Raw genomic sequence first — 56,800 nt, 5'->3', positions numbered from 1 at the left:
GCGTGAGATCGTCCGCGAAGAAGCCACCCGTGCAGGTGCGCCGTTCGTGGATCACCGCTGGCTGGGCGGCATGCTGACCAACTACAAGACCGTGAAGCAGTCCATCAAGCGTCTTGAAGACAAGCGTGCCCAGCTCGAAGCTGGCGATCAGTCCGGTTTCAACAAGAAAGAACTGCTGGACCTGCAACGCGACGTTGAAAAACTGGAGCGTTCGCTGGGCGGTATCAAGGATATGAAAGGTCTGCCGGACGCGATCTTCGTAATCGATACCGGCTACCAGAAAGGTGCTGTTGTTGAAGCCAAAAAACTGGGTATCCCGGTAATTGGTGTTGTTGATACCAACAACTCGCCGGAAGGCATCGACTACGTTATCCCGGGTAACGATGACTCCAGCCGCGCTATCCGCCTGTACGCTCGCGGTATCGCCGATGCTGTTCTGGAAGGCCGCGCTCAGGCAATCCAGGAAATCATCGCTGCTGAACCGGCTGCTGCCGAGTAAGCAGAAAAGGGGCGAAAGCCCCTTTTTTTAGATCTCAGTTTCAACGTATCCGAATATATTCAAGGAGTTCACCATGGCGGAAATCACCGCAAAGATGGTATCCGACCTGCGCAATGCGACCGGTCTGGGCATGATGGAGTGCAAAAAAGCACTGGTAGAAGCTGACGGCGACCTGGCAAAAGCAGAAGAAATCCTGCGTATCAAGTCCGGTGCCAAAGCCTCCAAAATGGCTGGCCGTGTAGCCGCTGAAGGTATCATCGGTTCTTTCGTAGCTGGTGGCGTTGGCGCCCTGGTTGAAGTGAACTGCGAGACCGACTTCGTTGCCAAAGATCCTACTTTCATCGCGCTGGTCACTGCTGCTGCTCAAGCTGTGGTAGAAGCCAATCCTGCCGATGTTGAAGCCCTGTCCGCTGTTGTGATCGACGGCCAGTCCGTAGAAGACATCCGCAAGGCTGCCATCGCCAAGCTGGGCGAGAACATGACCATCCGCCGTTTCGTACGTTACGAAACCGACGGTGCCATCGCTACCTACCTGCACGGCGCGAAGATCGGCGTTATCGTTGACTTCAAAGGTGAAGAGCAAATCGGTAAAGATGTGGCCATGCACGTTGCCGCCTCCAAACCTATCTGCGTATCCAAAGCCGAAGTGTCTGCCGACACTCTGGAGCAAGAGCGCAAGATCTACACCGCACAGGCTGCCGAATCCGGCAAGCCGGCTGATATCGTTGCTAAAATGGTTGAAGGCCGCGTGAACAAGTTCCTGGCTGAAGTGACCCTGCTGGGTCAGCAGTTCGTCAAGAACCCAGACATCACCGTAGAAAAACTGCTGGCCGAAAAAGGCGCTTCCGTTAAAGCATTCGCCATGTTTGTTGTGGGCGAAGGCATCGAGAAGAAAGTGGTTGACTACGCTGCAGAGGTTGCTGCTGCTGCCAAGCTCTGATCGCTAGCTTAAGCTGATCGAATCAACGGCACCCTGCAAAACAGGGTGCCGTTTCGCAAATTAAAGAAACTCCAACCGCATGCCAGAGGTAATCATGAGCCAATCCCCCGCCTATAAACGCATTCTGCTGAAACTTTCCGGTGAAGCCCTGATGGGTGATGACAGCTACGGGATTAACCGCAACACCATCCAGCAGATCGTTGGCCAGATCAAGGAGGTCGTTGACCTGGGTGTGCAAGTAGGTATCGTGATTGGTGGCGGTAACATTTTCCGCGGCGTAGCACCTGCAGCAGCCGGCATGGATCGTGCCACGGCAGATTACATGGGCATGATGGCCACTGTAATGAATGCACTGGCACTGAAAGACGCCATGACCAAGGCTGGCCTGATTGCCCGTGTGCAGTCGGCACTGACCATGCAGCAGATTGCCGAGCCGTACGTGCGTGGCAAGGCCATGCAGTACCTGGAAGAGGGCAAGGTCGTGATCTTTGCCGCAGGTACCGGCAACCCGTTCTTTACCACCGACACCGCAGCAGCCCTGCGTGGCATGGAAATGAACGTGGACATCATGCTGAAAGCTACCAAGGTGGACGGTGTCTACACCGACGATCCGAAAAAGAACCCGGACGCCGTACGCTACCAGACCCTGACGTTTGACGAAGCCATCTCGCGCAACCTGAAAGTCATGGACGCGACTGCCTTTGCCCTGTGCCGTGACCAGCAGCTGAATATCAAGGTATTCAGCATCTTCAAGCAAGGCGCGCTGACCCGCGTGGTGCTTGGCGAAGATGAAGGCACGCTGGTACACTGCTGATTTTAACGAATCCTCATAGGCGGAAACGGCGCAGAGCCGCTTTCCGCCTTGTTTTTCAGAAAGACAACGGGAGTAATCATGATCAATGACGTGAAGAAGTCGGCCGAGCACAAAATGCAAAAAACGCTCGAAACCTTCAAGACCGATCTGGCCAAAGTGCGCACCGGTCGCGCACACGCCGGCCTGTTGGACCACGTTATGGTGGACTACTACGGTAGCGACGTGCCGGTAAATCAGGTGGCCAACGTTACCAACATCGATGCACGTACCCTGGGTGTGCAAGCCTGGGAAAAGAGCATGGTTGCCAAGATCGAAAAAGCGATCCGCGATAGCGATCTGGGCCTGAACCCGTCCTCCATGGGCGAGCTGATCCGCGTGCCGATGCCGGCGCTGACCGAAGAGCGTCGCCGCGACCTGATCAAGGTGGTACGTGCCGAAGCTGAAGGTGCACGCGTGGCTGTACGCAATGTACGCCGCGATGCCAACAACGACTTCAAGAACCTGCTGAAAGATAAAGATATCACCGAGGACGAAGAACGCCGCGGCCAGGACGATATCCAGAAGCTGACCGACAAGTACATTGCCGAAGTCGATAAAGCGCTTGCTACCAAAGAAGCTGAACTGCTGGCCGTATAAGGGGTAGCCCTTGTTTGCAAGTTCTACTCAAGATGTGCCCGAGGCACCTGCGGTGCCTCGGCATATCGCCATCATCATGGATGGCAACGGGCGCTGGGCCAAAAAGCGCTTTCTGCCGCGCGTAGCCGGGCACAAGCGTGGCCTGGATGCCGTGCGTGACACAGTCAAGGCCTGCAGCGATCTGGGGGTGGAGTTTCTGACCCTGTTTGCATTCTCCACTGAAAACTGGCGCCGGCCGGAAGAGGAAGTCTCCTTCCTGATGGAGCTGTTTTTTGTGGCGCTGGAGCGCGAAGTCCAGCGTCTGCACCGCAAAAATATCCGCCTGAAGGTCATTGGTTCGCGCGAGCGTTTTTCCAGTGCCATTCTGGCGCGTATCGACGCGGCCGAGGGCCTGACTGCGGCCAACACTGGCCTGACGCTGACGGTGGCCGCGGACTACGGCGGGCGCTGGGATGTCTTGCAAGCGGTAGCCCGCTTGCAGGCGCAGGGGGTAACGCAGATAGACGAGGCCGCACTGGCAGCCAATCTGTCTACCGCCTATGCGCCCGAGCCAGACCTGTTTATCCGCACCGGTGGCGAGCAGCGTATCAGCAACTTCCTGCTATGGCAGCTGGCGTATAGCGAGCTGTACTTTACCGAGCTGCTGTGGCCCGACTTCGACCGCAAGGCACTAGACGGCGCGCTGGCGTCTTTTCATGCGCGCGAACGCCGTTTTGGCCGCACCAGTGAACAGCTGCCTGAAGCGCAACGCCGAGGCTAATTCATGCTGAAAACGCGTATTCTCACGGCGCTCGTCCTGCTTCCCTTGATGCTGGCGGCGCTGTTTTTCTTTCCTCCCCATGTCTGGGCCGCTTTTTCCTGGCTGATTATCGGCTTGGCGCTATGGGAATACAGCCGCATGGCGCGTATTGCCGGCCTGCTGCAATGGGGTTATCTGGCCGTGTGTACCGCACTGGCGGCGGCGGCCTGGTGGGTAGCTTATATGCCAAGCGCGCTGGTGATGAGCGCTTCGCTGCTGGTATGGCTGGTTTTGGCACCGATGTGGCTGCGCAAACGCTGGTCTATCCCTGGCGGAGTGCCGGCCATGCTGCTGGGTATGTTGCTGATGTTTCCGGCCTGGTTTGCCTTTCTGGCCTGGCATCCCGATAACTCGGCCATCAGCGGCAAGCAGCTGCTGGCGGTGATGGGCTTGGTATGGGTGGCCGATGTGGCGGCATATTTTGCCGGTAAAACCTTTGGCAAACATAAGCTGGCACCCGCTATCAGCCCTGGTAAAAGCTGGGAAGGTGTCGCCGGTGCGGTGGTGGGGGTGGCTGCCTATGTCTGGTTCGTGAATGACCTGGGCTGGCTGAATATCCCCCTTCCGCTGGTGCTGCTGCTGCCACTGGCCATGGGCCTGACTGCGGTGAGCGTGGTGGGCGATTTGCTGGAATCCTGGTTCAAGCGTAGTGCGGGCATCAAGGATAGCAGTAGCCTGCTACCGGGCCACGGCGGCGTTTATGACCGCATTGACAGCCTGATTGCCGTTCTGGCCGTATCGCACGCGCTACGTTTGCTGCTTGCATGAGTACTGCATGACTATTCAACTGATAACCGTACTGGGCGCTACCGGCAGCATAGGTACCAACACGCTGGACGTGGTGGCCATGCACCCGCAGCGCTACCGTGTTTTTGCCCTGGCAGCACACAGCCAGGTCGACAAACTGTTCGCCCAATGTTTGCAGCACAAGCCGCGCTACGCGGTGCTGATCGACCCGCAAGCGGCTTCGCGCCTGCGTAAGCTGCTGGCCGAGGCGGGTAGTGATACCCAGGTATTGCAAGGCGAGGCTGCGCTGGCGGAGGTATCTACTGCCAGCGAAGTTGATATGGTAATGGCCGCTATCGTCGGCGCCGCAGGCTTGCGGCCAACCCTGGCGGCAGCGCGGGCGGGCAAGCGGATTCTGCTGGCGAATAAAGAGTCGCTAGTGGTGGCCGGCGATCTGTTCATGCATGCAGTGCGCGAGAGTGGTGCCACGCTATTGCCTGTCGATAGCGAGCACAACGCCCTGTTCCAGGCGCTGCCTGCCGGTTTTGATGGCGATCTTGCCGCGGCCGGCGTAGTCGAGTTGATTCTGACTGCCTCGGGTGGGCCCTTCCGCCACCATACGCTGGAACAGCTACAGCACGTTACCGCTGAGGATGCCTGCAAGCATCCGAACTGGGTGATGGGGCGCAAGATTTCGGTAGATTCCGCCAGCCTGATGAACAAGGGGCTGGAGGTAATCGAGGCGCACTGGCTATTCAATACGCCAGCCGAGCAAATCAAGGTGGTCGTCCACCCGCAGAGTGTTATTCACTCCATGGTGCGCTACCACGATGGCAGCATTCTGGCGCAGCTGGGCTCGCCCGATATGCGTACGCCCATCGCCTACGCCATGGCCTGGCCGCAGCGTATTGCGGCGCCAGTGCAAGCGCTGGACTTCCTGACCATGGGCGCGCTGACTTTCGAAGCGCCCGACCTGCAGCGTTTTCCCTGCCTGAAGCTGGCATTCGACTGCCTGAAAGCAGGTGGCGATGCCTCCGCCGTGATGAATGCGGCCAACGAGGTGGCAGTCGCCAGCTTTCTGGCCGGGCGCATCGGATTCCTGCAGATACCGCAGCTGATCGAGCGTGCGCTGTCGCATAGCGACTTGTCGCTCAGCAGCGATCTGGACTGCCTGCTGGCCAAAGACGCTGCCGCGCGGGCGCTGGTGAGTGGCTGGGTGCCGGCATGACCATCCTGGCTTTTCTGCTGGTGATTGGCGTGCTGGTCACCTTTCACGAGTTTGGCCATTTCCTGGCCGCGCGCCTGTGTGGCGTGAAAGTGCTGACCTTTTCCATCGGCTTTGGCAAAACCATCTATGCCCGTACCGTGGGGGATACCGAATGGCGCCTGGCGTGGATACCGCTGGGCGGCTATGTACGCATGCTGGACGAGCGCGAAGCGCCGGTTGAAAGCCGGGATCGCCACCGTGCCTTTAACCAGCGCCCGGTGTGGCAGCGCATGATCATCGTACTGGCCGGCCCTGTGGCCAACTTGCTGCTGGCGGTGCTGCTTTTTTCCATCACCATGAGCGGCGAGCAAACGCGCTTGCAGCCGCTGGTTGGTACTGTGGCGGCTCAAACTGCTGCCGCTGCGGCCGGTGTGCGTGCGGGTGACCGTATTGTCAGTGTGAATGGCAGCCCCGTAGCCGACTGGGCCGAGGCGCGCCAGGCGATGGGCATGGCGATCGTCAATGATCGCCAGCTGGCGCTGGGCCTGCAGCGGGCAGGGCAGCCGCTGGTAGCCCGTCTGGACTTGCCGGCGTTCGGGCTGGAAAAATTCGACCAGGCCACCATGGGCAAGCTAGGCGTGATGCCTGCGCGTTATTTGCCGCAAATCGGTGCCATCTTGCCGGGTGGTGCTGCGGCACGCGCCGGCCTGCAGCCAGGCGACAAGCTGATGGCGGCGGCGGGCAAGCCGGTCGCAAGCTGGGAAGCATGGGTGCTGTGGGTGCATAATCACCCGGGCGAACAGTTTGACCTGACGGTGCAGCGTGCGGGCAGGCTGCTGCAGCTGCCACTGCGCCCCGATAGTATTGAGCAGGATGGCGTGAAGGTTGGCCGCATTGGCGCTGCGCCGGCGCTGGACGAGGCCTGGCTGGCCAGCTTGCAGCAGCGCGTGCAGGTGCCGGCCGGCGAAGCCATTCCGGCTGCGCTGGCGCGCACGCTGGATCTATGCGGCAGTACGCTGGGTACGCTGGCAGCCATGCTGACCGGCGGGGTGTCGCTGGACGCCTTGAGCGGCCCGCTCACCATTGCCGAATATGCAGGAAAGAGCGCCGATCTGGGTGTGATTGCCTTGCTGGAATTCATGGCGCTGATCAGTGTCAGTCTTGGGGTATTCAATCTGCTACCCGTGCCAGTGCTGGATGGCGGGCACTTGCTGTATCATGTGGCAGAACTGATTCGGGGGCGACCGCTTCCCGATCGCGTGTACGAAGTCGGTCAGCGTCTGGGGATGGCTTTCATTCTGACAGTCATGATGCTGGCCTTGTTTAATGACTTCGCCCGGTTGCTGGCCGGCTAGGATCATAACAACTATGAACAAACGCTTTCTTGCAGCCGCTGTTGCCGCTGCCTTCTTGTCCCCGGCCTGGGCCGCGGACAGTTTTGTTATCAAGGATATTCGTGTTGAAGGCCTGCAGCGTACCGAGCCGGGTACCGTCTTCAACTATCTGCCGCTGAAAGTGGGTGATACCTTCACCCAGCAGCGCGCAGCAGAGGCCATCAAGGCCCTGTTTGCTACCGGCTTCTTTAACGACGTTCGAGTGGAGTCCGACGGTGATGTGCTGGTGCTGGCAGTGAGCGAGCGCCCGGTGATTGCCCAGCTGCAGGTCAACGGCAGCAAGGAGTTCCCGAAAGAGCAGTTGATCAAGGCCATGAAAGATAACGGCCTGGCTGAATCGCGCATCTTCGACCAAGGCCTGCTGGATCAGGCGGTGCAAGAGCTCAAGCGACAGTACTTCAGCAAAGGCAAGTATTCGGCCGAGATCCAGACGCAGATCACCCGCCTGGAACGTAACCGTGTGGCCGTGACGCTGGATATCGTGGAAGGCGTTACTGCCAAGATCAAGGATATCCGCATTGTGGGTAGCCGCGCCTTTGATGAAGATACCCTGCTGGACGAAATGTCGCTGACGCCATCCGGCTTCATGACCTGGCTGTCGCGTTCGGACCGCTACTCGCGCCAGCAGTTGTCGGCTGACCTGGAAAAACTGCGTGCCTACTATCTGAATCAGGGCTACGCCGAGTTCAATATCGAGTCCACGCAGGTGGCTATCAGCGCCGACAAGCAGGACATGTACGTTACGGCCAACCTGTCCGAGGGCAAGCAGTACAAGATTTCCGACATCCGCCTGGCCGGAGACCTGCGCGTACCAGAGGCTGATCTACGCAAGCTGATTACTGTCAAATCGGGTGCGCTGTTCAACCGCGAAGAAATCAACAACTCGATTACGGCGCTCACCGAGCGGCTGGAGGCCGATGGTTACGCCTTTGTCAGCGTAAACCCGGTGCCCGAAATCGACAAAGACAAAAGCACGGTAGCGCTGACTTTCTTTGTCGATCCGGGTCGCCTGACCACGGTGCGCCGCGTGAATATTGCAGGCAATACCCGCACCCGCGACGAAGTGATTCGTCGCGAGCTACGCCAGCTGGAAAGCGCACAGTACAACGGTGCCGCGATCAAGCGTAGCAAGGAGCGCCTAGAACTGCTGGGCTATTTTGAAACCGTCAATATTGAAACTCCGGCTGTGGTGGATACCGCAGACCAGGTGGATATGAATGTAGTGGTCAAAGAGCGCGCCACTGGCTCGATCAATGCCGGTATCGGCTACGCCCAGGGTGATGGCCTGCAGCTGAGTGCCTCGGTGTCGCAAGCCAACGTACTGGGGTCGGGCAAGTCTTTGTCGTTCAGCTTCTCCAACGGTAAAACCACCAAGAACTCCACCATCTCGTTCACCGACCCGTATTACACGGTGGATGGTGTCAGCGTGGGCTATGACCTGTATCGCCGCGTGTATAACCCGTCGGCGACTGACACCAACAAGTACAAGACCAGCACCACGGGTGCGGCAGTGCGCTTTGGTGTACCGGTAACCGAGTTTGACCGCATCAATTACAGCTTTGGCGCGGAAAACACCGCCATCACGCTGTACAGCGACAGCCCGCAGCGTTACAAGGACTTTGTCAGCCAGTACGGCAAGTCCAACGCAACGCTACTGTCGTCGGCCGGCTGGTCGCGCGATACTCGCGATAGTGCCCTGTGGCCTACCCGCGGTTACAGCATGGGTGTCTATCTGGACGCAGGCATGCCAGGTGGTGATATCCAGTACTATCGCATGTCGCATAACCAGGCTTGGTTCTGGCCACTATCGAAAAACTTTACCCTGGCTGCCAGCGGTGAGGTGGGTTACGCCAATGGCTATGGCAAAACCAAGCGTCTGCCGTTCTTCCAGAACTATTATCTGGGCGGCTTGGGCTCGGTGCGTGGCTATGAAAATGGCAGCATGGGCCCGCTGGATACCAATGGCGATGCGCTGGGCGGTACGCGCAAGGTCACCAGCTCGCTGGAGCTGCTGTTCCCGTTCCCTGGCATGCGTGATAACCGCAGCCTGCGTACCAGCCTGTTCCTGGATGCCGGTACTTTGTGGGACCCGAAAGAGACATCGGTTAGTGCATCGGATGGCTTGCGCTATTCGTCCGGTCTGGCGCTGACTTGGTTGTCACCTATCGGCCCGCTCAAGTTCAGCTACGCCATTCCGCTGAAAAAGCAGAGCGGCGATCAGTTGCAGCGCTTCCAGTTTACGATTGGCCAAGTGTTCTAAGGAGTTTGCATGCCATTCAAACGCTTGCTGCCGGTACTGCCATTGCTACTGGCGACGACCTTTACGACCGCGGCCGAGATGAAAATCGGCTACGTTAATACCGAGCGCGTGTACCGCGAGGCTGCACCTGCGCTCAACGCGCAGAAAAAACTGGAGCGCGAGTTCGCCAGCCGTGAAGCAGAGCTGAAGAAACTGGCGGCGCGTGGCAAAGAGCTAGAATTACAGCTGGCCAAAGGCAAACCGAGCGACAGCGAGCGCCGTGCCATGGAGCGCGAGCTGGCGTCGGTAGATCGTGAGTACCAGGCCAAGTCGCGCGATTTCCGCGAAGACCTGAACCAGCGCCGCAACGAAGAGTTTGCCGCAGTGCAGGAGCGTGCCAACCGCGTGATCAAACAGCTGGCCGAGCGTGAACAGTTCGACCTGATCCTGCAGGACGTGGTGTACGTCAGTGGCAAAATGGACATTACGCCCAAGGTGCTGAAAGAGCTGGAAAAGTAGGCCGCAAGGCTTCTTACAACACTCGAAGCCGACGCCAAGTCGGCTTCGTCATTGCTAGAACCCATGAAACTATCCCACATTGTGGCCGCCCTGGGCGGTGAGCTGCGCGGCGAAGACCGCGATATCGACCGCCTGGCTTCCATGGAAGAGGCGGGTGCCGGCCAGATCACCTTTCTGGCCAACCCGAAATACCGCAGCCAGCTTGATAGCACCGCCGCTGGGGCGGTCATCGTCAAGCCGGCGCTGGAAGAGGCCGCCAGCAAGGTTGGCCGCAGCCTGATTCTGGCGGCTGATCCGTACCTGTATTTTGCGCGGGTGGCCACGCTACTGAATCCTCAGCCTGCTGCCGTTCCCGGTGTGCATCCGCGCGCCGTGGTGGGTGAGGGCAGTGTGATTGCGGCCAGCACCGAGGTCCGCGAGATGGTCAGTATCGGCCGCCATGTCACCATTGGCGAACGCTGTGTCATCCACCCCGGCGTGGTGATCGGCGATAACGTGACCATTGGCGATGATGCGCTGATCTACCCCAATGTCAGCATCTACCACGGCTGCCGCCTGGGCAGTCGCGTCATCCTGCACGCCGGCGCCGTGATCGGTGCCGACGGTTTCGGCCTGGCGTGGAATACCGACCGCTGGTTCAAGATTCCGCAAACCGGCGTGGTAGTTATTGGCGACGATGTCGAAGTCGGCGCCAATACCACCATCGACCGTGGCGCGCTGAAAGACACCATTATTGGCGAAGGCGTGAAGCTGGATAACCAGATCCAGCTGGCGCACAACGTACAAGTGGGCGCGCATACCGCCATGGCCGGCTGCGCTGCCGTTGCCGGCAGCACCAAGATCGGCGCGCGCTGCACCATTGGCGGCGCTGCGCGCATCATTGGCCACCTGGATATTGCCGACGGTACCCACGTGGGTGCCGGCACCCTGATTTCCAAATCCATCCGCCAGGCCGATGCCTATACCGCGGTGTACCCGATGGCCACCCACAAAGAGTGGCTGGCCAATGCGGCACATCTGCGGCACCTGGGCGAGCTGGTTACCCGTGTCAAACAACTTGAAAAAGCGCTGCAACAAGCGCAAGACAATAAGGATCCACAACCATGACTGAAGCCGTGAACACTGACGCAGCCGTATCCATCGACGTACGCGAGATCATGCGCTACCTGCCGCACCGTTACCCGTTTCTGCTGGTAGACCGTGTCACCGAGTTTGTCACCGGCCAGCGCATCAAGGCGATCAAGAACGTGACCATCAACGAGCCGTTCTTCATGGGCCATTTCGAACAATACCCGGTGATGCCTGGCGTGCTGATCATCGAAGCGCTGGCGCAGGCTGCCGGCATTCTGTCGATCCGCAGCGAAGGCGAGCGCCCGGAAAACGAGCTGTACTTCTTTGTCGGCATCGATAATGCCCGCTTCAAGCGCCAGGTCGTGCCTGGCGACCAGCTGACGCTGGAAGTCGAGCAGCTGGCCATGAAGCGCGGTATCGCCAAGTACAACGCCCGTGCGCTGGTAGACGGCCAGGTGGCCTGTGAAGCGCAAATCATGTGTGCCAAACGCGAGGTATAAACATGGCCATTCATCCTACCGCCATCATTGCCGATGGCGCGAAGATTGCCGATGATGTGGAAATCGGCGCCTACAGCATCATCGGTGCCAATGTCAGCATTGGTAGCGGTACCTGGGTAGGGCCGCACGTGGTGATCGAAGGCCATACCAGCATTGGCAAGAACAACCGCATTTTCCAGTTCTGCTCGCTGGGCGCTGTGCCGCAGGACAAGAAATACGCCGGCGAGCCTACCCGCCTGGAAATCGGCGACGGCAATACCATCCGCGAGTTCTGCACCTTCAACATCGGCACCGCGCAGGATGTGGGTGTGACGCGCCTGGGCAACAACAACTGGATCATGGCCTATGTCCACCTGGGCCACGATTGCCAGATTGGTGACAACACCATTTTCGCCAATAACGCCACGCTGGGCGGCCACGTGCACGTGGGTGACTGGGTGATTCTGGGCGGCTTTACCAGCGTGCACCAGTTCTGCCATATCGGCGATCACGCCATGACGGCATTTTCCAGTGCGGTGGCGCAAGACGTGCCGCCGTACGTGATGGCGCACGGTAATCGTGCGGTGCCGGCCGGCATCAACGCCGAAGGCCTGAAGCGTCGCGGTTTCAGCCCCGAGCAGATCCGTAGCATCCGCAATGCCTACAAGGCGTTGTACCGCAAAGGCCTGCCGTTTGACGATGCGCGCGCCGAGATCGAAACCGAAGCCGCCAGCGGCAAGGAAGAGTTGGCCGCATTTGTCCGTTTCTTTGCCGCAGCGAGCCGCGGCATTATCCGCTAGACCATGACAGACAAGCTGTTTACCCGCCCGGGCGCGCTCAAGGTGGCCATGGTCGCCGGCGAGGCCTCGGGCGACCTGTTGGGCGCGCACCTGATGGACGCGCTGAAGGCGGCACACCCCGATGTCGAGTTTGCCGGCATCGGCGGCCCGCGCATGCTGGCGCGCGGTTTTACCAGCCAGGTGCCGCAAGAGCGGCTGGCCGTGCGCGGCTACGTGGAGGTGCTGTCGCGCCTGCCCGAGCTGCTGCGCATCCGCCGCACACTACGCGATACGCTGCTGGCCGAAAAGCCCGACGTGTTCATCGGTATCGACGCCCCGGATTTCAACCTGGGGCTGGAGAAGTGGCTGAAGCAGGCTGGTTTGCGCACTGTGCACTACGTCAGCCCGTCGGTATGGGCGTGGCGGCCGGAGCGCGTGGTCAAGATCGGTGATAGCGCCGACCAGGTGCTGTGCCTGTTCCCGATGGAAAAGCCGTTGTACGACGCGGCCGGTGTGCCGGCCACGTTTGTCGGCCACCCGCTGGCCAGCGAGATCGATGTCGCCCCGGACCAGAATGCCATGCGCGAACAGCTGGGCCTGCCCAAGGCTGCGCCGGTATTTGCCCTGATGCCCGGTAGCCGCAAGAGCGAGCTGGAATTCATGGGCGGCCTGTATCTGGAGGTGGCACGCCAGCTGCTGGCGCGCTATCCGGATGCTCAGTTTCTGGTGCCGCTGGCCACGCGGCCAACCATGGATCAGTTCGACCAGCTGCTGACCCGCCACAAAGCGTGGGATCTGCCTATCCGCAAGCTGTTTGGCCACGCCCAGATGGCGATGATCGCCGCCGACGTGGTGCTGGTGACCAGTGGCACCGCCACACTGGAAGTGGCGCTCACCAAAAAACCCATGGTGATCAGCTACAAGCTATCGTGGCTCACCTACCAGCTGGTCAAGCGCAAGCTAAAATTACCGTACGTGGGCCTGCCCAATATCCTGGCCAAACGGTTTGTGGTGCCGGAGCTGCTGCAGAAAGACGCTACCGTGGAGAAACTCACGGCGGCGGTGGCCGAGCTGTACGACAACCAGGGTAGCCGGCAGGACATCATCGATACCTTCACCACCCTGCATCACAGCCTGAAAGCCGACTCGGCACAGCTGGCGGCCGAGGCCATCCTCAAGGTGGCACGATGCTGATCTGCGGTGTGGACGAGGCCGGCCGCGGCCCGCTGATCGGCTCGGTGTTTACCGCCGCGGTCATCCTGGACCCGGCGCGGCCGATTGCCGGCCTGGCGGACTCGAAAAAGCTCAGCGAGGCGCGGCGTGCTGCGCTGGCGCTGGAGATCAAGGACAAAGCGCTGGCCTGGCATATCGCCAGCGCTACAGCGGCCGAAATCGATCAGTACAATATTTTCCAGGCCACCATGCTGGCCATGGTGCGTGCGGTCGATGGCTTGGCGATGACGCCCGGCAAGGTGCTGATCGACGGCAATAAAATCCCCAAAACGCTAACGCTGCCGGCCGAGGCCATCGTAAAGGGCGATGCCAAGGTGCAGGAAATCTCTGCCGCATCCATTCTGGCCAAGACCGCGCGTGATGCCGAGATGATTGCACTGGATGCCATCCACCCGCAGTACGGCTTTGCCCGCCATAAAGGCTACCCCACCGCCGAGCACATGAAGGCGCTGGCGCAGCACGGCGCATTGGCCGAGCATCGTCGCAGCTTTGGCCCGGTACGCCTGCAGCTGGCCGCCGGGCAAGGCAGCCTGTTTTAAGGTTGGCCGCATGCGCAAAGCCAGCTTTCCGCCGGTAGTCGATACCGGTACCCGCGTGCTGATTCTGGGTTCCTTGCCCGGTGACGCCTCGCTGGCCGCAGCGCAGTATTACGCCCACCCGCGCAACCAGTTCTGGCGCCTGCTGGGCACGGTGGCGGGCTGCGAGTTGGCCGCAGTGCCGTACCCGCAGCGCCTGCTTGCCATGCAGGCCTTGGGGGTAGGGCTGTGGGATGTGGTGGCCGAGGCCACGCGTAGTGGCAGCCTTGATAGCGCTATCCGCGACGCGCGTGCCAACCCGCTGGCGGCGTTGGTAGCCACGCTGCCGGCGTTGCAAGCAGTGGCGTTCAATGGCCAGACCGCTGGCAAGGCCGCATCTGTCTTGGCTGGCTGCGGCGTAGATGTGCTGGTGCTGCCATCCAGCAGTCCGGCGCACACGCTGCCTTTCGATAAAAAACTTCAAGAATGGCAGGCGCTGCGCCGATATATGGTTTAAGCCTATTTCGCGGGTGCCTTTCATGAATCGCTATTGCATCTGGTTTGTTACGCCGGGCAACCCGGTAAGCCGTCATGCCGAGATCACACTTGCCGGCACGATTCATAACCACCACGTGCTGGAAGATATCGAAAAGCGCCTGGCCGGCAGCCTGCAGCTGCCGCATATCCTGATTACCGACTGGAAGCGTTTCGAAGACCCGCCTGCGGCCAACCCTGTGGCGGCTTAGGTCAATTGCCGTATTACCGCATAAGCCGCGTCTGTGAGAAGATGCGGCTTTTGTCATTCATGCTATCCGACTCATGCAAACCGTAGAGCAAACTCGCGACTGGCTACTGTCGCGCGCCCGTGTGCCTGCCGCTACCGAAGCTGTCGAGCTGCTGGCCGCCGCTGGCCGTGTGCTGGCGCAAGACCTGGTCGCCACCCTGGATGTGCCCCCTTGTGACAATAGCGCCATGGACGGCTACGCCGTGCGCGCCGCCGATGCTACAGCCGCGCTGCCGGTAAGCCAGCGCATCCCGGCTGGTAGCGTGCCGCCGCCTTTGCTGGCCGCCAGCGCCGCGCGCATCTTTACCGGCGCCCCGGTGCCGCCACTGGCCGACGCGGTGGTCATGCAGGAGCAGGCCGAAGTGCAGCCGGATGGCAGCGTGCGCTTCACGGCGCCAGTTGGCGCCGGCCAGAACATACGCCGTCGCGGCGAAGATATCGCTAGCGGCCAAACGGTGCTGGCCTGCGGCCAACGTTTGCAAGACGCCGACCTGGGTCTGGCGGCCTCCATTGGCGTGGCCAGCGTGCAGGTGTACCGCCAGCTAAGCGTGGCGGTGTTCTTTACCGGCGACGAGCTGGTAGAGCCCGGTACGCCCGCCGGTGCCGGCAAAATCTACAACTCCAACCGCTACTGGCTGGTGCCGGCGCTGCGTGCGCTGGGTTGCCAGGTGCTGGATCTGGGTATTATCCCCGACACCCTGGCCGCTACGCGCCAGGCGCTGCGCGACGCCGCCGCGCAGGCCGACGTGGTGATGACCTGCGGTGGTGTATCGGTAGGCGAGGAAGATCACGTGAAAGCGGCAGTCGAGGCCGAGGGCGAGTTGCAGCTGTGGAAAATCGCCATCAAGCCCGGCAAGCCACTGGCTAGCGGCCGCGTGGGCGAGGCCGACTTTATCGGCCTGCCGGGCAACCCGGTATCGGGTTACGTGACCTTTGCCGTGCTGGTGCGCGATTTCCTGCGCGCGCGCATGGGCGAGGTGGTGCCGGCGTGGCAGCCGCTGTACCACTTGCCCGCCGCGTTTGATTGGCGCAAGCCGGATACGCGCCGCGAAGAATACCTGCGCGTGCGCGTGGCGCAGCAGGGTGGCCAGCTGGTACTGCAACGCTACCCGAATCAGGGATCCGGCGTGCTGACATCGTGCGCCTGGGCCGATGCGCTGGTGCGTCTGCAGCCAGGCCAGCTGGTACAGCCGGGCGATATGCTGCCGGTGTACACGCTGTGACACGGCTGGTTTTCGAGCGCGGTGGCCAGTGCATTGCCGAGCTGGAGGCCAGCGCCGGCGATGCGCTGATCGATGTGGCGCGCTTTCATGATATTCCGCTGCACTGGCGCTGCGGCCAGGGTACTTGTGGCACCTGCGCCGTGCGCCTGCAGCACCCCGCCCAGCCGCAACAGGTTATCGTTGGCCGCAAGGAGCGCAACGTGCTGCTACGCGCAGGGCTATGCAGCGCCAGCATGGCAGCGAGCGAGCAGTGGCCGGATGCGCCGGAAACCGTGCGCCTGGCTTGCCATTTATCTGTGGGCGACGTGCCTTGGCGCATTGTCCTGCCGGATAATTAAGCTGGGAAGATCGCTTGCGGGGATGCAATTGATTATCTGGTGTGGCCGGCAGGTAATGCTGAGGCTACTCTCAAGTATCTGACGCTCGTGGCGCCAGGCAGGCGGTGGTCTGCCGGTTGCCATCCATACGCAATAGTCCGGCAGGGCGGCGCTGTCCGGTTGACGCGCTAGGGCGCGGCAGACAAAAGCTGCGTACAATGCGCGGCTGTTAAATGACGAAGCAAATAAAGGAAAGCACCATGTCGCGCAAGAAAAACGAAATCGACGAGCTGGACGACGAAACCCTGGCGCTGCTGGCCTGGTGTACCGAGGTGGAAACGCACCTGGTAGCTGCGGGCGCTACCGAGGCGGAAGCACAAGACCACATCGAAGAACAGGCCGAGTGGTATACCGATATGTTTTACGATGGCCTGAGCCCTGCCGAGGCAGCCAAGCAGGCGCTGGCATGAGCCAAAGGCTGGCCGTTATCGATTTCGAAACCACGGGTATCGGGCCTGGGCCGGATGGCCGCGCTACCGAGATCGGTATTGTGCTGCTGGAAAACGGCCAGGTGGTGGATCGTTATCAAAGCCTGATGAACGCCGGTGTGTGGGTGCCGCCGATGATCCAGCAGCTTACCGGCATCAGTAATGCCATGCTCAAGGCCGCGCCGCCGGCCGCACAAGTCATGCGCGAGGCGGCCGCCTTTGTGGGCGCAGCACCACTGGTCGCGCATAACGCCAGCTTTGACCGCAAGTTCTGGGACTACGAGCTGGGTTTGCTGGGGCTGCAGCGCCAGCAAGACTTTGCCTGCACATTGTTACTGTCGCGCCGCTTGCTGCCTGGCGCGCCGGATCACAAGCTGGGCACGCTGACGCGCTGGGCGGGTTTGCCGGCCACGGGGCAGGCGCACCGGGCTTTGGCCGATGCGGAAATGGCGGCCAACCTGTTGCAGTATTTGCTGGCCACGCTACGGCAAAAGCACGGGTTGGCGCAGCCAAGCCATGGTCTGCTGTGCAAATTGCAAAAAGTGACCGCTGCCAAAGTGCCGCAGTATCTGCGCGAGTTGGCAGTAAGCGCCTGAAGCGAAAGTAAAAAAGCCCCGCAATAGCATGCGGGGCTTTTTGTTGCCAGGCTGCGCTTTATGGTTGGCCGCTGACCGTATCGCCGCTGACAAAAAAATGCCCGCCGGCCACGTGATGCAGGCTGCGTAGCGCGTCCTGGCCTTCAAAATGCCAGCGCCCGCCGCTGAATACGCGGCTGTCTGCCTGGGCGGCGACGACTTCGGCAATAAACAGGTCGTATTGCTGCTGGTTGTGCGGCTCCTGGATGATGCGGCATTCCAGATAGGCGCTGCAGCCGGCCACCAGTGGTGCGCCAATGCGTTGTGCCGCCATGGGTGTCAGGCCGCTGGCGGCAAACTTGTCGCAGTCGGCACCGCTGGCGCTGCCGGCGGCTACCACGGCCTGCGCTTGATAGCGGCACGGTACGTTCAGGGCAAATTCGCCTGCGGCCTCCATCAGCTGGCGGGTATGGGTGGCTTTGTCGATTACCACCAGGATTTTCGGCGGGTCGAAATCCAGCGGCATGGCCCAGGCGGCAGCCATGACGTTTTGCCGGCCATCATGCGCACTGCTCACCAGTACGGTAGGGCCGTGGTTCAGCAGGCGGTAGGCTTGCGCCAGCGGCACATCTTGCAGCGTGCTCATCATTCATGTCCCCAAGTGGTCGTTTTCACCGGCGTGCCAATGCCCGCTTTTGCCACCTTGCTTTTCCAGCAGCCGCACGCCGGCGATTTCCATGCCGCGATCGACGGCCTTGAGCATGTCGTATACGGTGAGCAAGCCTGCCATCACGGCGCTGAGGGCTTCCATTTCCACGCCGGTGCGGCCAACGGTTTCGGCGGTAACGGTAATGTGCAGGCGGCTGGCGGCGTCGTCGGCGCTGAAATCTACTGCCACACGGCTGAGTGCCAGTGGGTGGCACAGTGGAATCAGGTCGGCAGTGCGCTTGCTGCCTTGAATGGCGGCTATGCGGGCAATGCCGATGACGTCGCCTTTCTTGCTGGTGCCGGACTGCAGCAGGGCGTAGGTGGCAGGCTGCATGGTGATATGGCCGGTGGCTACCGCGACGCGCCGGGTTTCTGCCTTGTGGCCTACGTCAACCATATGCGCCTGGCCGCTGGCGTCAAAGTGGGTAAGGGTGGGCATGATGCTCGCTTGGTAAAATGGTATGGCAGGCACAATACCTGCAGTGACGGCGGCCGACAATCGGCCAGAAGCATGAGGCGGGTAAGCGGCTGTTTTGCTGCGGCGCACCCCTTTGCTGCTTGGCGGGTCTGGCTGGCCGGACAGGGCGCTGGCATCACGCACTGTTCAATTTGACGCTGCATGCTATACTCGCCCCTTGCTTTAGCTGCCTGGTTTTGCCTGCTTTGCAGGTAAACACGCTGCTTAACAATACAAAATTCATGGCGCAGGAAAGCAAAATCAGCATGGTTCCCCGAGCATTTCTTGCTCAACCCGTTGGGCTTTCCCGCTTCTGGCTTCAACCCCACACCTTTTGAATCTAAGGATTGGACATGCAAGTACAACTGGAAACGTTGAGCGGCCTCGAGCGTCGCATGAGCATTGCACTGCCGCTGGCTGCAATCGACGCACAAGTAGCCGAGCGCCTGAAGCGCGTTGCCCGCACTGCAAAAATTCAGGGTTTCCGCCCAGGTAAAGCACCGGCCAAAATCGTTGAAGCAAACTACGGCGCACAAGTGCGTGAAGAAGTGCTGGGCGAACAGGTTCAGCAAAGCTTCTACAAAGCCGCAGTCGAGCAAAAACTGCGCGTAGCCGGCTACCCGCGTTTCGAACCGGCCGAAGGCGATGCAGAAAACTTCAAGTTTGCTGCTGCTTTCGAAGTTTACCCAGAGATCACCATCGGTGAGCTGGCTGGCAAAGAAATCGAAAAGCCAAACACCGAAGTGACCGACGCTGAAATCGACAAAACCGTTGATATCCTGCGCAAGCAACGCACCCGCTTCAACCGCGTAGAGCGTGCCGCCGCCGATGGCGACCGCGTAATCATCGACTTCAAAGGCACCATCGACGGCGTAGCCTTCGAAGGCGGCAGCAGCGAGAACTTCCCGTTCATGCTGGGCCAGGGCCAGATGCTGCCGGAATTCGAAGCCGGCATCATCGGCGCTGCCGAAGGCGAAACCAAAACTGTGGCCGTGAACTTCCCGGCTGACTACCACGGCAAAGACGTCGCCGGCAAAACCGCCAGCTTCGACATCACCGTGAAAAACGTTGCTGCTGCCGAGCTGCCGGAAGTGAACGAAGAGTTCGCCAAGCTGCTGGGTATCGCCGACGGCGACGTAGCCAAGATGCGCGCAGAAATCCGCAAAAACGTGGAGCGTGAAGTAAAACGCCGCCTGTCCGCACAGGTTAAAGAAAACGTGATGCAGGCGCTGATCGACGTTACTCCGATCGATCTGCCTAAGGCACTGGTAGAGCTGGAAGTTGGCCGCCTGATGGACCAGGCTCGCAAAGACCTGGAACAACGTGGCATGCAGCTGAAAGACATGCCGCTGCCGGCTGACCTGTTCACCCAGCAAGCCGAGCGCCGCGTGGCACTGGGCCTGATCCTGGCCGAAGTGGTAGAAGCCAACAAGCTGGAAGCCAAGCCTGAGCAAGTCAAAGCCCTGGTAGAAGAGTTCGCCGAGAGCTACGAGCAGCCGCAAGACGTGATCGACTGGTACTACGCCGAAGCCGGCCGCCTGGAAGGTCCGACTTCCATGGTGCTGGAAGACAACGTGGTTGAATTTGTGCTGGGTCGCGCCAATGTTATCCAGAAGGACGTTTCTTTCGAAACCCTGATGGGCAACAACGCCTGATCTGTTTAACTGATACCGGAGAGGTCGATGAAATCGATGTTTGAACCGCAAGGTATGGGCCTGGTGCCCATGGTGGTGGAGCAAAGTGGCCGTGGCGAACGCGCTTACGACATTTTCTCCCGCCTGCTGAAGGAGCGTATCGTGTTCCTGGTCGGCCCTGTTACCGACGAGTCGGCCAATCTGGTGGTAGCACAGCTGCTGTTCCTGGAATCGGAAAACCCGGACAAGGACATCTACCTGTACATCAACTCGCCAGGCGGCTCCATTACCGCAGGCATGTCGATCTACGACACGATGAACTTCATCAAGCCGGACGTTTCCACCCTGTGCATTGGCCAGGCGGCCAGCATGGGTGCCTTCCTGCTGTCGGCGGGCACCAAGGGCAAGCGTTATGCGCTGCCGAACAGCCGCGTGATGATCCACCAGCCGCTGTTGTACGGTGGCGGCCTGAGCGGCCAGGTGACCGACATCGAAATTCATGCCCGCGAACTGGTGAAAACCAAGGCGCACATGAACGAGCTGCTGGCCAAGCACACCGGCCAGACCATGGAACAAGTACAAGCCGATACCGAACGCGACAACTTCATGTCTGCCGAGCAGAGCCGTGAATACGGCCTGATCGACAAGGTGCTGAGCTCGCGTCTGGATGCGGCCGTTTAATTCGGGATGTCTATCTGATGGCAGATAAAGGCAGTAAGGACAAGCTGCTGTACTGCTCTTTTTGCGGCAAAAGCCAGCACGAAGTGCAGCGACTGATCGCCGGCCCGCAGGTCTACATTTGCAATGAATGTGTAGACCTGTGCGGCGACATCATTCGCGACGAAACAGAAGCGAAAATCGGTGCTGCAGACGAGCAGGGCGATGTACCAGCCCTGCCGACACCGCAGGAAATCCGCGCCTCGCTGGACCAGTACATCATTGGCCAGGACCCGGCCAAGAAATCGCTGGCCGTGGCGGTGTACAACCACTACAAGCGCCTCTACACGCCCAGCACCAAGGACGATGTAGAGCTGTCCAAGAGCAACATCCTGCTGATCGGCCCTACCGGCTCCGGCAAGACGCTGTTGGCGCAGACACTGGCCAGGTTGCTGGATGTGCCGTTTGTCATTGCTGACGCTACCACGCTGACCGAAGCCGGTTATGTGGGCGAGGACGTTGAGCACATCATCCAGAAGCTCTTGCAAAAGTGCGACTACGATGTGACCAAAGCCCAGCGCGGCATTGTGTACCTGGACGAGATCGACAAGATTTCCCGCAAGTCGGAAAACCCGTCGATTACCCGTGATGTATCCGGCGAAGGCGTACAGCAGGCCCTGCTGAAGCTGATCGAAGGTACGGTAGCGTCGGTACCGCCGCAAGGTGGCCGCAAGCACCCGAACCAGGAATTCATCCAGGTGGATACCACCAATATCCTGTTCATTTGCGGCGGTGCGTTCGATGGTCTGGAAAAGATCATCCGTCGCCGCTCCGAAAAAGGCGGGATCGGCTTTGGTGCCGAGGTGATGTCCAAGGAAGACGGCAAATCCATCAGCACCCTGTTCCGCGAAGTGGAACCGGAAGACCTGATCAAGTTTGGCCTGATTCCCGAGCTGATCGGCCGCCTGCCAGTGGTAACCACGCTGGAAGAGCTGGACGAAGAAGCGCTGGTCAGCATCCTGACCCAGCCGCGTAATGCCCTGATCAAGCAGTATCAGCGTCTGTTTGCCATGGAACAGGTGGAGCTGGAGGTGTTGCCTTCCGCCCTGCGTGTGATTGCCAAGCAAGCGCTGATCCGCAAGACCGGTGCACGTGGTTTGCGTTCCATCCTGGAGCGTTCGCTGCTGGATACCATGTACGAGCTGCCATCTCTCGAGGGTGTCAGCAAGGTTGTGGTAGACGAAAAAGTGATCGAGTTGGGTGAAAAGCCCAGCTATATCCTGCAGCAGGAAGACGCTGCACCGGATACGGCCCAGTCCGCCTGAGCTAGCCCAGGCAGTGCAACAAACCGCCCGTAAGGGCGGTTTTTGTTTGCAGCTACTATTAAGTGCTTTAGCATGCTTGATATGGATGAATTTGCCCTAATTTGTCCTGTTAACTGAATTCCACCAAGAGCAAGGTTAGGTGATATGCCACAGCCCGCCGAACTAAAAGATCAAACCACACTGGCCCTATTGCCGCTGCGCGATGTCGTTGTATTCCCGCACATGGTGATTCCGCTGTTTGTCGGCCGCCCCAAATCCATCAAGGCGCTGGAAAAGGCCATGGATGAAGGCAAGCAGATCCTGCTGGTAGCCCAGCGAGCTGCCGACAAGGACGAACCGCTGTCGGAAGACCTGCACGAGATCGGCACCATTGCCAGCATCCTGCAAATGCTGAAGCTGCCGGATGGCACCGTAAAGGTGCTGGTAGAAGGCAGACAGCGCGCCAGGTTGGCCGCGGTGCAAGATCACGAAGAATTTTTTACCGCCACCATCGACCCGTTGCCGTTTGACAGCGAGGATACCCCCGAGGTGGAGGCGCTGCGCCGTGCGCTGCTGGCGCAGTTCGAGCAGTTCGTCAAACTGAACAAGAAAATACCGAGCGAAGTATTGTCGTCGCTGTCGGGTGTAGATAAGGCTGGCCGTCTGGCCGACTCGGTGGTGGTGCACCTGCCGCTGCGTCTGGAAAACAAGCAGGAAGTGCTGGAGATGTTCGACATCAAGGCACGTATCGAGCACCTGCTGGCCATGATGGAAAGCGAAATCGACATCCTGCAGGTAGAAAAGCGCATTCGCGGGCGTGTGAAGCGCCAGATGGAAAAGAGCCAGCGCGAGTACTACCTGAACGAGCAGGTCAAAGCCATCCAGAAAGAGCTGGGCGAGGGCGAAGAAGGCAACGACCTGGACGAGCTGGAGCGCAAGATCAAAGCCGCCGGCATGTCCAAGGAAGGCCGCGAGAAAGTCACGGCCGAGCTGAAGAAGCTGCGCATGATGTCGCCGATGTCGGCCGAAGCCACCGTGGTGCGCAACTACATCGAAACCCTGATTGACCTGCCTTGGAAGAAAAAGACCAAGATCAGCAAGGATATCGATGCAGCGGAAGATGTGCTGGATGAAGATCACTTTGGCCTGGAGAAGGTCAAGGAGCGCATTCTGGAGTATCTGGCAGTGCAGCAGCGTGTCGACCGCCTGAAAGCGCCTATTCTGTGCCTTGTCGGCCCGCCAGGCGTGGGTAAAACCTCGCTGGGGCAGTCGATTGCCCGCGCCACCGGCCGCAAGTTCGTGCGCATGGCGCTGGGTGGCGTGCGCGACGAGTCCGAAATCCGCGGTCACCGCCGCACCTACATCGGCTCCATGCCGGGCAAGGTGCTGCAGAACATGACCAAAGTCGGCGTAAAAAACCCGCTGTTCCTGCTGGATGAAGTGGACAAGCTGGGTGCCGACTTCCGTGGCGACCCGTCAGCCGCGCTGCTTGAGGTGCTGGACCCGGAACAAAACCACGCCTTTGCCGACCATTACGCCGAGGTGGATTTTGACCTGTCCGACGTGATGTTTGTGGCTACGGCCAACTCGCTGAATATCCCGGCGGCGCTGCTGGACCGCATGGAGATTATCCGTCTGGCCGGCTACACCGAAGACGAGAAAGTCAATATCGCCACCAAGTACCTGCTGCCCAAGCAGATGAAGAATAATGGCGTGGTAGAAGGCGAGCTGGTGGTGCAGGAAAGCGCGCTGCGTGACATCGTGCGCTATTACACCCGCGAAGCCGGCGTGCGTAGCCTGGACCGCGAAATCGCCAAGATCTGCCGCAAGGTGGTAACCGAGCACAGCAAGAAAACTGCCACCGGCAAGGCTGTCAAAACCACGGTTAGCGGCAAGACGCTGGAAAAATACCTGGGCGTGCACCGTTTCGACTTTGGCCTGGCCGAAGAAGAAAACCGCATCGGCCAGGTTACCGGCCTGGCGTGGACCGAAGTGGGGGGCGAGCTGCTCACCATTGAGGCTGTTGCACTACCGGGCAAAGGCAATATCATCCGCACCGGCCAGCTGGGCGAGGTGATGCAGGAGTCGATTACCGCCGCCATGAGCGTGGTGCGTAGCCGTGCGCGTTTGCTGGGAATCAAGCCTGATTTCTACGAAAAGCACGATATGCACATCCACGTGCCGGAAGGTGCCACACCAAAAGATGGCCCGTCTGCCGGTATTGCCATGACCACGGCGCTGGTTTCCGTGCTCACCGGCATTCCGGTTCGTGCCGATGTGGCCATGACCGGCGAGATTACCCTGCGCGGTGAAGTTTTGCCGATCGGCGGCCTGAAAGAGAAGCTGTTGGCCGCACAGCGCGGTGGCATCAAACGTGCGCTGATACCGAAGGGTAACGTGAAAGACCTGGCCGAGATTCCAGCTAACATCAAGAACAAGCTGGAGATTTTGCCAGTCAAGTGGATTGATGAGGTTTTGTCATACGCGCTGGAACGCGAGCCGCAAGCGCTGGCAGAGGAGGCCGTGGCTGTAACGCCCGCCACTGCTGAACTTGCGACAAAGTCCGCGCCAATGACACATTAATGACTCATTGTTTTGATTTGCTGGTAAAACCGCGCTAGCATCAGCTTTCAGGAGGGGGTGAAAACATAGTCACCCTCGCTGAAAGCTGCTTGACACAAGGATTTTGCCCTTGCTATAAAGCTAGCGGTTTTATTCAGTACTCCGTACACCGAGAACGACGAAAGGGGACTTAACGTGAACAAGTCTGAACTGATTGACGCTATCGCCGCCAAGGCAGACATTTCCAAAGCAGCTGCCGGTAAGGCGCTGGACGGCATGATCGATGCCGTAACTGATGCGCTGAAGGCTGGCGACACTGTCACTGTTGTGGGCTTTGGTACTTTCTACGTAGGCGAGCGCGCCGAGCGTAGTGGTCGTAACCCGAAGACTGGCGAGACCATTACCATCGCTGCTGCCAAGTCTCCGAAATTCCGTGCTGGTAAAGCACTGAAAGACGCACTGTAATCAGCACTTGCCCGGTGCTTGCACCGGGCGTTTGCATGCCAGTCACTCTGTATGGGTTTGCGCAAGCAGGCTCCACCAGACAATCAACAAGGTGAACGGCCAACGTTCACCTTGTTTCTTTGGTAGACCCCGAAACGTCATGTTTGATTTCGTTCAAAATAACAATACCGCCATCAAGATCATTCTGGGTGCGGTGGCGCTGACTTTTGTCGGCTTTGGTGTTGGCAGCTACAGTGCCGCCGTAGAAGACCCCTATCTGGCAAAAGTGGGTGACGCCAAGATCTACCAGAAAGACGTGGAGCGTCAGCTGGAAGGCCAGCCTGCCAACGCGGCATCGCGCCAGGCGGTACTGGAAAACCTGATTCGTCAGGAAATGCTGCTAGTGGAGGCGCGTGGCCAGCATCTGGTGGTATCGCCGCAGCAGCTGCGCACCGTGATAGCAGCTATCCCGGCATTCCAGGATGGCGGCAAATTCAGTGCTGCGCGTTACGCAGAATTCCTGCAGGGCCGTTACATGACGGCGGATACATTTGAAGAGCAGGTAAGCCGCGACCTCTTGCTGCAGGCGCAGGTTGCACCCTACCTGAACGGCAGCTTTGTTTCCCGCACACTGGCAGAGCGCATGAGCGCCTTGGTGTCCGAGGTGCGCGACGTGCGTACCTACACCCTCAAGCCGGAACAGTTCGCCGCAGACGTCAAGCTGGACGATGCCGTCATCAAGGCGTACTACGACGCCAACCTCAAGCGCTTCAAAACCACAGACCAGGCGCGTCTGGAATACATTACCCTGTCGCAAGATGCCATGGCGCAGGCGCTGACCATCAGCGATGCCGATGCCAAAGCGTACTACGACAAGAATGCCGGCGAATTTTCGTCCGAAGAGCGCCAGGTAGCGCACATTCTGCTGACCGTAGACAAGAACGCCCCCGCAGCTGACAAAGCCAAGGTGAAAGCGCAGGCGGAAGCCATCCTGAAAGAAGTGCGCGCCAACCCGGCCAAGTTTGCCGAGCTGGCCAAGGCACGCTCGCAAGACCCGGGCTCTGCGGCCAACGGTGGCGACCTGGGCTTCTTTGGCCGCGGCGTGATGACCAAGCCGTTTGAAAGCGTGGCTTTTGCCATGAAGCAAGGCCAGATCAGCGAAGTGGTTGAAACCGAGTTCGGTTACCACATCCTGCAGCTTAACGCGATCAAGGCCAGCGATTTCGAGTCGCAAAAAGCCGCCGTGGTAGACAAGCTGCGCAAGCAAAAAGCCGCCGCTGCCTACCGCGCTGCCGCCGAGAAAATGGGCGAGTTGGCCTACCAGCAAGGCGATTCGCTGAAAGCGGTAGAGACGGCACTAAACCTGAAAGCCCAGCAGAGCGAGTTGCTGCCACGCACCGGCAAACCGGGTGACGCGGTATTGGGCAACGCCAAACTGCTCGAAGCCGCGTTCAGCGACGACGTGCTGAACAAAAAGCACAATAGCGAGCCGGTGGATGTGGGTAATAACACCCTGGTTGTCGTGCGTGTGGCCGAACACCAGCCTGCGCGTCAGCGTACGCTGGCCGAAGTGCAGGACACCATCCGTGCCGAGCTGGTGGCCAAGGAAGGCGCCAAGTTGGCCGCACAGCGTGGCACTGCCATGCTGGCCGAGCTGAAAGCGGGCAAAGCCGCTGCATTCGCCTGGGGCGAGCTGAAAAACCTGTCGCGTCGTAACCCTGCCGGCACCCCGGTAGCCGAGCTGCGCGCCGTGTTTGCGGCCAACCCCAAGCAGCTGCCAGGCTTTGCCGGTGTGAAGCGTGATAATGGCGAGTACGTGCTGTACAGCATCGACAAGGTACAGCCGGCACAAGCCCTGGCGCCGCAGGAATCTGCCCAGCTGGGCATGCTGCTGGGTGAAATGTCATCGCAGAGCCTGATGGCAGCCTACCTGGAGCAGCTGCGCCAGAAGCACAAGGTGGTGATCAGCCAGACGCCGGCCGAGCAGTAAGCGGCTAGCAACGATGGTATGAAGGGAAGGCCTGCTTGCACTGCAAGCAGGCTTTTTGCTGCCACAGTCGTGACCGGCAGGCAAGAAAAAAGGCCCCGCAAGGGGCCTTTCATCAACGGGCAAAACGGAATCAGGCGGCGAAGTTGTCGGCCACGAAGTTCCAGTTCACCAGCTTCCAGAAACCTTCCAGGTAGTTCGGGCGGCTGTTGCGGTAGTCGATGTAGTAAGCGTGTTCCCACACGTCGCAAGTCAGCAGCGGCTGCTTGTCGGTGGTCAGCGGGGTAGCGGCGTTGCTGGTGGATACCAGGTCCAGGCTGCCGTCGGCGTTTTTCACCAGCCAGGCCCAGCCGGAACCGAAAGTGCCTACGGCACAGGCAGCAAAAGCTTTCTTGAACTCGTCGAACGAGCCCCACTTGGCGTTGATGGCATCAGCCAGCGCGCCGGTTGGTTCGCCGCCAGCATTCGGGGCCAGACCAAACCAGTAGAAGGTGTGGTTCCACACCTGGGCAGCGTTGTTGAAGATGCCGCCGGAGGATTTCTTCACGATCTCTTCCAGGGAGGCGCTCTCGAACTCGGTGCCCTTGATCAGGTTGTTCAGGTTGGTGATGTAGGTCTGGTGATGCTTGCCGTAGTGGAATTCCAGGGTTTCTTTGGAAATGATCGGCGCCAGGGCGTCCAGTGCGTACGGCAGTTCGGGCAGTTTGTGTTCCATCGTGCTCTCCAGAGTTAACAAGCAAAACAGCATGCGCTGTTCGACTGCTACAGTTTACTGTAATTGGCCGGCATCGCCAATTGTTGACCAAATCACTACACTATATAAGCTAATTCTTTTTGAGGTTCGTCCCGTGCAGTTCGATGTAATCGTGTTAGGTGCCGGCGCTGCCGGCATGATGTGCGCGGCCACCGCCGGCCAGCGCGGCCGCCGCGTGCTGCTGCTGGACCACGCTAGCAAGCTGGCGGAGAAAATCCGCATTTCCGGCGGTGGGCGCAGCAACTTCACCAATATCCATGCCCGGCATGACTGCTATGTGTCAGACAACCCCAATTTTTGCCGTTCCGCACTGGCGCAGTTCACCCCGCAACACTTTATCGCGATGGTGGAGCGTCATGGCATTGCCTACCACGAGAAGAAGCTGGGCCAGCTGTTCTGTGATGACAGCAGCCAGCAGCTGATCGATATGCTGGACGCCGAATGCCGCGATGCTGGCGTTGATCGCCGCATGGGCGTGCAGGTCGGCGAGGTTGGCCGCAGCGACGCCGAAGGTTTCAGCGTCGCTACCAGTATTGGTACGTTTCAGTGCCAGTCGCTGGTGGTGGCAACCGGTGGCTTGTCGATTCCACAGATCGGCGCCACAGCCTTTGGTTACCAGCTGGCCGAGCAGTTTGGCCTGCCGGTGACCAAGCTCGACCCGGCGCTGGTGCCGCTAACTTTCCACGTAGACGACGCAGCGCGCTTTGCGCCGCTGGCCGGTGTTTCGCTGTATACCGAGGTACGCGTTGGCAAAGTGCGCTTTCGCGAGAACGTGCTGTTTACCCACAAAGGCCTGTCCGGCCCGGCCATTTTGCAGATATCCAGCTACTGGCAGCCGGGGCAGGAAATCATCATCGACCTGCTGCCGGATACCGACGCCGAAGCCTGGCTGGAGGAGCGCGCCGGCAGTGACCAGCTACTGGCCAATGCCATGGGCGAGCTGGGCTGGCCCAAGCGCTTTGCCGAAGCCTGGCTGGAAGGGCAGGGTGCCAATGTACGCGGCCGCGACCTGTCACCCAAGAAACGCCGCCAGCTGGCCGAGGCGCTGCACCACTGGCGCGTGCTGCCTAACGGTACCCAAGGCTATAAAAAGGCCGAGGTTACCCGCGGCGGCGTGTCAACCAAGGCGCTGTCGTCCAAGACCATGATGGCCAACGACGTGCCCGGTTTGTTTTTTATCGGCGAGGTAGTCGATATCACCGGCTGGCTGGGGGGGTATAACTTTCAGTGGGCGTGGTCTTCCGGCTTTGTGGCAGGTAAAAACTGCTAGAATCACAGCCAGATCAGGCAGGGGGCTTTGGCCGCCTGCACCCAGGGTTGGCCGCGGCCAACCTTTGTTGTCTTGTCGGGTAAGCCAGGATTTATGAGCGATTTTGATATCAACGACGCCTCTGTGGCGGCCATTCGAACACCACCACATTCTATCGAAGCCGAGCAATCGGTACTGGGCGGCCTGCTGCTGGATAACAGCGCCTGGGAAAAAGTAGCCGACCTGCTGACGGATAGCGATTTCTACCGTCACGACCACCGCATTATCTTCCGCCACATTGCCCGCCTGGTGGATATTGCCCGCCCGGCCGACGTGGTAACCGTGTCGGAAAGCCTGGACAAAAACGCCGAGCTGGCCAGTATCGGTGGCCTGGCCTATCTGGCCTCGCTGGCGCAAAACACGCCGTCTGCGGCCAACATCCGCCGCTACGCCGAAATCGTGCGCGAGCGTTCGGTGATGCGTGCGCTGGCGCAGGTGGGCACCGAGATCGCCGAGTCGGCCTACAACCCGCAGGGGCGTGATGCCGCCCAGCTGCTGGACGAGGCCGAGGGCAAAGTATTCCAGATTGCCGAATCTACCGCCAAATCCAAGCAGGGCTTTCTGGAGATGCCGGCACTGCTGAAAGAGGTGGTCGAGCGTATCGACATGCTGTACAGCCGCGACAACCCGGACGAAGTGACCGGCGTGCCTACCGGCTTCCACGATCTGGACGCGCGCACTTCCGGCCTGCAGCCTGGCGACCTCATCATCGTGGCTGGCCGCCCATCCATGGGTAAGACCGCCTTCTCCATGAACATCGCCGAGAACGTAGCCATCGAAACCGGCCTGCCGGTAGCCGTGTTTTCCATGGAGATGGGTGGTGCGCAGCTGGTCATGCGGATGCTGGGCTCGGTAGGCCGCCTGGACCAGCATATTCTGCGTACCGGCAAGCTGGGTGATGAAGATTGGCAAAAGCTGACCTACGCCATCGGCAAACTGTCCGACGCGCCGATGTACATCGACGAAACGCCGGCGCTGACTGCACTGGAGCTGCGCGCCCGTGCCCGTCGCCTGGCGCGCCAGCACGGCGGCAAGCTGGGCCTGATCGTGATCGATTACCTGCAGCTGATGAGCGGCTCGGGCCGTAACGACAACCGTACTGCCGAGCTGGGCGAAATCTCGCGTGGCTTGAAAGGCCTGGCCAAAGAGCTGCAAGTGCCGGTAATTGCCCTGTCGCAGCTGTCGCGGGCGGTGGAGCAGCGTACCGACAAACGCCCGATGATGTCCGACTTGCGTGAATCCGGCGCCATCGAGCAGGACGCCGACTTGATTATCTTCATGTACCGCGAAGCGTATTACAAACCGGACGAAATCGACCTGAAAAACCAGGCCGAGGCCATTATCGGCAAACATCGTAACGGCCCCACCGGCCGCGTGCGGCTGGCTTTTATCGGCCAGTACGCCAAGTTCGACAATGCTGCCACCATCGGCATTTCCGGCTGGGCAGACTCCGACGAATAACTTCTTGCGGCCAACCCCGGCTGCACACCCACTGCGAGAACAAGCATGAGCTACTTCGACAAACACGTGTTCATCTGCTGCAACCAGCGCGCCGAAGGCGAAATGTGCTGTAACAACCACGGTGCCAGCGAGCTGCTGGGCTATATGAAAGACCAGATCAAGGCACGCGGACTCGCCGGCAATGGCCAGATTCGTGTCAACAAGGCTGGCTGTCTGGGCCGCTGCGACGAAGGTCCGGTAATGGTGGTTTACCCGCAAGAGACCTGGTACACCTTCATCGACAAGGAAGACATCGATGAAATCGTGGAAGAGCATATGGTCAATGGCCGCATCGTGGAAAGGCTGAAAGTCTGATGCTCAAGCAGCTGCACAAACTCGACATCGCTGGGCCGGCCGGCAAGCTGGAAACCATTTTTATTCCTGCCGTAGGTGATACCAGCGGTATTGCGGTGATCTGTCACCCCAACCCTACCCAGGGCGGTACCAATACCAATAAGGTCGTCCAGACCGCCGCCAAATCGCTGTCGCAGCTGGGCTATGCCTGCTACTTGCCCAATCTGCGTGGCGTGGGCGAGAGCGAAGGCACGCACGATTACGGCATGGGCGAGGTAGACGACGTACTGGCCGTGGTGGCACATGCCCGCGCCGAGCTGGGTGAGCTGCCATTGGCGCTGGCCGGTTTCTCTTTCGGCGGTTTTGTGGCCGCCCGCACGCGCTCCCGCATCGAGGCGGACAAACTGTTGCTGCTGGGCGTGGCCGTAGGCAAATACGAGATCGCTACGCCGGATGTGCCTGCCGATACGCTGGTAATCCATGGAGAGGAAGATGAAGTCATTCCGCTAAGTGCGGTAATGGACTGGGCGCGCCCGCAACAGCTGCCGGTGGTGGTGCTGCCGGCTGCCGGCCACTTTTTCCACGGCCGCCTGATCCAGCTGGGCAAGTTGATCAAACGCTGCTGGTAAGGTTGGCCGCAGGCAAAAACACCGCTCCTGGCAAGGGGCGGTGTTTTTTTATGGATCAGGCGGCTTGTGGCTCGCTGGCCAGGCGTAGCTGGCAGTGCTGCAACGTGGCGCGGGTCAGGGTGAGCAGGATGCGCTGCCGGCGCTGTTGTTGCGCGCTGTGCCACTGCCACAGCAGCCCGGGCAGCGGCAAGCCACAGGCCAGGGCCCAGTGGCGGTATGCCTGATCATATTCCTGCTGTAATGCCACGCTGTCGTAACCCAGCGCGGCCTGGTCGGCAACCAGGCGTAGCAGCAGACGGCGGTAGTGTTCGGGCTGGTTGCGGTCTTCTTTCAGCAAGTGGGTGCCGAGGCGGCTTTGTGCCAGCAGCAAGGCGGCCAACAGGTGCTGGTGGCTGCGCCAGGCAGTGCGCAGGGCTGTGAGGGTGGCGTCTGGCAGGGGAGTGGCAGGGCGCATGGCGGTCTCCTTTTGTGCAATGCACAATGCCCTTTATAGGACTTGTCTTTTATCGATGGCAAGCTTGATCGCTGTGGTTTTGGCTGCGCATGGCAGGGAAAAAGCTTTTTGCAACAGTGGTTTGCTATTGAATGCAGTAGTTAAAGTGCTAAAGTGAATGATCAATAGCCGAGGTGCATCATCATGGCTCTTAGCATCAATACCAATATCAGTGCGCTGAATAACCAGGCGCAGCTACGCCAGACAGACCAGGCCAAGCAAAAGGTACTGGCCCAGCTGGCATCCGGTAAGAGTATCAATAGTGCGGCGGATAATGCCGCCGGGCTGGCGGTAGCCGAAGGCCTGCGCAGCCAGCAGCTGGGCGACACCCAGGGCATACGCAATGCCTTCGATGGCGTGTCGCTGGCGCAGACGGCTGATAGTGCTTTGTCGCAGATTACCCAGAACAGCCAGCGCCTGGAAGAGCTGGCGGTACAAGCCGGAAACGGTACCCTGAGCGCCGATAACCGCGCGGCTTTGCAAAAAGAGGCCGATCAGCTCACCCAGGCGAACTCGCAGATTATCGAGGGCACCACTTTTAACGGGCAGCAGCTGTTCAATGGTGGCAACACGGCGACCTTCCAGGTGGGCGGGCAGGGTACGTCCAGCGCGCAACTGAGTGTGACCGCACCGGACCTGACCAACGGTGCCAGCAAGCTCAATGGCTACAGCAGCAATGCCAATGCTAGCGGCACGATCGATTTGTCCAATCCGGGTGCGGCACTGTCGCAAATCCAGTCCGACCTCAAGCAGCTGGGTAGCTACCGCGCAGACCTGGGGGCGGCGGCTAACCGTTTTGGCAGCGCCATCGAGAACCTGACCACGTCCTCGATCAATACCGAAGCGGCCCGCAGCCGCATACAGGATGTCGATTATGCCGCGGCGAGCAGCGAGCTGGCGCGGCAGCAAATTCTGGGCAATAGCAGCCAGGCCGTGCAGGCACAGGCCAATCTGACACCGCAGTTTGCGATGAGTTTGCTGCGCTAGCAGCAACAGCAAAAAAGCCCCTTGCCCACATCAAGGGGCTTTTTTACGTCTGGCTTACAGGGTGTTCATGGCGCCGCGCACACAGTCGCGGCCTTGTTGTTTGGCCTGGTATAGCGCCATGTCAGCTTCCATGATCAGCTGGCGTAGCGTGTGCTGGCCAGCTATACCGCCTGCCAGGCCGATACTGGTGGTTTGTTGTATGTGCTGGGCATCGCTGGTCTGAATAGCGTCTGCCGCGAGTGCGCCACGGATGTTTTCGGCGATCAGCGGCGCCAGGTTGGCCGCATTTCCGGTCAGCAGAATGACAAATTCTTCGCCGCCGCTGCGGCCGTACAGGGCATCAAAAGGGGCCAGCTGCGCGTGTAGTAGCCGGGCCAGATGCACCAGCACATCGTCACCGGCCTGGTGGCCGTGGTGGTCGTTCACCTGCTTGAAGAAATCCAGGTCCAGCACCAGCAAAGCAACGGGCTGCCCGGCGTGCACGGCCAGGCGTAGCGCGGCTTGATCATGAAAGGCGCGGCGGTTGTACAGCCCGGTGAGCGGGTCGTGCATGGCGAGCTTGTACAGGCGTATTTCCAGCGCCTCGAAGCACACAAAGATAAACGCCAGGATCTTGGCAAACTCCAGCAGGATAAGCACAAAGTTCGCCATGGCAAAGAACGGCGAGCCGGCAAGCTCGCCCTGGCTGAAGTGCATGGCCAGGGTAATGCGCCCCATCTGCGCCAGCATCAACAACAGCACCAGGGTAGTAATCAGCCGGTAGCCCAGGCGCTGCCGGTGCGGGCTGCTGACAAATACTCTTAAGGTCAGCAGGTTGAACATCATATAGCAGCTACTGTATAGCGCTGCGCGTTGCTCAAAATAGGCCGGGGCGTTGGATATGGCCAACAGCAGGGCGCTGGCCAGAAACACCAGGGAAAACTGCAGGCGCCAGCGTACCGGCCGTTGCTCCAGTGCCAGTGCACCGCTCCAGGTGAGTGACAAGGCGGCGAACAGCACGATATTGGCTACTTCTACCGATAGCCACAACGGAATGGCCGGGCGCAGTGCGATCAGCAACATGCTGACGCTGGCCAGAATGCCACCTATGCCCCAGTGCCGTAGCGCCTGTTCCTGCGGGTAGCGCAGGCCCATCAGCAGCACAGCCAGGGTAAGTAGTGTAAATGTGGTGAGTTGCACGACGTATAGCGTGCCTAGATGCAGTTGCATTGGCTGCTCTGCTTGAAACTGAATGGCTCAATGATAAGCAATGCTTACTGTGGCGTCGACCTTGCCGTTCAAGCCGGCTTGCATAAGCTGCGCAGATAGCTACCGGCGGTGCGCAGATCCTGCTCGATGGCGGCACGTACGCCATCGGCATCGCCAGCTTGCAGCGCCAGCAGCAGGGCACCATGCGCGTCGTTCATGGTTTTCCATACCGCCAGATCCTGGTGCAGCTGGTTGGAAATGGGCCCTACGTAGAGCCACACGGTTTCGATCAGCGACAGCAATACCGGCGAGTGGCTGGCCTGGTACAGCAGCAGGTGGAATTGTTCGTTGGCGTCCAGGTAGGCCTTGACGTCGTCCGCTGCGATGGCGGCATCCATGGCTTGGCAAAGCGCGGCCAGCTCGGCGCGGCCATCGGCATCCAGCTGGCGGGCACCCAGCCAGGCGGCCTGGCCTTCCAGCAGGATGCGGTTCAGCAGAATGTCGTCAAACTGGCTGGTAGTCAGCTGTGGTACGGCCACACCACAGTTCGGGATATTCACCAGTGCCTTTTCTGCGGCCAACCTTTGCAGGGCGGCGCGTACCGGCATCTGGCTGACGCCCATCTCGTCGGCCAGATGCTTGATCTTCAGGCGCTCGCCGGGCAGCCAGCGTCCCAGCATCAGCCAGTGGCGCAGCGTGTCGTAGGTTTCGTCTTGCAGGGTAGAGGCGTTGGCAGTCTTCATGGTGTGTGATGCCAGCAGCGGTAGCCGGCGTATGCGGTGGGGCGCGCTTTACGGGTTCAAGGGTAGGTGGCGCCCGCCAGCATAGCAGAAACGCCACAGGCTGCGCCGCAAAGATTTGATCAAATATTGACTGTAATATTTGATCAAATATACATTACCAGCCATCAGGCCTGCATTTGCTGCGGTTTTCTGTTTTGCGAGAGATGGTTCGCTGGGCAAGGACGGGAAGCAAAGGGCTTACCAGAGGAGAACAACCATGAACGACAGACTGGCCGCGTTTATACGCCAGCACCAGATCCACGAAATCGAATGCGTGATACCGGACATGACCGGCGTGGCGCGCGGCAAGATCGTGCCCAAGAACCTGTTTCTGGCCGAAGACAGCATGAAGATGTCCAAGGCGGTGCTCACTATTACCGTCAACGGCGAGTTTGCCGAGTTCGAGCGCTTTGCCGGCGCCAACGACCCGGACATGGTCTGCCGGCCGGACCCGGCCACCATACGCCTGGTACCGTGGGCCATCGAGCCGGTAGCGGTGGTGATTCACGATTGCGAGGATTTTGACGGCAAGCCGGTAGGCATTTCGCCACGCGCTGTACTGCGCAAGGTGCTGAAGCTGTACCAGGACAAGGGCTGGCGCCCGGTGGTGGCGCCGGAGATGGAGTTCTACCTGATCCGCCAAAATAACAACCCGCACGAACCACTGCGGCCGCCATCGGGCCGGGCCGGGCGTTCCGAGGTGGGTCGCCAGTCGTTTTCCATCGATGCGGTCAACGACTTTGACCCCTTCTTCCAGGAGCTGTCCAGCTTTTGCCAAGCCGCCGAGCTGAACGTGGAGACGCTGATCCACGAAGTGGGCGCCGCGCAGATGGAAATCAACTTCAGCCACGGCGACGCCATGTCGCTGGCCGACCAGGTATTCCTGTTCAAGCGGGCCGTACGCGAAACCGCCTACCGTCACAATATCTTTGCCACTTTCATGGCCAAACCGATGGAAGGCGAGCCGGGCAGCGCCATGCACATTCACCAGAGCATCGTGAGTACCAGCACTGGCGACAATATCTTCTCGCTGCCGGACGGCAGCCCCAGCCCGCTGTTCTTCCACCACATCGGCGGCATGCAGCGCTACCTGCCGCAGGCCATGCCGATGTTTGCCCCCTACGTGAACAGCTACCGCCGCCTGAGCCGCCACACCGCCGCGCCAATCAACGTACGCTGGGGCTACGACAACCGCACCTGCGGCATCCGTATTCCGCCGTCCGGCCCGGCGGCGCGCCGGCTGGAAAACCGCGTGCCCGGTGTGGACGTCAACCCTTACCTGGCGATGGCCGCTACGCTGGCCTGCGGCTACCTGGGCATGGTCAACGCCATCGAGCCGTCGGCGCCAATGGACGACAGCGCCTACGACATGGACTACGAGCTGCCACGCAGCCTGGAAGACGCCGTCGAGTTGATGCAGGCCTGCCCCGAGCTGGCCGGGATTCTGGGCGAGGAGTTTGTGCAGGCGTTCTGTGCGGTGAAGGAGAAGGAATTCGAAACCTTCAACCGTGCCATCACCGCCTGGGAGCGCGAGCACCTGCAGCTGCACGTTTGACACTTTACGATATCGACATAAGAGTCTGCGCTGTCTGCCAAGGTTGGCCGCAGCCATAGCCTACAAAGGAGCACACCATGACCACCGCACGCCACGGCATAGACTGGGACAAGGCCCAGGCCCTGATGGCCGCCGAACGCGACACCTTCATCAGCCGCATGCCGCGCTCGCGCGCGCTGTCGGCCGATGCGGCCAACCATCTGCTGTTCGGGGTGCCGCTGCACTGGATGAACGACTGGTCGACGCCGTTTTCGCTGTATGTGGACCAAGCGCGCGGCGCCCGTTTCCGCGATGTGGACGGCCACGAGTACGTGGATTTCTGCCTGGGCGATACCGGCGCCATGTTCGGCCACAGCCCGCAGCCGGTGGCCGACGCCATCGCCCGCCAGGCGCAGCGCGGCTATACCACCATGCTGCCCAGCGCCGACGGCGTATGGGTGGCGCAAGAGCTGGCGCGCCGCTTCGGCATGCCGTACTGGCAGTTTGCGCTGTCGGCGTCCGACGCCAACCGCTTTGCCATCCGCTGGGCACGCGCCATCACCGGCCGCAGTCAGGTGCTGATCTTTAACGGCTGTTACCACGGCACGGTGGACGACGTGTTCGTCGATCTGGTGGATGGCCAGCCGCAAACCCGCGACAGCCTGCTGGGGCAGGTGTACGACATTACCCGGCATACCCGCAGCATCGAATTCAACGATCTGGCGGCGCTGGAAGCCGCGCTGCAGGACGGGCAGGTAGCCTGCCTGCTGGCTGAGCCGGCAATGACCAATATCGGCATGGTGCTGCCCGAGCCCGGCTTCTGGCAGCAAGCGCAGGCGCTGTGCCGCCAGTACGGCACACTGCTGCTGATCGACGAAACCCACACCATCAGCAGCGGCCCAGGCGGTTACACCGTTGCCCACGGCCTGCAGCCGGACCTGTTCGTGGTGGGCAAGCCGGTAGCGGGCGGCGTACCGTGTGCCGTGTACGGCTTTAGCGAAGACGTCGCACGCCGCGCCGAAGCCGCCAAGCGCCACGCCCCACCGGGGCATAGCGGCATCGGCACCACACTCACGGCCAACCTGCTGGCGATGGCGGCCATGCGTGCCAACCTGGCCGAGGTGATGACCGACGCTGCTTATCAGCACATGTTCGGCCTGGCCGAAAGGTTGGCCGCAGGCCTGCGCGAGGTCATTGCCCGTCACCGCCTGCCGTGGTGCGTCACGCAGGTGGGCGCACGTACCGAGTTCCAGTTCACGCCAGTGCCGCCGCGTAATGGCAGCGAGGCCGACCGCATTCTGGACGGCGAGCTGGAGCACATCGTGCACCTGTTCCTGCTGAACCGCGGCCTGCTGATCACGCCATTCCACAACATGATCCTGGTGTGCCCGGACACCCGTGTGACAGATGTCGACCGTCTGGTTCAGGCTGTCGGCGAGTTTGCCGTGGCAGTGTCCATCCGCTAGCTAGCTGGCCACAGCCGGGCGCGCGGCTCGCCTGTGGCTATGCTATTGCAATGTGGCATTTTGCCGCACGTTTGCTAAACTGGCACACCCCGATGCCGGCTGCACGACATGAACGCACAGCACACTACAGACGAACACGCCCCCGCCACCCGCTACGACCTGATCATCCACCTCCCCGAGTCCCCGGACATGGCGCGGCTGCAACAGCAAGCCAGCACGCAGCTACAGCTGGGCCCGGAGAAAGCTACGCGCCTGATGCAGCACCTGGAACAGCGAGGCGCCACCCGCATCAAGGCCGGCATCGCGCAGGACGAAGCAGAGCGTACTGCGCAAAGCTTCCGCGATGCAGGCTTTCAGGTAGAAATGAGGCCAACGCTGGCGCTGCTGGACAAACAGGCCAGCGTGGCCGATAGCGAATGCCCGGGCTGCCAGCGCATGATGCGGCCAACCCCGCAGCGCCAGTGCCCGTACTGCCAGATTTACCTGGACAAGATCGACCCGGAAAAGCTGCGCCTCAAGCAGATACGCGACGAAGAACTACGCAAGCTGAACGCTCGGCTGCAGCGTGAGGGGGAGCTGGGCAGCCGCCAGAGCCAGGAAGACAGCGAGCGCCAGCTGCGCAACCGTATCCGTGCCGAGCTGGAAAAAGAGCTGGGCTTGCATCAGCCGTGGCTGGCTTTCTTTCGTGGCAGCCGTGGTGTGCTACGGGCCGGGGCCATTGTCCTACTGTTAGGCGGCGCATTCTTTGGTGGCTATCGCCTGGCTTCACCATCGGGCCAGCCGCTGGCACCCGGGCAGCAGGCAGCCCTGGCGCAGGGCGTGCTCAACCGCATTATGGGCGGTGGCCTGTCCACGCAGCCGGCTGACCTGGCGGCGTTTGCGCAGTCACCGGATGGCGCTGTACTGGCGCCGGGCAGTAGCGATTCGCTATTGGCTGGCAAAGGCGACGCCGACGCGAGCGGCGAGTGGCAGGGTGTAGCGGCCAGCCTGCAAAAAGTGGCCGCACAGCACGGTGCTGCGCTGGGGGAAAAGCAGCACCTGGCGCTGGCGCTGGTGGTGGCACTGGCGGAAAGCGGCCAGGCGCAGCGTGCCAACGAGCTATTGGCGCGCTTGCAAGCCACGCCGGGTTACCAGGCCGACAGTGCCCGCAGTGCCGAGCTGCTGGCTAGCGCCTGGGTGCTGACGCAGCGCCCAGGCGGTATCAGTACCCAGGCGCTGGACGAGCTGGTCACCCAGGCCAGCCAGCTAAAGCCGCAGGATGCCGCTGTGTTCTATGCCCGCGTTGCCAGCATGCTGGCGGCCAGCCCGCAGCTATCGGCCAGTGTGTGGCAGGCCTGGCTGGATAAAGCCCGCGCGCAGCTGTCACAGCTGTCTGGTGCGGTGATGCGCGACTACACCACTAGCCAGCTGCTACGCTGGCAAGCCCAGGCGCAGTTTAATGCCTTGCAGGCCAATGCCGCCAAGGGGCGCTGGACCGAGGTAAAAACGCTGCTGGGCCAGCTGCAGGCCAGCCAGGCCGCCACGCCGGGGCCTGCGCTTACCCTGCTGCTTAGCCAGGGTGAGCTGGCTGCAGGCCATGCCCCGGCCGCTGCACAGCAGCTGGAGCAAGCGTATGCCCTGGCCGCACAAGCCGCGGCCAAAGGTGACCCGGGCCTGGTACTGCCGGCACTTGCCGACCACCAGGGCGTTTTGGCCATGGCCCCCTTGCTGGCCAAGCTCGATGATGTCGTGGCGGCGCAGCAGGCAAATCTGCACGCACCCTTGTACGGTGCCATGGCCACTATCGCCGCTGCCTCCGGCATGGAAGAGGCCAGCGCGCTCTACCAGCAGCGCGTGGCTGCCGCACTCACCGGTAGCGAAGGCCGTGACGAGCAGATTCTGGCGCTGAGCGTGAGCTGCAGCACCAAGCTGGCACAGTATTACCTGCGCACCCGCCAGCCGGCGCTGGCCGAGCGGCAGCTGCGCAAATCGGCCGCCGTGGTGGTGCCCTTGCTGCCCGAGGCGCCGGCCAGTAGCTAGCCGGTGGGCGTAAAGAGAAAAAGCCTGCCGGTGTGTAGCCGGCAGGCTTTTTTGCGCTGGGCCAGGCGTGTCAGGCGTTATTGCCCAGCATCTCGCTGGCGTGCTGGCGCGTGGTGGCGGTGATGTCTTCGCCGCCCAGCATGCGGGCGATTTCCAGCACACGGCCTTCTGCGTCCAGCGGCGCAATGCGGCTCACCGTACGGCCGGCAGCACTGGACTTGCTGACGCGCCAGTGCTGATCGCCGCAGGAAGCCACTTGCGGCAAGTGGGTCACACACAGCACCTGGTAGCGCTGGCCCAGCTGTTTGAGCAGCTTGCCCACCACCTCGGCTACGCGCCCGCCAATGCCGACATCCACTTCGTCAAAGATCAGCGTCGGTACGCTGGCGACCTGGCTGATTACCACCTGCATGGCTAGGCTGATGCGCGACAGCTCGCCGCCGGATGCCACCTTGGCTAGCGGGCGCAGCGTACTGCCCTGGTTGGCCGCCACCAGGTATTCGATGGTTTCCAGGCCGTGGGCGGTGGGCTCGCTGGCGGCGGATAGCTCGATGGCAAAGCGGGCGCCTTCCATGGCCAGGCGTTGCATTTCGGTACTGATGCGCGCCGATAGCTCGCTGGCAGCCTGACGGCGCTTGCCGGACAGGCTTTCGGCCTGGGCGCGGTAACGCGCCAGCGCGGCGGCCTCGGCCGTGGCCAGGGCGTCCTGGTCGGTAGCGGCTTCCAGTGCGGCCAACTGTGACTGCCAGTCGGCCAGCTTTTTCGGCAGGTCTTCCGGCTGGCAGCGATACTTGCGCGCCATGCCCATCAGCGCATCGATGCGGGCTTCCACCTCGATCAGCTGCTGTGGGTCGTCGTCGAAGCTGCTGCCGTAATCGCGCAGGCTGTACACCACCTCGCGCAGCTCGGCGTCTACCGAGTCCAGCAGCGCCAAAGATTCGGCCAGCCGGGTATCAAAGCCGGATAGCTTGCCCAGGCGGTTTTGTACCTGCGACAGCAGCGACAGGCAGTTGCCGTCCATGTCGGACAGTACGTCCACCGCCGACTGCGCCGATTGCGCCAGCTCGGCAGCGTTGGCCAGGCGCGAGTGCTGCTGGTTCAGCTGTGGCCATTCGTCGGCTTGCAGCGCCAGCTCGGCCAGCTCGCCGATTTGCCAGGTCAGGCGTTCGCGCTCTACCTCGGATTCGCGCAGGCGCTTTTCCGCGTCTTCGCGCGCCTTGCGCGCGTGCTGCCAGTCTTGCCAGGCGGCGCGCACGTCACGCGATAGCTGGCTGGCGCCGGCGTAGGCATCCAGCAGGCCGCGTTGCATCTCGGGCCGCACCAGCGACTGGTGTGCGTGCTGGCCGTGGATGTCTACCAGATACTCGCCCATGCTCTTGAGCTGGCTCTGGGTGGCTTGCTGGCCATTGATGAAGCTGCGCGAACGGCCGTTGCGGTCCACCAGGCGGCGAATCAAGAGCTCGCTGTCGTCACCCGACAGGGCGTTATCTGCCAGCCAGGCTTGCAGGTCCGGCTGATGGGCGATGTCGAAGCTGGCGCTGATTTCGGCACGGTCGGCACCGTCGCGTATCTGGCCGGCTTCGGCGCGGTCGCCCAGTAACAGGCCCAGTGCATCCAGAATGATGGATTTACCGGCGCCGGTTTCACCGGTCAGTACAGTAAAACCCGGCTCGAACTCCAGCTGGAGCTGGTCCACAATGACAAAATCTTTGACGTTGAGCGTAAGCAGCATGGTGTTATCTCACAGCAGGCGCTCGCCCCAGTGGAGCTTGTGCCGCAGCATGTCGTAGTAGTTGTAGCCGATGGGGTGCAGCAGCTTCAGCGTGTTGCGGTAGCTGCGCACGATGACACGGTCCATCTCCATCAGGTCGCAGTGCGACTGGCCATCGAAATGCACGCGCGCATCCAGGCCGCGCGTCAGCATGAAGGACACTTCGCAGCTGTTGCTGATGGCAATCGGGCGGTTGCTGAGCGATTGCGGGCAGATCGGCACCAGCGCTACCGCCTGCAGGGTGGGGTGCAGGATGGGCCCGCCGGAGGCCAGCGAGTAGGCGGTAGAACCGGTAGGCGTGCTGATGATCAGGCCGTCGGAGCGCTGGCTGTAGACAAACTGGTTGTCGACAAACACCTCGAATTCGATCATGGCACCCAGCGCGCCACGGCTGATGACGACATCGTTAAAGGCCAGCGCGCTGGCGATTTCGGCGTCTTCGCGAATGACCGAGGCCTGCAGCAGGATGCGTTCTTCGGGCACAAATTGGCCATCCAGGATACGGTCGATGGCGTCCAGCATTTCGTGCAGGGAAATGTCGGTCATGAAGCCCAGCCGCCCCTGGTTGATGCCGACCAGCGGCACGCGGTAGGGGGCCAGTACGCGGGCTACCGACAGCATGGTGCCATCGCCACCCAGCACGATGACCAGGTCGGCCAGCTTGCCCAGATCGACGCGCTCCACTACCGGATAGCTGCCGTCTTCCAGACCGGCGCAGCTCTCGGCATCGACCACGATATGGAAACCGCGGCTGGTAAGGTGTGCGGCCAACTTCAGCAGCGATTCGATGATCTGTGGCTTGCTGTGGCGTGCCACCAGGCCAATTTTATTGAAAAGACGTGTCATTGCGTGGTGTCTTGCGCAGGCACCGGTTGTACAGCGTCCAGTGCTTTCAGGTAGAAACGTACCAGCTCGGCCAGCGAGTTGATATCCAGTTTTTCAAACAGTTTGGCGCGGTGGGCTTCCACCGTGCGGGGCGACAGCGCGAGCTCGCGGGCGATTTCCTTGCTGGAGCGGCCCTCGGCCACGTAGCGCAAAATCAGGCGCTCGCGCTCGGTAATGCGCTCCAGTTTCTGGCGCACTTCCTGGGTTTCGGCTTCCTGCTTTTGCTGTTGGATGCTGATGCGGATGGCCTTCTTCAGGCTTTCCAGCAGCTGTACGGCGTTGATGGGTTTGGTCAGGAAATCCACCGCACCACCACGGAAAGCGCGGCGGCACTCTTCCAGGTCGCCATGGCCGGTAATGAAGATGATGGGCATCTGGATGTTTTGCAGGTTCAGCATATCCTGTAGCGCCAGGCCGGAGGTTTGCGGCATGCGGATATCCAGCACCAGGCAGCCGATTTCGTCCGGGCGGAAGTTTTCCAGAAAAGCCTCGGCATGCTCGAAGGTCTGCACGCGCATGCCCTGGGTGCCAATAAGCAAGGCTAGCGAGTCCCGTACGGCCGGGTCGTCATCGATGACAAAAATCGTTGGGGTCATGGATGCCATTACACACTCACTCCTTCGCTTTCATAAGGGGTATTCATAACCGGTAATTCAAAGTAAAACTCGGCACCGCCAGATGGCAGGTTGTCGGCGCACAGCACGCCTTCCATGTTTTCGATAATGGTATGGCTGATGGTCAGGCCCAGCCCCATGCCTTGTGACTTGGAGCTGAAAAATGGCTGGAAAATGCGCGATCGTACCTCTTCCGGCATGCCCGGGCCATTATCACGCACACCCACGCGTACGCGGTTGCCGCGCTGCTCGCTGTACAGGAACAGCCGGTGCTCGCCTGCGGTTTCCATCATGGCTTCCATGGCATTCTTGCACAGGTTCAGGATGACTTGCTCCACCTGGATGGTATCGGCAAAAACCAGCGGCAAGGCGCTAGCCAGGTCAGTTTTTACCTGCACATGGTGGCCGCGCAGCTCGGGCTCGATCAGGGTAACGATATTCAGCACTGCCTGGTTCAGGTCTACCGGCACAAACTCGGCTTGCTTGCTGGCGACGAATTCTCTTAGTTTTTTCACGATATGCCCAGCCCGCTGCGCCTGTTTTACCGATGAGCGCAGCGCGGAAATCAGCAGGATACGGTCCGGCTCTTCGTCTTCCAGCAGGCCCAGGCAGGCCTCGTTGTAGCTGACGATGGCCGACAGTGGCTGGTTGATTTCGTGGGCGATGCCCGAGGTCATTTCCCCCAGTGTGTTGATACGTGCCACGCGGGCCAGCTCGGCCTGGTGCTGCTTGAGCCGCTCTTCGCTGCGCTCCAGGGCTTCGGCCATGCGCTGGCGTAGCGGTGCCATGTCGCGGAAGGTAATCACCAGGCCGCGCATGACGCCATCGGGGCCGGGTAGTGGCGAGACGGTGCCTTCTACGTAGAAAACCTTGCCGCCCTGGTCGATGTAGGCGTTTTCCGGCAGGTCGACTTTCTGCCCGGTCAGCAGGCAGGTTTGCAGCGGGTCAAGCACGGCTTCGCGGGCCAGATCAAAGCGCAAGTGCCACAGCTCGCCGAGCTGGCGGCCCGTAGCCAGCGGGGCGGACACATTCAGCAGCAGCGCGGCTTTGGGATTCAGGTATTCCACTTGTAAATCGCGGCTCATCACCAGTACCGCATCATCGATATTTTCCAGTGTCACCATGGCTTGCTGGCGTTCCCGGTGCAGGGTGTCGTGATAGTGCTCGCTTTGCATGCGCTCGTTGTGCTGCGAGGCTGCAATCAGCAGTAATAGCGCGCTGATCAGCGCTGATGCGCCCATGGCCAGGGCGTACAAATACCAGGGAATATGCCCGGGCGAAGTTGGCCGCGAAATGGACAGCTTGTACGGGAAGTAGTCGCGATCTATCGATACCTCGCTATAGCGCGCGGGAAACAGCAAGCCGCCCAGCCAGCTGCTGGATGCGGCCACCTGTGGCTGGCGCAGGGTGATGGCAGGCATCGCCTGGGTCGGCATGGTGGGGGTCAGGCGTACGCTAAGTTGCTGCACATTGCCGCTTTGCATGGCCAGCAGGGTTTCTGCCTTGATGCCTACCGTAATCACACCGATGGCGGCGCTGATGCGCTCGTCTGGTGATGTCGGCGCTACGCCTTCTGCATAAATGGCTTTGACAAAACCGAAGCCATGGCCGCCCTCGCGCATCTGGTAGGGCTGGGTGATTTCGATTTCGCTGCTGCGGATAGCGCGCTGTACCGCCGGGCCCAGGATGGCATCCTGCAGGATATCCAGGCCCTGCATGAAACTGTACTGGTTGGCAGACGGCGGCTCGGCATCAACCAGCGGAATGTAAAACGGCCGCGCGGGGGAGGGCCGCCACAGCTGGCTATTCAGCCAGCCCGGGTCGCCATTGCCCTGGTAGTCCTTGATAAAGAAGGGCTGGTAACGCTGGAAGCTGATGGAGGCTTCGTAGTTTTCGCGCTCGGCCAGGCTGACCTTGGGCTGGAAGCCCATCAGGTAAATATAAGGGTAGCGGTTGCCTATGCCCTGGGCGTATTGCCGGAAGCGCAGCTTGTCCATGCCGTAGTTGGCCGCAGACAGCTCGGTAAAACCATACACTGCGGTTTCGCAGATCAGCAGGCGCTCTTCCAGCGTTTTCTTGATGTGCAGGCTGGCCGCGTCAAACTGCTGTTGCCGGCTTTCTTCTGTCAGCAGAATGGCTACCACCAGAATGGCCATGGCGAGCAGGGCCCACAGCAACAGGAAGGTGCCTTTTACCCGCCAGGGCAACTCTCTGACAATGTGTGGCCATTGCCGGATGCGGAAAAACCCGGTATTGGCCGGGGCGTGCTCGCTAGGGGTCATGTTGGCCGGGGCGGTGTCTGGGGGGATAATTGTAACGCAGGATGGCTGGAAATCTGCAATTGGCATGTGGCCGGCCAGGCAGGGGCAACACCGCGGCGGGCGCAAGGTGGCAGCAGCATGGCGACCACCTTGCAGCGCGTATTCAGCTTGTTTTCAGCAGGCCAGGCACAGTGCGGTACAGCTTGTGCAGCTTGGGTGAAATCACTACCTGGCAATAGCCGGCGCTCTGGTTACGCTGGTAGTAATCGTGGTGATAGCTTTCGGCCGGGTAAAAATGGCTGGCTGGTTTTACTTCGGTCACGATGGCGGCGGGGTAATCGCCACTGCTATCCAGCTGGCGGATCATGTCCAGCGCTTCTTGCTGCTGGCTGTCACTATGCGTATAGATGCCCGAGCGATATTGCGTGCCGATATCGTTGCCCTGCCGGTTTGGCGTGGTGGGGTCGTGGGTCAGGAAGAATACCTGCAGCAAGGTGGTATAGCTGATGGTGTCCGGTGCATAGTGCAGCTCGATGGCTTCGGCATGGCCGCTATTGCCACGGCACACGTTTTCGTAGTCCGGGTCGGCCAGATGGCCATCGATATAGCCTGGCATGACTGCCGTCACGCCTTCCAGCTGGCGGAATACCGCCTCGGTGCACCAGAAGCACCCCCCGGCAAATGTCGCTTTGGCAATGGTCATCAGACAGCTCCTTTCATGCTGTGGCGGGCCAATATGGCCCGCACGGTTTGGCAATGTATGGCGACCGTATCGTCGATGGGCACGGCGTAGCCGCCTGCCATCACCACCACTAGCGGCCACTGTTTTTGCTCGCACAAATCGAAAACCCGGGCGTCACGCTGCATCAGGCCGTCACGACTAAGGTTCAGCCGGCCCAACCGGTCGCCTGCGTAAGGGTCGGCTCCGGCCAGGTAAAACACGATATCGGGCTGAAAACCCGCGGCCAGGGTAGCTAGCGCCTGATCCAGTGCTGCCAGATAAGCGCGATCACCGGTGCCATCCGGCAAGTTTACATCCAGCGTAGATGCCACGCGGCGGAAGGGGAAGTTCTTTTCCCCGTGCAAGGACAGGGTAAATACCCGCGCATCGCCGCTAAACAGCTCGGCGGTGCCATTGCCCTGGTGTACGTCCAGGTCGATCACGGCGGCGCGGCGAATCCGCCCTTCTTGCTGCAATACGCGGATGCTTACCGCCACATCATTGAATACGCAAAAGCCGCCCCCCTTGGCGTGGCCGGCGTGGTGCGTACCACCCGCCAGGTTCACCCCCGCACCATACTGTAGCGCGCTGCGTGCCGCCGCCAGCGTGGCCCCTACCGAGCGGCAGCTGCGCTCTACCAGGGCCGCACTCCAGGGCAGGCCGATCTCGCGCATGATGGCAGGGGCGATGCTGCCGTCGAGCATGCGGCCAACGTAGTCGGCATCGTGCGCCAGCATCAGCTCGGCCGGTGTGGCGGCGGGGGCGTCTGCCAGCCGCTCGGGCGCCATGCCGGCTACCGCTTGCCCCAGCAAGGCGTATTTTTCGGCCGGAAAGCGGTGGCCGGCCGGCAGCGGCATGGGGAACTGGTCGGTACGGTAGATCAGCACGGCGTGTCCAGCAGGCGAAAGCGTGGCTGCGTGACGCCATCAATGGTGACCTGCTCGCAAAACATGGCCAGCGGGCGTACCCACAGCACCATGTCACCGTATAGCGGGCGGTATACCGCCATCAGCTCGTGGCTTTCACTGTGGCGGGCAAAGTCGATCAGCTGGTAATGGTTGCCCTTGTAATGCTGGTAACGCCCCAGCGCTGGCAAGGTGATATCGGTCGTCATGGTGCGCTCCTGCTAAGTTGGCCGCATTGTGCCGCGTTGCGGCTGGCTTCACAAATCGGCCGGGCACTGCCAGCTCATGGTCAGAAACACCGTGTCCGGCACGAAGCCCATGTCCAGATACAGTGCCTGCGCACCGTGATTGCTGTGCGCGGTTTCCAGCCACAGGCTGCCTCCGGGCGGAATGCTTTGCTGTATGGCCCGCAGCAGCGCCGCTGCGATGCCATGCCGGCGCCAGGCTGGCGCTACATACAAGTCATGCAGTAGATCGTTACGGGCCAGGCTCAGGGTGGAATAGCCGCGGTAACACAACGCTACCGCTACCGGCTGGCCAGCCTGGCTAGCGAGCCACAGCGTGGCCTCGCCGGTGCTCAGGCGGGCCTGCAGATAAGTAGCCAAGGCCGCCGCATCGGTGGGCAACTCGTAAAAAGCCCGGTAAGCGGCCAGCAGGGGCAGGGCACTGGCGATGTCGCTCGCATCGCCCTGGTGCAGGTGGATGCCTGCCGGCGTGGTGTCGTGTGGCGTGCTTGTATACAATGCGCTGCTCCTTAAGTATTGGCGGTAAACATGAAAATTGTACTGGCCCCGATGGAGGGCCTGGTAGACGACGTCATGCGTGATGTCCTGACGCGCATTGGCGGCATCGACTTGTGCGTGACCGAGTTTGTACGCGTGACCAACTCGCTGTTGCCGGTGCGCACCTTCGAGCGGCTGGCCCCCGAGCTGCAAACCGGCTCGGCCACGCGTTGCGGGGTGCCGGTGCGCGTGCAGCTGCTGGGTTCAGAGCCGGAATGGCTGGCGCAGAATGCCGTGCGTGCCGCCGAGATGGGGGCGGTCGGGATAGATCTGAACTTCGGCTGCCCGGCGCCCACGGTAAACCGGCACCGTGGTGGTGCGGTATTGCTGAAAGAGCCCGACGTTCTTTATAGCATTGTGCAAGCCGTACGCAGCGCCGTGCCGGCCGGCACCCCGGTTACCGCCAAGATGCGATTGGGTTACGAAGATACCAGCCTCACGCTGGAATGCGCCCATGCCATCCAGCAAGGTGGCGCTGAAGAGCTGTGCGTACATGCGCGTACCAAGGTAGAAGGCTATCGCCCGCCAGCGCACTGGGAATGGCTGGCGCGTATCCGCGAAGCGATGACGATACCGGTCGTGGCCAATGGCGAAGTCTGGACCCTGGAAGACTACCAGGCCATTCGCGACATCAGCGGTTGCGAAACCGTGATGATAGGGCGCGGCCTGGTAGCCAGCCCCGACCTGGGCTGGCGTATCCGCCACCTGCAGCAAAGCGGTGAAATGCTGCCCCCGGCAGCGTGGTCGCAGGCGCTGCTGTGGCTACGCGATTTGACTGAACAATGTCAGTTGCGTGCCGATGGCGGCCGTTACGCGGTAAGCCGCAGCAAGCAATGGGCAAAATTGCTGCAGCGCACTTACAGCGAAGCCGAGATTTTCTTCAATGAAATCAAACGAATAGAGGGCGGCGAACAATTGATGGCTGTGTTCGATCGCCATATTGGTGGCGCGTAGGTATTTTTACGCATAGTCACAAGGCCGCATGAGCCTATATCATTCAATCATCTTCTGAAATTACTGCTTCCTCGCAGCCTGTTCAGAGGCGGGCTACGGCCCGAACTTATAAAACCTCCTGACTTGTGACGATTCAGGAGGTTATTTTTTTGCCCACCCACTCGCCATAGCCGCATCCAGTATGGGTATCGCCCCTGGCGTCTACCTGCCGTGCTATTGCATATATCTGCCCGTGCTTTGGCGGGGTAGAATCGTCACCATCCATCCATGCTTTATCTTTACGGCATTATCCATGCGTATTATTCATACCTCCGACTGGCATTTGGGTCAGCACTTCATGGGGAAAAGCCGGCAGGCCGAGCATCAGGCTTTTCTCGATTGGCTATTGCAGCAAGTCGCAGTGCAACAAGCCGACGCCGTGCTGGTGGCGGGTGATATTTTCGACACCGGCGCACCGCCTAGCTACGCCCGCGAACTCTACAACCGCCTGGTAGTGGCCCTGCACGAGCTGGGCGTACAGCTCATCCTGCTGGCAGGCAACCACGATTCGGTGGCCACGCTGGCCGAGAGTCAGCCTTTGCTGGCCAGGTTGAATACGCTGGTAGTGCCAGCGATCGATGCAGACCCGGCGCGCATGGTACATCTGCTGCGTAATAAACAAGGCCAGCCTGGCGCGCTGCTATGCGCGCTGCCGTTTATCCGCCCGCGCGACGTGATGCGCAGCGAAGCCGGGCAGAGCGCCGAAGATAAGCAACGCTCGCTGCAGCAAGCCATTGCCAGCTACTACCAGCAGGTATACGACGCAGCCTGCGCGCAGCGTATGGCGCTGGGTCTGCCGCTGCCCATTATCGCTACCGGCCACCTCACTACCGTGGGGGCCAGCAGCAGCGAAGCGGTACGCGAAATCTACGTTGGCGCGCTGGAGGCGTTCCCTACCGCGGCCTTCCCGCCGGCGGACTATATTGCGCTGGGCCATATCCACCGCCCGCAGCTGGTTGGCGGCCTGGAGCATATCCGCTACAGCGGCTCGCCCATCGCGCTGGGCTTTGACGAGTGCCGGCAGCAAAAAGAAGTGCTGCTGCTTACGCTGGACAGCACCAGCGTGCAGGAGATTACCCCCTTGCCGGTGCCGGCATTCCAGCCCATGGCCCAGCTGCGTGGCACGCTGGCCAGCCTGGGGCCACAGTTGGCCGCAGCCGCGCAAGCCGGTAGCAGCGCACAGCCGGTATGGCTGGAGGTGTGTGTGCAGGCCGATGACTACCTGGCCGACCTGCAACACAGGCTGGCGCAGCTGTGCGACGGCTTGCCGCTGGACATACTGCGCCTGCGCCGCGAGCGCCCGCAGCAGGCCGCCAGTCTGGCCGGCAACCCGCGCGAGACGCTGGACGAACTCAGCCCGCAAGAGGTGTTTGCCCGCCGCCTGGCGCTGGAAACCCTTGATGATGAGCTGGCTGCCGAGCTGGCCACCCGCCATCAGCACATCCTGCAGCAACTACAGGCAGGGCAAGCATGAAAATACTGAGCGTACGCCTGAAAAACCTGAACTCGCTGCAAGGCGAGTGGCAGATTGATTTCAACCAGCCACCACTGGCCGATTGCAGCCTGTTTGCCATTACCGGCGCTACCGGCGCTGGTAAATCCACCTTGCTGGACGCCATCTGCCTGGCGCTCTACCACGAAACGCCACGCCTGAAGAGCATCTCGGCGGGGGGGAACGACATCATGAGCCGCCACACGGCTGACTGTCTGGCCGAGGTGGTGTTCGAAGTCAAAGGCGAATGTTATCGCGCCTTCTGGAGCCAGCGCCGCGCGCGGGATAAAGCCGATGGCGCCTTACAGGCACCCAAAGTCGAGCTGGCGCACGCAGATGGCCGCATCCTGAGCAGCCAGGTCAACGACAAGCTGCGCCAGACCATCGCACTGACCGGCCTGGATTTTGCCCGCTTTACCAAATCCATGCTGCTGGCCCAGGGCGGTTTTGCCGCCTTTCTCAACGCCAGCGCCAATGACCGCGCCGAGCTACTGGAAGAGCTGACCGGCACCGACATCTACGGCCAGATCTCGCAGCGCGTATTCGAACACACTCGCGAACAGCGCCAGCTGCTGGCCCAGCTGCAGACCCGCGCCAGTGCGGCAGACCTGCTGGACGATACCCGCCGGCAAGACATGCAACACGAGCTGGCGCAATGGCAGCAGCAGGCAGGCGATAGCGCCAGCACTTGTCAGCAGATAGCCCGGCAGATACGCCTGCAGCAAGACCAGGCCGCCGCTGCCGAGGCTGCGGTGCTGGCAGCGCAGCAGCTTCAGCAAAGCACGCAAAGCTGGCAGGCTGCGGCACCCTGGCAAGCCAGCCTCGACGCCCACCAGCCTGCGGCCGCCATACAGCCGCTGCAGCACGCCTACCGCAGCGCCGCTGAACAGCTGGCGCAGCAACAACAGCAGCGCCAGGACTTGCAGCAAGCACTGGTGCAGGCACAGCAAAAGCTGGCTGCCGGCACACAACACGCCCTGTCGCTGGCACTGCAGCTGCAAACAGAAGCCGACGCATCGTTGCAGCACGCCACTCGCCGCCACCAGCAGCTGGCTGACAGCCTGGCCCGGCGCAGTCAGCATGCCGCGCTGGGGCAGGGGCTACCCTTGTGGCAAAACCAGCTTGGCCAGCTGGCAGCACAGCGCCAGGCACTGTATGCCGAGCAGGCAGCGCAAGCGCACAGCCAGCAGCGCCTGGCGCAGCAACAGGCCAGCGTCGTGACAATGGCCGCGCAGCTGGATGCCGCACAAGCAGCAGCGCAGCAAGCCGAGTTGGCCGCGCAGCAACAGCAAGCCACACTGCTAGCGGCACTGCAAGGGCAAGACCTGGCCGGGCTGCGCCAGCAGTGGCAACAAGCCCAGCAGTACAGCACGCAGCTTGCCCAGCTGGCCGGCCAGGCTGGCGAATTGCGCGCGCTAAGCGCCGGCCTGCAGCAAGCATGGCAACAGCAGCAGGCGCTGCAGCCGCAGATAGACGCGGCGCAGCTGCAGCTGGAAACCCAGCGCCAGCAATACAAAACCACCCGCAAGCTGCTGGCCGACCAGCAACACATCCTGCTGCTGGAGCAGCGCATCCAGAGTCTGGAAGCGCATCGTCAGCAGCTGCAAGCCGGCGAGGCCTGCCCGCTATGCGGCGCGCACGAACACCCGGCCATCCAGCAGTACCAGCAGCTGGATAGTGCGCCCACACAGCAGGCCATTACCCGGCTGCAAACCGAGCTGGAGGCGCTGGAAGAAAGCGGCCGTGCAGCCAGCCAGCAGCAGGCACAGCACCAGGCCAGCCTGCACGCTGCCATACAGCAACAGCAAAGCCTGCAAGCCAGGCTGGATGCGCTATCGGCTAGCTGGCAGCATCTGGCAGACACGCTCGGTGTGCAGGAGCATGACTGGCAGTACGCTGCGGTGTGGCCAGCCCGGCTCGATGCCGCCAGCGCCAGCCTGGCCGATAGTGCCCGACAGCTAGAAGCGGCCGACGCCGCCAGCCAGGCCTGCCAAGCGGCACAAGCCCACGCGGCACATGCCGTACAGTTACAGCAGCAGGCCGCCAACGAACACGCACTGTTACTGCAAGCCGTGCAAGACAGCCAGCAACAATGCCAGCAGCAACGCCAGCGTGCCGCACAGCTGCAAACACAACTGAACCAGCTGGAGAGCAGCCTGAGCAGCAGCCTGGCCAGCGCGGCTTACGCGCTGCCCGTGCAGCCGGAAAGCTGGCTGGCCGAGCGCCAGCAAGAATGGGTGCAGTGGCAGGCGGACCAAGCCACATTGCAAGCACTGGCTAGCACCCTGCAACAGCACGCCCAGCAGCGCCAGCAAGCATGCAGCGCTGTAGCACATTGGCACGCTCGCTGGCCTGCCGGTGCCGAGCCCGGCGCTGCGGCCAACCCTGCTGCCGAGCTGGAAGCGCAGGCCGCCAGCCTGCCTCTACTGGAACAGGCTGCCAGCCAGTTACAGGGGCAGCTTGCCCAGCAACAACAGCAGCTGCAGCAAGCCGCCGACATGGCAAACGCAGCGAGTGTGCAGTGGTGGCAAGCGCTGGCCGACAAGGGTTTTGCCGATGAGGCGGCCTGGCGGCAGGTTTTGCTGGATGATGCCAGCGTACAGTCTTACGAAGCGCAGCTAGCGCAGCTGGCCAGCCAGCTGGCGCAGCACCAGGCAGTGGCCGATAGCAGCCAGCAAAGGTTGGCCGCAGCCCAAGCCGAGGCTGGCGGCCTGCCCGGGCTGGCCGAGCTGGAGCAAGCCCAGGCCACGCACGACGCCAGCCGCCAGCACGCCCTGACACGACAAGGTGCCTTGCAAAGCCTGCTGGACGACGACGCGCGGCGTAGCACCGAGCAACAGCAGCTGCTGGCCGACATGGCACAGCAGCAGGCCGAGCTGGATATCTGGCTACGGCTCGATAGCCTGATCGGCTCGGCCAAAGGCGACAAATACCGCAAATTTGCACAGGGCCTGACGCTGGACAACCTGATACACCTGGCCAACCGCCAGCTTGCCCGCCTGCATGGGCGCTATTTGCTGCAACGGCAGCAGGGCGGCGAACTGGAGCTGGATATCGTGGATACCTGGCAGGGCGATACGCGGCGAGACACCCGCACCTTGTCCGGCGGCGAAAGCTTTCTGGTGAGCCTGGCACTGGCGCTGGCACTATCCGACCTGGTGAGCCATAAAACATCAATAGATTCGCTTTTTCTCGACGAGGGCTTTGGTACGCTGGACCCGGAAACGCTGGACGTCGCACTGGATGCGCTGGACAGTTTGCACGCCAGCGGCAAAATGATCGGGGTAATCTCCCACGTGGAAGGTCTGAAAGAGCGCATCCCGGTACAAATACGTGTTCACAAGGGCAGTAGTGGTTTGTCTACCCTTTCTCTCGCTACTCACGGCGCCTAAGGCGCATCACGAAGGATACGCATGCATACTCAACGCCTTGTCTCGACCCGGCTATGCCTCTTGGGCCTGGTAGCCAGTCTGCTGGCCGGCTGCGCCAGCCTGCCACCTGAAGCCCCCGGGCAGCTACGTACCGAGCAGCTTTATGTACTGACCCAGGACATGGTGCTGATCCGCATCAATGCCAGCCAGCCCTCGCGCGAGCTGTCACGCCAGCCATTGGCTGGTTTGCCAGCGGGTGACGCACTGGTGGGCATTGATTACCGCGTGGCACGTGGCATTCTGTATGGTTTGTCACGCGCCGGGCGGGTTTTCACCATTGCGCCAGAGAGTGGCCAGCTGACCCAGGTAGGGCCGCCGGCAGCCTTGCCGCAGCTGGCGGGGCAGCGTTTCGGCTTTGATTTCAACCCGGCAGTGGACCGCATGCGAATTGTCAGCGACCAAGGCGCCAACCTGCGCATGCACCCGGATACGGGCGCGCAAATCGATGGCAATGCAGCACAAGAGGGCGTACAAGCAGACAAAAACCTGCACTACGCCGATGGCGACAGCCAGGCTGGCCAGCAGCCGGTGATTCTGGCCGCAGCGTATACCTATAACGCGCGCAACGACAAAATCACCACGCTGTACACCATCGACGCCTTGCGCGGCACCCTGGCCATGCAGGGCTCCAGAGAGGGCGAGCAACCCTTTGTTTCGCCGGATAGCGGCCAGCTGCGTACCGTTGGCAGCCTGGGCTTGCCGGCGCTGGACGTGCTGGGCATGCAGCCTGGTGGCGTAGGCTACGGCGCCTTGCAGGCGGCGTCACTGGATATTTCTGACGTGAAAAACACGGCGTTTCTGGCGGCGCGGCAGAAGCTGGGGGCCAGCCAGCTGTACGAAGTGAACCTGCAAACCGGCAAGGCCAGCCGTCTGGGGCGCATTGCCCAGGGGCAGCCATTGGCCGGGCTGGCCATCATTCCCTGATGCAGCAGCAAACAAAAAGCCGCCAGTTGATGGCGGCTTTTTTCATGGCACTGGCTGTGTGTCAGGCACCAAACCAACCTTGGGTTTCGGCGTACGCCAGGCGCTCGGCCAGATAGGCCCACAGTGCAGGGCAGCCCGCTTCGATGGGCTCGCGGATGCGGCCAACTACACGCTGATAGCTAATACCGTTTTCGCGCCAGCTCTGGCCGTTATTGGCCAGGTTCAGCAATACCGGCATGGCGCGGTCTGCCGCATTGGCAAAACGTGATTCGGCGGTCTCGGCGGCTTCGAACTCTTGCCACAGTGCGAGGAACGGCTCGCGCTGTGCGGCAGGCAGCAGGCCAAAAATGCGTTGCATCGCAGCCAGCTCGGCAGCTTTGCGCTCTTCCCAGCCTTCGGTGGCGTAAACAATCGTGTCGCCGGTGTCGATTTCGCCGATATCGTGCACCAGCAACATGGCGATCACGCGGTTCATGTCTACCTGCCCGGGCGCGTAAGGTGCCAGCGACGCCGCCAGCATGGCAATCTGCCAGCTGTGTTCCGCGGAGTTTTCCTGGCGGTCCAGCCCCAGTGGCCGGGTTTTGCGGGTAACGCCCTTGAGTTTGTCCAGCTCCAGGATGAAATCAACGATCTGCTGCATGATTGGGCTTTCTGGTGAGAGGCGGCCATTTTAGCCGAAGCCGCCCAAGCCAGGGTTATGTGGCAGCCTCATTGTCGAGATGGCCCAGCTTTACCGTGCGCGCCAAGACCCCTGTTGCCTGCAACATCGCTTGCGACTCCGCCAGGTTGACCTGTTGCTGCAGCAGGCGCAGCACCAGCCGCAAGCAGCCGTAAATCTGCTGCGCTTCGGATTGGCTCACTGCATCCAGCCGGTTTTGTCGTGTGGGCACATGGCGGCGTTCTTGCTGCCCGCGGTGGCCGCCAGTCTGGCCGGCGGTGGTTTCCTCCGGCACATATAGCCGTACGGGCAATGGCCATTCGTTAGCTGGCGTCATGATGCGACCGGTGAGCTCGCCGATCACTTGCTCGAACTCCTGACAAAGCGCTTGTGCTTCTGTCAGCTGCAGATGGTGCAATATTCCCAGCATGGCCTTGTCACGCAGCAAGCTGCTGCGGCGCAGGATGAAGCGTAGCTTGCCCTTGGCCAGGGCCTGTACTGCGGCGTAATCGCCACCACGTGCAGCATCGCGCAAGGTGTCCAGCCACCGCGCCCAGCTCAGGAATTCACAGGACAGGGCTGAGGTGTCGTGTACGGGCGGCGGCATGCCTTCTCTTGTGCCGGCATGGGTGGGCAACCACGGGCTCAAGCCGCTCTGGAATGCGACAAATGGTTTTCGCTGTATCCGGCTCATTAAAGGCTCCTGACAATACGTGGGTAAAGTAATTATCAGGTCAGATTCGGCAAAGCTTGAGCGCGCCATGTGATATTGATTGCCAGGATAAGATGACACCGCATGATTCTATAATTCAAAGCCTTGACATTCACTATGCCATATCGAATACCACAGCCGGCACTGCTACTGCTGTCAATATATTTTCGTTATTGAATGGATTAAAACCAACATCGTATTGGCCGGTATTTCAGCTGGCCGGGGGATAGGATTTGCCTTGCTTGCGTACTGAGATGCGGGCCTGCATTGTGTCGCGATGTGCAGACAATGAAGCATTGACTGGCCTGCCGGCATGAGCCGGCGATAGGTTTACCCATCACCCCGTCATGGTGCGTGGCCGCTGCCGGCGACTCCAGTACCTGACGTAATGGTGAGCAAAGTGGGAAGGTTTTATCCGGGTAGCAACACGCCGATGCGCAGGGTAGCCTTGTTTCTTGTTTCTTAATTCCAGCCATTATTTAAATAAAAGCTGCATGCCTTGATAAATAACACTACATTGCCATGCATTTCTATGCCAACAGTGCTGCCAGATTATATTCGTCGATAAAATCCAGCAGGGCGGTTAATTGTCGCATCCCTGACGATCATATAAGCAATCGGCTACTCAAACTGAACACAGCACGAGAAGTCATGGGTATCCTGCTACAACTCTCCCGAGCACCCAATCCATGATCGTCAAACTACA

The 56,800-nt window shown here is 61.0% G+C and carries 55 protein-coding genes (1 of these 55 cut by a window edge); 39 read left to right on the top strand and 16 right to left on the bottom strand.

Annotated features, from left to right (window positions below; genetic code table 11):
* From rpsB to PQU95_RS16650, 21 genes are all read left to right on the top strand, one after another.
* Window positions 1-499, top strand: the 3' portion of a protein-coding gene (gene rpsB, locus PQU95_RS16750) for a 30S ribosomal protein S2 (protein WP_017509526.1). Its footprint begins 230 nt before the window's first position; the window shows 499 of its 729 coding nt (coding positions 231-729); its start codon lies beyond the left edge, outside the window; its stop codon occupies window positions 497-499.
* 73 nt (window positions 500-572) lie between these two features.
* Window positions 573-1,439: a translation elongation factor Ts gene (gene tsf, locus PQU95_RS16745; protein ID WP_272753065.1), complete on the top strand. Its 867-nt coding sequence runs from the start codon at window positions 573-575 to the stop codon at window positions 1,437-1,439.
* A gap of 94 nt (window positions 1,440-1,533) precedes the next feature.
* Window positions 1,534-2,253 carry a UMP kinase gene (pyrH, locus tag PQU95_RS16740; protein ID WP_017509528.1) on the top strand — a complete coding sequence of 240 codons (720 nt, stop codon included), beginning with the start codon at window positions 1,534-1,536 and terminating at the stop codon, window positions 2,251-2,253.
* A 78-nt stretch (window positions 2,254-2,331) separates the two neighbouring features.
* Window positions 2,332-2,889, top strand: a complete 558-nt coding sequence (gene frr / locus PQU95_RS16735; RefSeq protein ID WP_227303524.1) for a ribosome recycling factor — start codon at window positions 2,332-2,334, stop codon at window positions 2,887-2,889.
* A 10-nt stretch (window positions 2,890-2,899) separates the two neighbouring features.
* Window positions 2,900-3,649, top strand: coding sequence for a polyprenyl diphosphate synthase (gene uppS / locus PQU95_RS16730; protein WP_272753064.1), 750 nt, complete (start codon window positions 2,900-2,902; stop codon window positions 3,647-3,649).
* A 3-nt stretch (window positions 3,650-3,652) separates the two neighbouring features.
* Complete coding sequence (locus tag PQU95_RS16725) at window positions 3,653-4,456, top strand: phosphatidate cytidylyltransferase (protein WP_272753063.1); 804 nt, start codon at window positions 3,653-3,655, stop codon at window positions 4,454-4,456.
* A 7-nt stretch (window positions 4,457-4,463) separates the two neighbouring features.
* Window positions 4,464-5,642: a 1-deoxy-D-xylulose-5-phosphate reductoisomerase gene (ispC, locus tag PQU95_RS16720; RefSeq protein WP_272753062.1), complete on the top strand. Its 1,179-nt coding sequence runs from the start codon at window positions 4,464-4,466 to the stop codon at window positions 5,640-5,642.
* Entirely contained in the window at window positions 5,639-6,976 is a 1,338-nt protein-coding gene (gene rseP, locus PQU95_RS16715) for an RIP metalloprotease RseP (RefSeq protein ID WP_272753061.1), read from the top strand. Before ispC ends, rseP begins: the two co-directional genes overlap by 4 nt.
* A gap of 13 nt (window positions 6,977-6,989) precedes the next feature.
* Complete coding sequence (bamA, locus tag PQU95_RS16710) at window positions 6,990-9,275, top strand: outer membrane protein assembly factor BamA (protein ID WP_272753060.1); 2,286 nt, start codon at window positions 6,990-6,992, stop codon at window positions 9,273-9,275.
* A 9-nt stretch (window positions 9,276-9,284) separates the two neighbouring features.
* Window positions 9,285-9,773: an OmpH/Skp family outer membrane protein gene (locus tag PQU95_RS16705; protein WP_272753059.1), complete on the top strand. Its 489-nt coding sequence runs from the start codon at window positions 9,285-9,287 to the stop codon at window positions 9,771-9,773.
* A gap of 63 nt (window positions 9,774-9,836) precedes the next feature.
* Complete coding sequence (lpxD, locus tag PQU95_RS16700; RefSeq protein WP_272753058.1) at window positions 9,837-10,880, top strand: UDP-3-O-(3-hydroxymyristoyl)glucosamine N-acyltransferase; 1,044 nt, start codon at window positions 9,837-9,839, stop codon at window positions 10,878-10,880.
* Window positions 10,877-11,344: a 3-hydroxyacyl-ACP dehydratase FabZ gene (gene fabZ / locus PQU95_RS16695; protein ID WP_272753057.1), complete on the top strand. Its 468-nt coding sequence runs from the start codon at window positions 10,877-10,879 to the stop codon at window positions 11,342-11,344. The genes lpxD and fabZ overlap by 4 nt, the downstream gene beginning before the upstream one ends.
* A 2-nt stretch (window positions 11,345-11,346) precedes the next feature.
* Complete coding sequence (gene lpxA / locus PQU95_RS16690; protein WP_272753056.1) at window positions 11,347-12,123, top strand: acyl-ACP--UDP-N-acetylglucosamine O-acyltransferase; 777 nt, start codon at window positions 11,347-11,349, stop codon at window positions 12,121-12,123.
* Between the two features lie 3 nt (window positions 12,124-12,126).
* On the top strand, window positions 12,127-13,296 hold the full coding sequence (gene lpxB, locus PQU95_RS16685; protein ID WP_272753055.1) for a lipid-A-disaccharide synthase: 1,170 nt from the start codon (window positions 12,127-12,129) through the stop codon (window positions 13,294-13,296).
* The gene (rnhB, locus tag PQU95_RS16680) at window positions 13,290-13,874 is read left to right on the top strand and encodes a ribonuclease HII (protein WP_272753054.1); all 585 of its coding nucleotides are present in this window, start codon (window positions 13,290-13,292) and stop codon (window positions 13,872-13,874) included. Before lpxB ends, rnhB begins: the two co-directional genes overlap by 7 nt.
* A 10-nt stretch (window positions 13,875-13,884) precedes the next feature.
* Window positions 13,885-14,367, top strand: a complete 483-nt coding sequence (locus PQU95_RS16675) for a DNA-deoxyinosine glycosylase (RefSeq protein ID WP_272753053.1) — start codon at window positions 13,885-13,887, stop codon at window positions 14,365-14,367.
* 22 nt (window positions 14,368-14,389) lie between these two features.
* On the top strand, window positions 14,390-14,596 hold the full coding sequence (locus PQU95_RS16670) for a hypothetical protein (protein WP_081600668.1): 207 nt from the start codon (window positions 14,390-14,392) through the stop codon (window positions 14,594-14,596).
* 73 nt (window positions 14,597-14,669) lie between these two features.
* Entirely contained in the window at window positions 14,670-15,857 is a 1,188-nt protein-coding gene (locus PQU95_RS16665) for a molybdopterin molybdotransferase MoeA (protein ID WP_272753052.1), read from the top strand.
* Window positions 15,854-16,195, top strand: coding sequence for a 2Fe-2S iron-sulfur cluster-binding protein (locus tag PQU95_RS16660; RefSeq protein WP_272753051.1), 342 nt, complete (start codon window positions 15,854-15,856; stop codon window positions 16,193-16,195). Before PQU95_RS16665 ends, PQU95_RS16660 begins: the two co-directional genes overlap by 4 nt.
* Window positions 16,196-16,434: 239 nt before the next feature.
* Window positions 16,435-16,644: a hypothetical protein gene (locus PQU95_RS16655; RefSeq protein ID WP_026108073.1), complete on the top strand. Its 210-nt coding sequence runs from the start codon at window positions 16,435-16,437 to the stop codon at window positions 16,642-16,644.
* Window positions 16,641-17,258: a 3'-5' exonuclease gene (locus PQU95_RS16650; RefSeq protein ID WP_272753050.1), complete on the top strand. Its 618-nt coding sequence runs from the start codon at window positions 16,641-16,643 to the stop codon at window positions 17,256-17,258. The genes PQU95_RS16655 and PQU95_RS16650 overlap by 4 nt, the downstream gene beginning before the upstream one ends.
* Window positions 17,259-17,316: 58 nt before the next feature.
* On the opposite strand, the gene PQU95_RS16645 is transcribed toward PQU95_RS16650, so the two are convergent.
* Window positions 17,317-17,883, bottom strand: a complete 567-nt coding sequence (locus PQU95_RS16645; RefSeq protein ID WP_272753049.1) for a flavin reductase family protein — start codon at window positions 17,881-17,883, stop codon at window positions 17,317-17,319.
* Window positions 17,884-17,886: 3 nt separating this feature from the next.
* Window positions 17,887-18,384 carry a cyclic pyranopterin monophosphate synthase MoaC gene (gene moaC, locus PQU95_RS16640; protein WP_272753048.1) on the bottom strand — a complete coding sequence of 166 codons (498 nt, stop codon included), beginning with the start codon at window positions 18,382-18,384 and terminating at the stop codon, window positions 17,887-17,889.
* A gap of 371 nt (window positions 18,385-18,755) precedes the next feature.
* Between moaC and tig the strand changes: the two genes are divergently transcribed.
* The 6 genes from tig (at window position 18,756) to PQU95_RS16610 (ending at window position 26,993) form a co-directional block, all read left to right on the top strand.
* Window positions 18,756-20,057 (top strand): trigger factor, encoded by a 1,302-nt coding sequence (gene tig, locus PQU95_RS16635; protein ID WP_272753047.1) that lies wholly within the window; start codon window positions 18,756-18,758, stop codon window positions 20,055-20,057.
* A 27-nt stretch (window positions 20,058-20,084) separates the two neighbouring features.
* The gene (gene clpP / locus PQU95_RS16630) at window positions 20,085-20,717 is read left to right on the top strand and encodes an ATP-dependent Clp endopeptidase proteolytic subunit ClpP (protein WP_272753046.1); all 633 of its coding nucleotides are present in this window, start codon (window positions 20,085-20,087) and stop codon (window positions 20,715-20,717) included.
* A gap of 17 nt (window positions 20,718-20,734) precedes the next feature.
* A complete protein-coding gene (gene clpX / locus PQU95_RS16625) occupies window positions 20,735-22,018 on the top strand; it encodes an ATP-dependent Clp protease ATP-binding subunit ClpX (protein WP_272753045.1) in 1,284 nt (427 codons plus the stop codon).
* 144 nt (window positions 22,019-22,162) lie between these two features.
* Window positions 22,163-24,580: an endopeptidase La gene (lon, locus tag PQU95_RS16620; RefSeq protein ID WP_272753044.1), complete on the top strand. Its 2,418-nt coding sequence runs from the start codon at window positions 22,163-22,165 to the stop codon at window positions 24,578-24,580.
* 174 nt (window positions 24,581-24,754) lie between these two features.
* Window positions 24,755-25,024 (top strand): HU family DNA-binding protein, encoded by a 270-nt coding sequence (locus PQU95_RS16615; protein WP_017509554.1) that lies wholly within the window; start codon window positions 24,755-24,757, stop codon window positions 25,022-25,024.
* A gap of 139 nt (window positions 25,025-25,163) precedes the next feature.
* The gene (locus PQU95_RS16610; RefSeq protein ID WP_272753043.1) at window positions 25,164-26,993 is read left to right on the top strand and encodes a SurA N-terminal domain-containing protein; all 1,830 of its coding nucleotides are present in this window, start codon (window positions 25,164-25,166) and stop codon (window positions 26,991-26,993) included.
* Between the two features lie 130 nt (window positions 26,994-27,123).
* Here PQU95_RS16610 and PQU95_RS16605 read toward each other — a convergent pair whose 3' ends face one another.
* Complete coding sequence (locus PQU95_RS16605) at window positions 27,124-27,705, bottom strand: superoxide dismutase (RefSeq protein WP_272753042.1); 582 nt, start codon at window positions 27,703-27,705, stop codon at window positions 27,124-27,126.
* Window positions 27,706-27,838: 133 nt separating this feature from the next.
* On the opposite strand from PQU95_RS16605, the gene PQU95_RS16600 reads away from it, so the two are divergent.
* The 4 genes from PQU95_RS16600 (at window position 27,839) to PQU95_RS16585 (ending at window position 31,476) form a co-directional block, all read left to right on the top strand.
* The gene (locus PQU95_RS16600; protein ID WP_272753041.1) at window positions 27,839-29,014 is read left to right on the top strand and encodes a BaiN/RdsA family NAD(P)/FAD-dependent oxidoreductase; all 1,176 of its coding nucleotides are present in this window, start codon (window positions 27,839-27,841) and stop codon (window positions 29,012-29,014) included.
* 93 nt (window positions 29,015-29,107) lie between these two features.
* On the top strand, window positions 29,108-30,514 hold the full coding sequence (gene dnaB, locus PQU95_RS16595) for a replicative DNA helicase (protein WP_017509558.1): 1,407 nt from the start codon (window positions 29,108-29,110) through the stop codon (window positions 30,512-30,514).
* 45 nt (window positions 30,515-30,559) lie between these two features.
* Window positions 30,560-30,868, top strand: a complete 309-nt coding sequence (locus PQU95_RS16590; protein ID WP_147695878.1) for a (2Fe-2S) ferredoxin domain-containing protein — start codon at window positions 30,560-30,562, stop codon at window positions 30,866-30,868.
* Complete coding sequence (locus PQU95_RS16585) at window positions 30,868-31,476, top strand: alpha/beta hydrolase (RefSeq protein WP_272753040.1); 609 nt, start codon at window positions 30,868-30,870, stop codon at window positions 31,474-31,476. The genes PQU95_RS16590 and PQU95_RS16585 overlap by 1 nt, the downstream gene beginning before the upstream one ends.
* Before the next feature lie 55 nt (window positions 31,477-31,531).
* Here the strand turns inward: PQU95_RS16585 and PQU95_RS16580 are convergent, their stop codons facing one another.
* Window positions 31,532-31,930, bottom strand: coding sequence for a hypothetical protein (locus PQU95_RS16580; RefSeq protein WP_272753039.1), 399 nt, complete (start codon window positions 31,928-31,930; stop codon window positions 31,532-31,534).
* Window positions 31,931-32,113: 183 nt separating this feature from the next.
* Between PQU95_RS16580 and PQU95_RS16575 the strand changes: the two genes are divergently transcribed.
* On the top strand, window positions 32,114-32,956 hold the full coding sequence (locus tag PQU95_RS16575) for a flagellin N-terminal helical domain-containing protein (protein ID WP_272753038.1): 843 nt from the start codon (window positions 32,114-32,116) through the stop codon (window positions 32,954-32,956).
* Between the two features lie 54 nt (window positions 32,957-33,010).
* On the opposite strand, the gene PQU95_RS16570 is transcribed toward PQU95_RS16575, so the two are convergent.
* A complete protein-coding gene (locus PQU95_RS16570) occupies window positions 33,011-34,165 on the bottom strand; it encodes a GGDEF domain-containing protein (protein ID WP_272753037.1) in 1,155 nt (384 codons plus the stop codon).
* Between the two features lie 68 nt (window positions 34,166-34,233).
* Window positions 34,234-34,887 carry a GntR family transcriptional regulator gene (locus PQU95_RS16565; protein WP_272753036.1) on the bottom strand — a complete coding sequence of 218 codons (654 nt, stop codon included), beginning with the start codon at window positions 34,885-34,887 and terminating at the stop codon, window positions 34,234-34,236.
* Window positions 34,888-35,143: 256 nt separating this feature from the next.
* Here PQU95_RS16565 and PQU95_RS16560 point away from each other — a divergent pair, with 256 nt between their 5' ends.
* The 3 genes from PQU95_RS16560 (at window position 35,144) to PQU95_RS16550 (ending at window position 39,945) form a co-directional block, all read left to right on the top strand.
* The gene (locus tag PQU95_RS16560) at window positions 35,144-36,481 is read left to right on the top strand and encodes a glutamine synthetase family protein (protein WP_272753035.1); all 1,338 of its coding nucleotides are present in this window, start codon (window positions 35,144-35,146) and stop codon (window positions 36,479-36,481) included.
* A 77-nt stretch (window positions 36,482-36,558) separates the two neighbouring features.
* Window positions 36,559-37,926 carry an aspartate aminotransferase family protein gene (locus PQU95_RS16555; protein ID WP_272753034.1) on the top strand — a complete coding sequence of 456 codons (1,368 nt, stop codon included), beginning with the start codon at window positions 36,559-36,561 and terminating at the stop codon, window positions 37,924-37,926.
* A 108-nt stretch (window positions 37,927-38,034) separates the two neighbouring features.
* Window positions 38,035-39,945: a hypothetical protein gene (locus PQU95_RS16550; RefSeq protein WP_272753033.1), complete on the top strand. Its 1,911-nt coding sequence runs from the start codon at window positions 38,035-38,037 to the stop codon at window positions 39,943-39,945.
* Between the two features lie 70 nt (window positions 39,946-40,015).
* Here PQU95_RS16550 and recN read toward each other — a convergent pair whose 3' ends face one another.
* The 8 genes from recN to PQU95_RS16510 form a co-directional block, all read right to left on the bottom strand.
* The gene (gene recN, locus PQU95_RS16545) at window positions 40,016-41,677 is read right to left on the bottom strand and encodes a DNA repair protein RecN (RefSeq protein WP_272753032.1); all 1,662 of its coding nucleotides are present in this window, start codon (window positions 41,675-41,677) and stop codon (window positions 40,016-40,018) included.
* Window positions 41,678-41,686: 9 nt separating this feature from the next.
* On the bottom strand, window positions 41,687-42,562 hold the full coding sequence (locus PQU95_RS16540) for an NAD kinase (RefSeq protein WP_017509569.1): 876 nt from the start codon (window positions 42,560-42,562) through the stop codon (window positions 41,687-41,689).
* Window positions 42,559-43,206 (bottom strand): response regulator transcription factor, encoded by a 648-nt coding sequence (locus tag PQU95_RS16535; protein ID WP_272753031.1) that lies wholly within the window; start codon window positions 43,204-43,206, stop codon window positions 42,559-42,561. Before PQU95_RS16535 ends, PQU95_RS16540 begins: the two co-directional genes overlap by 4 nt.
* On the bottom strand, window positions 43,206-45,563 hold the full coding sequence (locus PQU95_RS16530) for an ATP-binding protein (RefSeq protein WP_272753030.1): 2,358 nt from the start codon (window positions 45,561-45,563) through the stop codon (window positions 43,206-43,208). The genes PQU95_RS16535 and PQU95_RS16530 overlap by 1 nt, the downstream gene beginning before the upstream one ends.
* A gap of 76 nt (window positions 45,564-45,639) precedes the next feature.
* Entirely contained in the window at window positions 45,640-46,179 is a 540-nt protein-coding gene (gene msrA / locus PQU95_RS16525) for a peptide-methionine (S)-S-oxide reductase MsrA (RefSeq protein WP_272753029.1), read from the bottom strand.
* Entirely contained in the window at window positions 46,179-47,084 is a 906-nt protein-coding gene (locus PQU95_RS16520; protein ID WP_272753028.1) for a histone deacetylase family protein, read from the bottom strand. The genes msrA and PQU95_RS16520 overlap by 1 nt, the downstream gene beginning before the upstream one ends.
* Window positions 47,078-47,311: a DUF1653 domain-containing protein gene (locus tag PQU95_RS16515; RefSeq protein WP_272753027.1), complete on the bottom strand. Its 234-nt coding sequence runs from the start codon at window positions 47,309-47,311 to the stop codon at window positions 47,078-47,080. The genes PQU95_RS16520 and PQU95_RS16515 overlap by 7 nt, the downstream gene beginning before the upstream one ends.
* 48 nt (window positions 47,312-47,359) lie before the next feature.
* On the bottom strand, window positions 47,360-47,845 hold the full coding sequence (locus tag PQU95_RS16510) for a GNAT family N-acetyltransferase (RefSeq protein ID WP_272753026.1): 486 nt from the start codon (window positions 47,843-47,845) through the stop codon (window positions 47,360-47,362).
* 30 nt (window positions 47,846-47,875) lie between these two features.
* Here PQU95_RS16510 and PQU95_RS16505 point away from each other — a divergent pair, with 30 nt between their 5' ends.
* The 4 genes from PQU95_RS16505 (at window position 47,876) to PQU95_RS16490 (ending at window position 54,724) form a co-directional block, all read left to right on the top strand.
* Window positions 47,876-48,838 carry a tRNA dihydrouridine synthase gene (locus tag PQU95_RS16505; RefSeq protein ID WP_272753025.1) on the top strand — a complete coding sequence of 321 codons (963 nt, stop codon included), beginning with the start codon at window positions 47,876-47,878 and terminating at the stop codon, window positions 48,836-48,838.
* Window positions 48,839-49,130: 292 nt separating this feature from the next.
* Window positions 49,131-50,351, top strand: a complete 1,221-nt coding sequence (gene sbcD, locus PQU95_RS16500) for an exonuclease subunit SbcD (protein WP_272753024.1) — start codon at window positions 49,131-49,133, stop codon at window positions 50,349-50,351.
* A complete protein-coding gene (locus tag PQU95_RS16495) occupies window positions 50,348-53,761 on the top strand; it encodes an AAA family ATPase (protein ID WP_272753023.1) in 3,414 nt (1,137 codons plus the stop codon). Before sbcD ends, PQU95_RS16495 begins: the two co-directional genes overlap by 4 nt.
* 21 nt (window positions 53,762-53,782) lie before the next feature.
* The gene (locus PQU95_RS16490) at window positions 53,783-54,724 is read left to right on the top strand and encodes a DUF4394 domain-containing protein (RefSeq protein ID WP_272753022.1); all 942 of its coding nucleotides are present in this window, start codon (window positions 53,783-53,785) and stop codon (window positions 54,722-54,724) included.
* A 61-nt stretch (window positions 54,725-54,785) separates the two neighbouring features.
* Here PQU95_RS16490 and PQU95_RS16485 read toward each other — a convergent pair whose 3' ends face one another.
* Together PQU95_RS16485 and PQU95_RS16480 are read right to left on the bottom strand one after the other, a co-directional pair.
* A complete protein-coding gene (locus tag PQU95_RS16485) occupies window positions 54,786-55,364 on the bottom strand; it encodes an HD domain-containing protein (RefSeq protein WP_272753021.1) in 579 nt (192 codons plus the stop codon).
* Window positions 55,365-55,419: 55 nt separating this feature from the next.
* On the bottom strand, window positions 55,420-55,989 hold the full coding sequence (locus PQU95_RS16480) for a hypothetical protein (RefSeq protein ID WP_272753020.1): 570 nt from the start codon (window positions 55,987-55,989) through the stop codon (window positions 55,420-55,422).
* Between the last annotated feature and the right edge of the window lie 811 nt (window positions 55,990-56,800).

The organism is Vogesella aquatica, from assembly GCF_028548455.1.
Taxonomy (GTDB): Bacteria; Pseudomonadota; Gammaproteobacteria; order Burkholderiales; family Chromobacteriaceae; genus Vogesella; species Vogesella aquatica.
Note: the sequence above shows the minus strand (reverse complement) of the source record. Positions and strands in the feature narration are given on the sequence as shown.

Coding starts and splice junctions, on each gene's coding strand:
- tsf (WP_272753065.1), top strand. CDS start 573: ATGGCGGAAATCACCGCAAAGATGGTATCCGACCTGCGCAATGCGACC.
- pyrH (WP_017509528.1), top strand. CDS start 1,534: ATGAGCCAATCCCCCGCCTATAAACGCATTCTGCTGAAACTTTCCGGT.
- frr (WP_227303524.1), top strand. CDS start 2,332: ATGATCAATGACGTGAAGAAGTCGGCCGAGCACAAAATGCAAAAAACG.
- PQU95_RS16725 (WP_272753063.1), top strand. CDS start 3,653: ATGCTGAAAACGCGTATTCTCACGGCGCTCGTCCTGCTTCCCTTGATG.
- ispC (WP_272753062.1), top strand. CDS start 4,464: ATGACTATTCAACTGATAACCGTACTGGGCGCTACCGGCAGCATAGGT.
- rseP (WP_272753061.1), top strand. CDS start 5,639: ATGACCATCCTGGCTTTTCTGCTGGTGATTGGCGTGCTGGTCACCTTT.
- bamA (WP_272753060.1), top strand. CDS start 6,990: ATGAACAAACGCTTTCTTGCAGCCGCTGTTGCCGCTGCCTTCTTGTCC.
- PQU95_RS16705 (WP_272753059.1), top strand. CDS start 9,285: ATGCCATTCAAACGCTTGCTGCCGGTACTGCCATTGCTACTGGCGACG.
- lpxD (WP_272753058.1), top strand. CDS start 9,837: ATGAAACTATCCCACATTGTGGCCGCCCTGGGCGGTGAGCTGCGCGGC.
- fabZ (WP_272753057.1), top strand. CDS start 10,877: ATGACTGAAGCCGTGAACACTGACGCAGCCGTATCCATCGACGTACGC.
- lpxA (WP_272753056.1), top strand. CDS start 11,347: ATGGCCATTCATCCTACCGCCATCATTGCCGATGGCGCGAAGATTGCC.
- lpxB (WP_272753055.1), top strand. CDS start 12,127: ATGACAGACAAGCTGTTTACCCGCCCGGGCGCGCTCAAGGTGGCCATG.
- rnhB (WP_272753054.1), top strand. CDS start 13,290: ATGCTGATCTGCGGTGTGGACGAGGCCGGCCGCGGCCCGCTGATCGGC.
- PQU95_RS16675 (WP_272753053.1), top strand. CDS start 13,885: ATGCGCAAAGCCAGCTTTCCGCCGGTAGTCGATACCGGTACCCGCGTG.
- PQU95_RS16670 (WP_081600668.1), top strand. CDS start 14,390: ATGAATCGCTATTGCATCTGGTTTGTTACGCCGGGCAACCCGGTAAGC.
- PQU95_RS16665 (WP_272753052.1), top strand. CDS start 14,670: ATGCAAACCGTAGAGCAAACTCGCGACTGGCTACTGTCGCGCGCCCGT.
- PQU95_RS16655 (WP_026108073.1), top strand. CDS start 16,435: ATGTCGCGCAAGAAAAACGAAATCGACGAGCTGGACGACGAAACCCTG.
- PQU95_RS16650 (WP_272753050.1), top strand. CDS start 16,641: ATGAGCCAAAGGCTGGCCGTTATCGATTTCGAAACCACGGGTATCGGG.
- PQU95_RS16645 (WP_272753049.1), bottom strand. CDS start 17,883: ATGAGCACGCTGCAAGATGTGCCGCTGGCGCAAGCCTACCGCCTGCTG.
- moaC (WP_272753048.1), bottom strand. CDS start 18,384: ATGCCCACCCTTACCCACTTTGACGCCAGCGGCCAGGCGCATATGGTT.
- tig (WP_272753047.1), top strand. CDS start 18,756: ATGCAAGTACAACTGGAAACGTTGAGCGGCCTCGAGCGTCGCATGAGC.
- clpP (WP_272753046.1), top strand. CDS start 20,085: ATGAAATCGATGTTTGAACCGCAAGGTATGGGCCTGGTGCCCATGGTG.
- clpX (WP_272753045.1), top strand. CDS start 20,735: ATGGCAGATAAAGGCAGTAAGGACAAGCTGCTGTACTGCTCTTTTTGC.
- lon (WP_272753044.1), top strand. CDS start 22,163: ATGCCACAGCCCGCCGAACTAAAAGATCAAACCACACTGGCCCTATTG.
- PQU95_RS16610 (WP_272753043.1), top strand. CDS start 25,164: ATGTTTGATTTCGTTCAAAATAACAATACCGCCATCAAGATCATTCTG.
- PQU95_RS16605 (WP_272753042.1), bottom strand. CDS start 27,705: ATGGAACACAAACTGCCCGAACTGCCGTACGCACTGGACGCCCTGGCG.
- dnaB (WP_017509558.1), top strand. CDS start 29,108: ATGAGCGATTTTGATATCAACGACGCCTCTGTGGCGGCCATTCGAACA.
- PQU95_RS16590 (WP_147695878.1), top strand. CDS start 30,560: ATGAGCTACTTCGACAAACACGTGTTCATCTGCTGCAACCAGCGCGCC.
- PQU95_RS16585 (WP_272753040.1), top strand. CDS start 30,868: ATGCTCAAGCAGCTGCACAAACTCGACATCGCTGGGCCGGCCGGCAAG.
- PQU95_RS16580 (WP_272753039.1), bottom strand. CDS start 31,930: ATGCGCCCTGCCACTCCCCTGCCAGACGCCACCCTCACAGCCCTGCGC.
- PQU95_RS16575 (WP_272753038.1), top strand. CDS start 32,114: ATGGCTCTTAGCATCAATACCAATATCAGTGCGCTGAATAACCAGGCG.
- PQU95_RS16570 (WP_272753037.1), bottom strand. CDS start 34,165: ATGCAACTGCATCTAGGCACGCTATACGTCGTGCAACTCACCACATTT.
- PQU95_RS16565 (WP_272753036.1), bottom strand. CDS start 34,887: ATGAAGACTGCCAACGCCTCTACCCTGCAAGACGAAACCTACGACACG.
- PQU95_RS16560 (WP_272753035.1), top strand. CDS start 35,144: ATGAACGACAGACTGGCCGCGTTTATACGCCAGCACCAGATCCACGAA.
- PQU95_RS16555 (WP_272753034.1), top strand. CDS start 36,559: ATGACCACCGCACGCCACGGCATAGACTGGGACAAGGCCCAGGCCCTG.
- PQU95_RS16550 (WP_272753033.1), top strand. CDS start 38,035: ATGAACGCACAGCACACTACAGACGAACACGCCCCCGCCACCCGCTAC.
- recN (WP_272753032.1), bottom strand. CDS start 41,677: ATGCTGCTTACGCTCAACGTCAAAGATTTTGTCATTGTGGACCAGCTC.
- PQU95_RS16540 (WP_017509569.1), bottom strand. CDS start 42,562: ATGACACGTCTTTTCAATAAAATTGGCCTGGTGGCACGCCACAGCAAG.
- PQU95_RS16535 (WP_272753031.1), bottom strand. CDS start 43,206: ATGGCATCCATGACCCCAACGATTTTTGTCATCGATGACGACCCGGCC.
- PQU95_RS16530 (WP_272753030.1), bottom strand. CDS start 45,563: ATGCCAATTGCAGATTTCCAGCCATCCTGCGTTACAATTATCCCCCCA.
- msrA (WP_272753029.1), bottom strand. CDS start 46,179: ATGACCATTGCCAAAGCGACATTTGCCGGGGGGTGCTTCTGGTGCACC.
- PQU95_RS16515 (WP_272753027.1), bottom strand. CDS start 47,311: ATGACGACCGATATCACCTTGCCAGCGCTGGGGCGTTACCAGCATTAC.
- PQU95_RS16505 (WP_272753025.1), top strand. CDS start 47,876: ATGAAAATTGTACTGGCCCCGATGGAGGGCCTGGTAGACGACGTCATG.
- sbcD (WP_272753024.1), top strand. CDS start 49,131: ATGCGTATTATTCATACCTCCGACTGGCATTTGGGTCAGCACTTCATG.
- PQU95_RS16495 (WP_272753023.1), top strand. CDS start 50,348: ATGAAAATACTGAGCGTACGCCTGAAAAACCTGAACTCGCTGCAAGGC.
- PQU95_RS16490 (WP_272753022.1), top strand. CDS start 53,783: ATGCATACTCAACGCCTTGTCTCGACCCGGCTATGCCTCTTGGGCCTG.
- PQU95_RS16485 (WP_272753021.1), bottom strand. CDS start 55,364: ATGCAGCAGATCGTTGATTTCATCCTGGAGCTGGACAAACTCAAGGGC.
- PQU95_RS16480 (WP_272753020.1), bottom strand. CDS start 55,989: ATGCCGCCGCCCGTACACGACACCTCAGCCCTGTCCTGTGAATTCCTG.